Genomic DNA, 47,995 nt, shown 5'->3' with positions numbered 1-47,995 from the left:
GCCTGCTGACCTGCCGGTCGTGGTGGCCGGCATGGCGGGCGCGCGCGGGGCCTGGCGCGAGGCCGCCTATCTCGATACACCCGCTCCGCTCGACGCACTGCACAGTCACGCCGTTCGCATCGAAGGACTGGGGCGCGATGTGCGTATCCTGCCTGGTGTCTGCCAGCGCACGGCGGGCCGCGAAGACGTGATGCGCGGCGAGGAGACCCAGCTTGCCGGCGCTCGCGCGGCCGGGCACGGTACGGGTCTGTTCTGCCTACCCGGCACCCATTCCAAATGGGCCTGGCTGGAGGCAGGCCGACTCACGGCGTTCACCACTTTCATGACCGGCGAGCTCTTTGCCATCCTGAGCGAACACTCGATCCTTGCCGAGACGGTCGGCACGGACGGGGAGTCCGCTTCCTCCGCCTTCACCGATGCAGTGGGCGAGATGCTGGAGGAGGGCGCTGGACTGACCGGACGCCTCTTCACCATCCGCGCCGCCGCACTTCTTGGCCGAGGCGCCCCCGCCGAGGCCAAGACACGGCTGTCCGGACTGCTGATCGGTGCGGAGGTCGCCGCCATGCGCGCGCGTTGCGAAGGGGCGGGCGAGGTATTTCTGGTGGCCGGCGGCGCTCAGGCACGGGCCTACGAAGCGGCACTCACCGCCGCGGGCTTCGGCTGCCGCAACCTGGATGGCGGGGCGCTGGTCCGGCAAGGGCTTTTCTTCGCCGCGAGGGCCCTCTGGCCGGAAAGGACAATCGCATGACGCAACAACGTATTCCCTGGCCCCAATTGCGCCGCGACCTCGTCGCCATCCTGCGCGGGCTGCGGCCCGAGGAGGTGCCGGCCATCGTTGAGGCGCTGCTTGAGGCGGGGATCGAGGCGATCGAGGTGCCGCTGAACTCGCCGGAACCGTTCCGTTCCATCGAGCGTGCCCGCAAGCTGGTCCCGGACAACGTTCTGATCGGCGCCGGGACTGTGCTGAGCGTAGCGGATGTGGACCGGCTTCGCGATTGCGGCGGCAACCTTCTCGTAAGCCCCAATGTCGACCCCGCGGTGCTCTCTCGTGCCGCCGAATGCGGCATGGTGACGATGCCCGGCGTCTTTTCGCCCACCGAGGCGCTGGCCGCCGCGGCCTCCGGCGCTTCGGCGCTGAAGTTCTTCCCAGCGAATGTGCTCGGGCCCTCCGGGATCAAGGCGATCATGGCCGTGTTGCCGCCCGGCGTGCCCGTGGGTGCCGTCGGCGGCGTGTCCGAGCGCGATTTCGCGGCTTATGCCGATGTCGGCGTGCGTACCTTCGGTCTCGGCTCCAGCCTTTACAGCCCCGGTGCCGGTGCTGCCGAGGTCGCCGAGAAAGCATGCGCGGCCGTGGCGGAGTATGACGCCGTCTTTTCCAGCGGCTGAGCGCCGGTAGCAGCCGAATGAGGAAAAGGGAAACGATCCAGGGTCTCCGTACCGGTTCTTACCTGAATTGCCGCATTGACTTCGGCGACCGCGCCCGCATTCTGTCCTGGGGCTTGGACGTTTCTATCGACAGGGAGTGCATCAGCCAAATTCACCGATGTCATCGAAATCTTCGGGCAATTGGGATTGTCTGCTGAACAAATGGTGGGGCGCGCCTTTTCTCGTATCCTGATGGCAAGCGCCGGACCGCTGGCAGGCTGATCGATCCCGAAATTCCGCATCTTCATGAAACGAAACGGCGCCCAGCCCGTTATATGTCGAATCCGGCGGGGAATGCGGCCACGCATGAAGGGACAGCTCCGGGGGGAAGATTTGAACAGGCAGGAAACATGGCGTTGCGAGGGGTGCGGTGAGAGTCGGAATATGCGGGATATCGACAGGCACAGGTTCGTCAGGATCTCGATCCGCCTGGCCGGGGGAGGCAGGTTGCTTGATGTAGAACGCGAACTTTGCCCTGACTGCATCAGGCGATTGTTGCGCACGGCCGATCCTGAGAACTGGGCCGATACCGCCTCTCCAGGCGAAGAGAAATCGGCTTGCTAGGGCGTCTCAGGGCTGCTGTCGGGCGAGACCTCGCCATCATTCAACTGCCGGATGGCCTCGTCGGCTTCGTCCTCCTCGAGTCCGGACAACGGCAGCCCGTCTATCAGGACGACCTCCTCGCTGTCGCTGTCGAAGACCTCCCATAGCCCTTCCGTATCTTGCCGTTTGTCGAAGCCGTTCGCCATGAAGAGACAGATAGTGTGCAATGCGATCGCGGCAATGGCCCGCCTGCGTTCTGCGCTGGATTTGCACACTGCCACACGCTGGTAGAGCGCGCATGGGCAGTCGCCCTTCCGTAACGACTGGCAAGCACGCCCAACCAACCAAGCACCGGTTTTGCAGGAACGAAAACGCTCCGCCGACGCTTTAGCCAAAAAGGAGGGGCGCTAGCCGTGAAGACACTCTACGAAAAAGTGGCACTCACCTATTTTATGGTCGCCACGGTCGCATTGCTTTTTTCAGCCTTTCTTCTGGTGGGCTTTGCTGTTTGGGAAATTGCCAGCAGTGTCATTGCCGCGGAAATCCCGATCGTCGACCGCGTCCGCCGGACGTTGGACGGTATAGGACTGATGATCATCGGCTTTGCCGTGGTGGAGGCGGGAACGTTCATTGCGGAGGAGGAACTGTTCCGAAAAAGGGAGCTGCGCTCCACGCGGGAGTCGCGGCGGTCGATAACAAAATTCATCACGATCATTGTCATTGCGGCCAGTCTGGAAGCACTGGTGATGGTCTTCAAGACGAGTCGCGAGCATATTCCGGCGGTTATCTATCCGGCGGCGCTGTTCACATCGGCCATGTTGGCGCTGGTAGCGCTGGGCATTTACCAGTGGTTCTCCAGCCACGTTGAAAACGAATCCGAATAGCCAATGCGACCGGACCGAACGCTCGATTTGTAACGCGCAAGAAGGTTCGACCGGCAAGATCGGACTTCTTCAAAACATCAGCTTTCTGGGGGACCATCACCTTCCGGGCCCTTTCCGCGAGTCTGCCGTATAGCTCATGCGGAAGCTGCCGCTCGTTCCTCGGTCAGAATCTCGGCGAGGCGCGTTAGACTCGTCTCCCAGCCCGCGCGCGTCGCCTCGCATATCTCCCTGATCATCAGGCTCGCATGACCAACCGTCAGGCGCACGCTGTCGCCCTCCGGCTCCACGCGATAGGTGGCGGTCGACGGGTTTCCCGCTTCGCCGACCATCTTCCACGTATGAACCAGCCGAACGGGAATCTCGATTTCGAGATATTCGCCCTTCAGCCGATAGGGCTGTCCTCCGCCAATGCCAGCCGATTCCCAGCGCCCAACAACACGCACATCGCCGTTCCATTCCCTGGTATCGAACACGCCGGGATGTACCCACCACCGGCAGATTTCCGCCGAGGTCATCGCTCGGAAGACACGATCGGGCGTGGCGGGAAGCAGAGCCGTAGCCGAAACCCCTTGCCCCAAACCCCACTGCTGGGGAGGGACTGAGACCTGTCTGAGCGTCGCCAAGGGTTCAACGCGCAGCCGTTCGGAATTTTCCTACCAGCTTCCGCATTCCACCACCCGGAGTGGTCATTCCTCACTTAACCGATTTCCGGTAGTTTTGCTGGATGGATAGCACGGAATACTCCCTGAATGGCGGTCGCGTTACCGCCGGTGTCGTCCGCGTTGGGGACACCGTCAGGCGGCCGGTCGCAAAAGATCGAGCGCATGTACACGACCTCCTTTCTCACCTTGAGCGCAGGGGCTTTGCGGGTGCGCCACGCTTCTTGGGCATGGACGAGCAGAATCGCGAAATTCTGAGTTTCCTTCCAGGAGAGGTGCCGAGCGACCTTGGTCACTTCAGTGATGCGCAGCTTGCGACCGCCGCGGATCTCCTAAAGCGCTTTCATGATGCAACGGCAGACTTTCCTCTTGTCCGAGATAGCGGTGCAGAGGTCATATGCCACAATGATTGGGGCCCGACGAATGCGGTCTTCCGAGCCGGCTTGCCTTACGGGCTAATCGATTTCCACACGATGGTGCCGGGCCTCCGTCTATGGGATTTAGGTTATTCAGCTTTCGCCTGGCTCGATCTAGGCAATCCCGACTATACAGGCGATGAGCAAATTCGACGTTTGTCAACCATGGCGGAAGCGTATGGAAAGCGGGGCTGTTCTGCCGACCAGATTGCGATCTATGCGGTGGCGCGGCAGACCGCTCTTGCAGTATCAGGGCGGGTGCAAGCCAATGCCGAGATGGCAAATTGGGCGGCCTCCGCCGCGTCTTGGACCGTCCTCAACGTAACCGAGCGATTGAGTCCTACCGGCTATGCTTTGCGTTCACGCATTTAGACTGCGCGGAACTGCCAACCGAAATTGCGCGCCATAGGATCTCGACAACGCGAAAAGCACAAACGTTTTCTGTGGGGATATTTGTGAGGTGCCGCGCACGACGGAGCCAGAAGCCTTGGAGATGTTGGTCGGAGTGGCAGGATTCGAACCTGCGACCCCCTCGTCCCGAACGAGGTGCGCTACCAGACTGCGCTACACTCCGTGACCCGACGGCGGGCTTATAGCTGCCGTGCGGCTGCTTCGCAAGTCGAAACCGGCCTTTCAGTAGGGGCTTTCGACATCGCCCGTCTCGACATAGACCGCCTTGATCTGGGAATAGTGGTCGAGCGCTGCAAGGGCGTTTTCGCGGCCGACGCCGGAATTCTTGAAGCCGCCGAACGGCAGTTCGACCGGCGTCAGATTATAGGTGTTGATCCAGCAAGTTCCCGCCTGCAGCGCGCCGATGACGCGGTGGGCGCGGGCCATGTCGCGCGTGAAGACGCCGGCGGCCAGACCGAATTCGGTGTCGTTGGCACGCGTGACCGCCTCTTCCTCCGTGTCGAAGGAGAAGACCGACATGACCGGGCCGAAGATCTCCTCGCGCGCGATGCGCATGTCGTCGCGCACCTCGGTGAAGATCGTCGGTTCGATATAGAAGCCGTTTTCGAGGCCCTGCAGGCGCGGCACGCCGCCACCTAGATGCAAATGCGCACCCTCCTGCTTGCCGATCTCGATATAAGACAGGACCCGCTCGCGCTGTTCGGCGGAGATGAGGGGCCCAAGATGTGTGTCTGGATCGAGCGGATCGCCGAGGCGGACGGCGCGGGTGCGCTCCGTCAGCCGGTCGAGGAAGCGGTCGTAGATGCCCTTTTGCAGGAAGACGCGCGTGCCGTTGGAACAGATCTGGCCGGTGGAGTAGAAATTGCCGAGCATGGCGCCGCCGACGGCGTTTTCCACATCGGCGTCGTCGAAGACGAGGATCGGCGACTTGCCGCCGAGCTCCATCGTCGCCTTCTTCATATGTTCGCCGGCCAGCGCCATGACGCGCTTGCCCGTGGCGACCGAGCCGGTGAGCGACACCTTCGCCACGCCCGGATGGCCCACGAGCGCCGCGCCCACTTCACCGGCGCCCTGCACGACGTTGAAAAGCCCGTCCGGCAGGCCGGCTTCCGTGAGGATCTCGGCAAGCGCCAGCGCAGAAAGCGGGGTGTTTTCCGACGGCTTGAAGATCATGGCGTTGCCCATGGCGAGCGCCGGGGCAGCTTTCCAGGCGGCAATCTGGATGGGATAGTTCCAGGCACCGATCCCCACGCAGACGCCGAGCGGTTCGCGCCGTGTGTAGCCGAACGGACCGCCGAACTCGACGTGGTCGCCGTTGTGCGCGGCAATCGCGCAGCCGAAGAACTCGAGTGCATCCGCCGCGGAAGTGGGATCGGCCACCAGCGTCTCCTGGATGGCCTTGCCGGTGTCGAGCGTCTCCAGCCGGGCGAGTTCGTCGTTGCGCTCACGCAGGATCTCCGCTGCCCGCCGCAGAACGCGGCCGCGTTCCATCGGTTTCAGACCGGCCCAGGAGGCTTGTGCGGCTCGCGCCGATTCGACCGCCAGTTCGATGATGTTCGGCGTGGCGAGGTGGAGCCGGGCGATCGCCTCGGCCGTTGCCGGATAGAGGACGGCGAGCGGATCGCCTTGCGTGTCCTCGACGAAATCGCCGTTGATGTAGTGCGAGGCCTTGGGCTGGGCGCGCATATTCTTCTCCAGAGTTAGCGGTCGGACGCCTGCCAGCGCGGATTGATCCACGGCTCGCGGTTCGATGGCGGCAGGGGCGGCTTGCCGAGAATATGATCGGACGCCTTCTCGCCGACCATGATGGAGGGTGCGTTCAGATTTCCGTTGGTGATGCGGGGGAAGATGGAGGAGTCGGCCACCCGCAACCCCTCCACGCCAATCACCCGCAATTGCGGATCGACGACGCTCGCCGATTCGGCCCGATCCCCCATACGGCAGGTGCCGCATGGGTGATAGGCGCTCTCGACATGTTCGCCGATGAAGTCGTTCAACGCCTCGTCGGAGGTGACATCGTCCCCGGGCGCGATTTCATGGCCGCGATAGGGCGCAAAGGCGTCCTGGGCGAAGATCGAGCGCGTGAGGCGGATGCAGTGTCGGAAATCGGCCCAGTCGTCCTCGTGGGCCATGTAGTTGAAGCGGATTTCCGGCGCCTTCCACGGATCGGGCGAGGTAAGGGTGACCGCGCCACGCGACTTCGATCGCATTGGTCCGACATGGGCCTGGAAGCCGTGCGCCTTGGCTGCCGCCTTGCCGTCGTAGCGGATGGCGACCGGCAGGAAATGGTACTGGATATCCGGATATTCGATCCCGGCACGCGAGCGCAGGAAAGCGGCGGCCTCGAAATGGTTGGAAGCGCCGAGACCGCTCTTGAAGAGGAGCCATTCGGCGCCGATCAGCGCTTTCGAGGCCGGGCCCAGCTTCGAGTAGAGCGTGATCGGCTCGAGACAAGCCTGCTGGATATAGAGCTCCAGGTGATCCTGCAGGTTTTTTCCAACGCCCGGCCGGTCCGCTATCGCCTCGATGCCGAGGCGGCGCAATTCTTCCGCCGGGCCGATGCCGGACAGCATGAGGAGCTTCGGCGAATTGATGGCGGACGCCGCGACGACGACTTCGCGCTTAGCTTTGACGACCTGAATTGCATTGCGCGCTTCGATCTCGACGCCCGTCGCGCGTTGATTCTCGATGACAATGCGCCGCGCGAAGCCTTTGACGAGACTCACGTTCTGCCGTTTCAAGGCCGGCTTGAGATAGGCGTTGGCAGCGGACCAGCGGCGCCCCTGATGGATCGTCTGCTCCATCGGACCGAAGCCTTCCTGCTTGGCGCCGTTATAGTCGTCGGTCACCTCGAAGCCGGCCTCGCGGCCCGCCTCGATAAAGGCCTGATAGAGCGGGTTGAGTCTTTGTCCGCGCTGCACGTGAAGCGGCCCGTCCGTGCCGCGCCAACCGTTTTCGCCGTCCTTCGCGTTCTCCATGCGCTTGAAATAGGGCAGCACGTCCGCGAAGGCCCAGCCGGCCGCGCCGGTTTCGGCCCAGTGGTCGAAATCGCGCGCGTGGCCGCGCACATAGACCATGCCGTTGATGGAGGAGGAGCCGCCGATCACCTTGCCGCGCGGCGTGGCGAGCACGCGTCCGCCCAGATGCGGCTCGGGCTGGGTGCTGTAACCCCAGTCGTAGCGCCGCATGTTCATGGGGAAGGACAGTGCCGCCGGCATCTGGATGAAAGGCCCGAAATCGCTGCCGCCGTACTCGATCACGATGACGGAGTGCTTGCCGTCTTCCGACAGGCGGTAGGCGAGGGCGGAGCCCGCCGAGCCGGAGCCGACGATGGCATAATCCGCTTCAAGCATTGCCGGCCCCTTCGAGCTTGAGCTTGAGATAGTCCTCGACAAGCGCGATCGCGGAGGCCGCGTCCGGCGGCCCGTCCTTCAGCGCGCGACGGATATAAAGGCCGTCGACGAGGGCGGCGATGCCTTCGGCCGTGCGCTCCGCCTCTGTGGCAGAAAGGAGCGGCTTCAGGGCAAAGACGAGGTTGGAATGAAGCCGGCGTGCATACACGCGCAAGAGCCGCCTGAGCCGCTCGCTGCGCTGCGCCTCCACATAGAAGGCGAGCCATGCGGCGGTGATCGCCGGCCGGAACTGCTTGGACGAGAAGTTGACGCCGATGATGGCGCGCAGGCGTGCCGGTCCCGCCAGCCCCTCGACCGCCGAACGCAGGTCACGGCCGAGCTCGGCGAGGATATGGCGCATCGAGGCAAACAGCAGATCCTCCTTGCCGCCGAAGTAATGGTGCGCCAGCGCGGGCGAGACGCCAGCCCGGCCAGCGATCTCCGACATGGTGACGTCGAGCGAACCGCGCTCGCCGATGGCGACGATGGCGGCATTGATCAGCGCCTGGCGGCGCACGGGTTCCATTCCGACCTTGGGCATGCCGTGAAGTTAATATTGATTGATCAATCAATCAAGAAAAATCGACCTTCGAAGAGGGCGCGACCCGATAGTTGCGATATGCTATGAATGCGCAAGCGAGGAGATGGCGATGGCGGCGGCACCCGACGGGCTTTCCGTCACAATGCAGGTAAGATGAACCAGGTGGCGGTCGTCACCGGCGGCGCCTCGGGAACGGGGCTGGCCGTGGTCGAGCGGCTCCTCGACGACGGCTGGTTCGTGGCCATCGTGGACGCCGACAGCGCGGCGCTGGCTGAGGCGGAAGACCTCCTGAGCGGGGAGGAAGCGATCTTTCTGGCCGCGGATGTGACCGACGAGGACGAGGTCGCCGAGGCATTCGACGCGACGGTGGAGACCTTCGGGCTGCTGACGGCACTCGTCAATTGCGCCGGCGTTCGCCGGGAGACGACCTTCGAAGAGACCAACGCGGAACTCTTCCGGCAGGTCCTCGACATCAATCTTGTCGGCTCCCTCATCGCTTCGCAAGCAGCGCTGGAGCGCATGGGCGAGAGCATGGGAATCGTCAACCTCTCCTCCGTCAGCGGGCTGCGGGCGACCGCCGGCAGTGCCGCCTATGGCGCGGCCAAGGCGGGGGTGAAGATGATGACGGAGACGATGGCGCTGGAGCTTGCCGGACGCAGCGTGCGCGTCAACTGCGTGGCGCCCGGTCTCATCGAGCCCCCGGCCACCGTTTTCGACGAGGACATGGACCATCGTCGCGCATGGCTCGAACACACGCCGCAGGGGCGCTTTCCGACCCATCGTGAGGTGGCGTCCGCCGTCGCCTACCTGCTTTCGCCCGAGGCCGGTTCCGTCAACGGCCATACCCTGGTGGTGGATGGCGGCTTCTCGATCGCAGGCCTGCCGCGCGTCGACTGAGCCGAAGCGGTATCCCAAAGCTCGATGCGTCCGAAGCCCGGCAGCTTCAGGGCAGGACGCAGGATGTCTATGCCGGCGACCAGGCCGAGGAAATTCAACTCCACGCCGGTTTCCCGTCCAAGCGCTATCCCCGCATATCCGCCGAGAAAGAGGCGGATGTCCGACCAGTCGGCGTCGTGCTCGAAGCGCAGCCAGTCCGGCCGGAAGTCGCGGCCGATGGCATTGGGCGGCATAAGCACGCCGAGGTCCGGCACTTCGTTCACGACATGGGCGACGAAAGAGTTGGAATTGGGCCCGGGCCAGATGGCGTAGTCGCCGTTGTCGGCAAAGGGATAGCCGTCAATCGCGACACGGAGCGCGGGGATCAGGCGCTCGGCCTGCACGCCGTGCATCGACCTGACGATATAGGGCCGGTTGGAATACCAGCGCCCGTCCGGCGGATAGGCGTTGCGGCGGACGGGGCGGCCCCAGCCCACTTTGTCGTAGCGCTCATAGGCGCCGTCTTTCGGCTTGAGCACGATCCAGGTATGAACGGAAAGCGCGCCCTTGAGCCCGCCCGTTCGCGCGGCCATCACATAGATGGCGGCCTGCGGGCTTTCCGCGGCGGGCGGCAGGAGACCCGTGGCGCTCCAGTTGGCGGTGCGCCAGGAACCGGGTCGCTCCTGCAGGACCCACCACCCGGCGAAGGCCGCCGCGGGCAGAAGGAAAGCGACCAGGATAAAGATCACGAGATACTTGATTTTCCGCACCGTGCCCGCTCTACACCACCAGGAGAGACAATCCTAATGCCGGCAAGATGGTGAGAGAATGGCAAACCCTGTCCTTGTCGAGGTGCTGCGCGGGGCGATCGTGGAGAGCAGGCACCGCGGCGCGGTCTCCGTGGTCGATGCCGATGGCCGCGCGGTGCTCGAGATCGGTGACGTCGAGCGGCCCGTCTTTCCGCGATCGGCGGTGAAGGCGGTCCAGGCCCTGCCGCTTCTCGAAAGCGGCGCGGCGGATGCCTACGGCTTTGGTGATCGCGAAATCGCGTTTGCCTGCGCCTCCCACTCCGGTGAGCCGGACCACACCAGGGTGGCCCTGGAGATGCTCGCCAGGGCCGGGCTGGATGAAAGCACCTATGAATGCGGGGCGCACTGGCCGACGGGGCACGGCGCGACCATCGCGCTTGCGAGGGCCGGCGGCACGCCGACCCAGGTCCACAACAATTGCTCGGGGAAGCATGCCGGCTTTCTCTGCACCTGCTGTCATGCCGGCATCGACCGTTACGGTTATGTCGCCCATGGCCATGCCCTGCAGGAGATGGTGCGCGAGGCGCTGGAAAGCATGACGGGTGTGGCCCATGGGATGGATGCGTGCGGCACCGACGGCTGCTCCATTCCCACCTATGCCGTGCCGCTGAAGAAGCTCGCCCACGGCTTTGCCCGCATGGCGACGGGCACCGGGCTGGCGAGGGAGCGCGCCGCGGCGGCGAGGCGCATCGTCACTGCCTGCATGGCAGAGCCTTTCTATGTCGCCGGCACGGATCGGGCCGACACTGTCATGATGGAAGCGGGGAGGGGGCGGATTTTCACCAAGACCGGCGCGGAGGGTGTGTTCTGTGCCGCGATACCGGAACTGGGGCTTGGGATCGCGCTTAAGTGCGACGACGGTGCCACCCGGGCGGCGGAGGTGATGGTCGCGGCGACGCTCTCGCGGCTTCTGCCGTCCGGCGATGCGCTGGGCGCTCAACTTGCGGTGATGGCGCGGCCGGTGTTGAAGAATTGGCGGGGGGTCGAGGTGGGGGCCTTGCGGCCGGCGAGCGTCGTCAAAAGCTAAGCGCTATGGTTCGATTGCTGTCGTATGGTCGCGGAAAAAAGCCGCGGCGCCCTCTTCGTCGATTTCGCCGGCGGCAAGAGCCATGGTGAAAATGTAAAGCGTGCCGTCGTCGGCGGTCATGCGATAGCCGTTCAGCAGGAGAAAGGTGGCGGCTGCCACGATGGCCGTGCGTTTGTTGCCGTCTACGAAGGCGTGGTTGCGTGCAAGTCCGAACGCATAAGCCGCAGCCAGTGTAAACTCGTCGGGTTCACCATAGGCAGCCTTGTTTTCAGGCCGCGCTAGTGCAGATTCGAGTGCGTTAACGTCCCTTACGCCGCGGGCGCCGCCGTGGCGGCGCAATTGCTCATCATGCATCGCCTCTACGACGAAGCGCGACAGAAACTCCCAACTCATTCGGCGAGTTTCTGCAAAGCGACCTTGTAGTGATCCATGATTTCCTGCGCAGCCCTCATCTGCCGTTCGAAAGCCTCGTCGACCGGTTTGAGGGTGAGGCCTTCCTCATCCTCCAGCACGTTCAGCACGTCGCCGCTCTTCAGATTAAGGCGCTCGAGCAGCTCTTTCGGCAGGATGACGCCCTCGGAATTGCCGATCTTGCGAATGGTGACGTTCATGGTGACCTCCATGTTGTAACAGGAGATATAACTTCAGATGGCCATTATAACAAGGGTGGCAACGGAACGGCTAAAGCCATCCCTTGCGGCGGAAGTAGAGCAGCGGCAGGAGCGCCGAAACCACCATCAGGAAGAGGGCCATCGGATAGCCCCAGGGTTGGTTCAGCTCGGGCATGATATCGAAATTCATGCCGTAGATGGAGGCGACGAGGGTCGGAGGCATGAAGACGACGGCGACGACGGAGAAGATCTTGATGATGGCGCTCTGTTCGACCGTGATCAGCCCGACGATGGTGTCGAGCAGGAAGGTGATCTTGTTCGAAAGAAAATCGATATAGTTTTCCAGCGATTGCGCGTCGCGCTCCAGGGATTTGACCCAGGTACGCATTTCCTTCCGGGCGTCGTCGGCCTTCATGGTCACCGTGACATAGGCGAGCAGCCGGGAGATCCCGGACAGGCTCTCGCGTACCTTGGACAGGAAAGTCCCCTGTCCGCCGATGCGCGTCAGTATGCGGCGGAACTCCTTGGTGCTCATGGGGCGTTCTTTTCCTTGCCGGTTGAAGATCGTGCGCGAGGCGGTATCGATCTCCTCCGTCACGCCCTCCAGAATATCGGCGAGCCGGTCCGTCGCCGCTTCGACGATGCCGAGTACGACGGTCATTCCGCTGCACTTCGGATCGAGCAGCCCGTTGCCGGGCTTGGTGGCGCGGCTGACGTAAAGGCCGAACGCCTTGGGGTCGCTGTAGCGTACGGTGACGAGCAGCTTTCCCGCCAGCACGAAGGAAACCGGGGCGATGGCGCGGTGCTCCTTGTCGACCGCATGCATCAAGGGCGCGGTCAGATATTGCACGCCCTTTTCCATATAGAAGCGGCTCGACTCCTCGATTTCGACCATGTCCTCGTTCGTTGGTATCGGCGCATCTGCCCATGCCTCCACCGTTTTTTCCTCTTCGGCGGAAGGATGCAGCAGGTCGATCCACAATGCGTTGGCGGGCAGTGGTTCGCCCGGGTGCAGATCGACCTGGCGCAGGTGATCGTCCTCGATGCAGAAAACCTGGATCATGGCGTGTCCCCGTGCCGCGGCTGGTTGCTGGATGATGAAGTGCAAATGTTTCAGAGACGTTCAAGCAGCGTGTCGACCAGCCGCTCGGCCGTTTCCGGAATGTTGCTGCCGGGCGGGAAGATTTCGGCCGCCCCCGCATCGCGCAGCGTATCGAAATCGTCCGGCGGGATGACACCGCCGGCAACGATCAGGACATCGTCGCGACCGCGCACCTCCAGCGCTTGTTTCAATTCCGGAATGAGAGTGAGATGGCCGGCGGCAAGCGATGAGACGCCGACGATCTCCGCTTCATTCTCCGCAGCCAGATCCGCCACTTCCTCGGGCGTTTGAAACAGGGCTCCGACCGTGACCGCGAAGCCCAGATCGCCGAAAGCGGTGGCGATCACCTTCTGCCCGCGGTCGTGGCCGTCCTGCCCGATCTTGGCGACGAGGATACGGGGCGGCCGGCCGGTTCTGGCGCGATATGCGGCGATCTTCTTCTCCGCGCTGGCAACTGCGGGGTTCCCACCCGATTCCTTGCGGTAGACGCCCGAGATCGTGCGAATTTCGGCGAGATGGCGGCCGAAGACCTTCTCCAGCGCCAGGGAGATTTCGCCGACCGTGGCATGCGCGCGGGCGGCGCGGACGGCGAACTCCAGAAGGTTCTGCCCTTCCTCGGCGGCTTTTGTGAGCGCGGCAAGGGCGGCCTCGACGGCATCGACGTCGCGCGTGCCCTTCAGTTGCTGAAGCTTCGAAAGCTGACGCGCGCGCACCTGTGCATTGTCTACTCTGAGCACATCGACCGACCGGTCCGACTCCGGCCGGTACCGGTTGACGCCGACGACGACCTGTTCGCCGGAATCGATGCGCGCCTGGGCGCGGGCGGCCGCCTCTTCGATCCGCAGTTTGGGAACGCCTTTCTCGATCGCCGCGGCCATGCCGCCGAGGCCCTCCACCTCCTCGATATGCGAAAGAGCACGCGTGGCGAGGTCGTGGGTGAGGCGTTCGACGAAATAGGACCCGCCCCAGGGATCGATGAAGCGGGTCGTACCGGATTCGGCCTGCAGCACCAGTTGCGTGTTGCGCGCGACGCGGGCGGAATGGTCGGAGGGCAGCGCCAATGCCTCATCGAAGGCGTTGGTATGCAGTGATTGCGTGTGGCCCTGAGTGGCCGCCATCGCCTCCACCATGGTGCGCATGATGTTGTTAAAAGGATCCTGGGCAGTGAGCGACCAGCCCGAGGTCTGGCAATGGGTGCGCAGCGACAGCGAGCGCGCGTCCCTGGGTGCGAATGTCTCGCGCATGAGGACGGCCCACAGCATCCGCGCCGCGCGCAGCTTGGCAACCTCCATGAAGAAGTTCGTGCCGGTCGCCCAGAAGAAGGAAAGGCGCGGGGCGAAGCGGTCGACCTCGAGGCCCGCGGCGATACCGGCTCGGACATACTCGATGCCGTCGGCAAGCGTATAGGCAAGCTCCAGATCCGCCGTCGCGCCGGCCTCCTGCATGTGGTAGCCGGAGATCGAGATGGAATTGAACTTCGGCATGTGCTTCGCCGTGTAGGCGAAGATGTCCGAGATGATCCGCATGGAGGGCTTGGGGGGATAAATGTAGGTGTTGCGGACCATGAACTCCTTCAGGATGTCGTTCTGGATGGTCCCGGCAAGATCCTTCTTTTGGACGCCCTGTTCTTCGGCCGCGACGATGTAGAGCGCCATGATGGGCAGCACGGCACCGTTCATGGTCATCGAGACGGTCATCTCGTCGAGCGGGATGCCGTCGAAGAGCTGGTGCATGTCGAGAATGGAATCGATCGCCACGCCGGCCATGCCGACATCGCCGGCGACGCGCGGATGATCGCTGTCATAGCCGCGATGGGTGGCAAGATCGAAGGCGACGGAAAGCCCCTTCTGCCCGGCGGCGAGGTTGCGCCGGTAGAAGGCGTTCGATTCCTCGGCCGTCGAGAAGCCCGCATATTGGCGGATGGTCCACGGCCGCTGCAGATACATGGTCGCGTAAGGCCCTCGGACGAAGGGCGGCAGGCCGGGATAGGTGTCGAGAAAGGGGAGGCCTTTTAAATCCTCCTCGCCGTAGGTCCGGCGGATGGCGATTCCCTCGGGTGTCTCGCGGCTCTGGGAAGCGCGCTCGCCTCCGCCCTCAGCCGGTGGCGACCAGGCGAGCGCGGAGAAGTCCGGGATCATGCACTCTCTCCGAGCCCCTCGTCGATCCGTGAGGCCGGCAGTGGATCGCAGGCCACCGCGCCGTCGTGCGGCATCGGCTGCCGCTCGGCCGAAAGGGTGGTGACAGGCCGTTCGCGGTCCATCGTGTAGACGGTCGTGCCAACCACCTTGTTCTCGCCGTCGCGGAACCCGGCAAGGCGTTCGCTGCGCGCCGCGGCGATGCGCTTCTGGAGATGACCGGCCGCGAGGCTGCGCAGAACACCGCCCTCCGCCTCGATATGCCGGAACTCCTCCCACGCCTTCTCACAAAGGCTCTCGGTGAGGGCTTCGACGCTACCGGAACCGGCGGCGGGGTCAGCCACGAAATCGAGGCGGCATTCCTTCTCGAGAATGAGTTGCGTATTGCGCGCCAGGCGCCGGGCGAAGGCGTCGGGCAGGCCGTGGGTGATGGTGTGCGGCAGGACGGACAGGGAATCGGCTCCACCGGTGGCCGCGGCAAAGGCGGCGATGGTGGTGCGCAGGATGTTGGTCTCGGGGTCGCGTGCCGTCATCATCCGGTAGGATGTCTCGGCATGGATGGCGACCGGCATCGGATCGATGCCGCAGGCTTCCAGCATGCGCGCCCACAGCTTGCGCAACGCCCGGATCTTGGCCATGGACAGGAATTCGTCCTGATCGATACTGAGCGAGAAGCCTATATGGGGCGCGGCATAGATGAGCGGCTGGCGCGCCTCCTCGAACATTCTCAGATGCGCCACGGCAGAGGCCAGCATGATGCCGAGTTCCTGGGCCTCCGTCGCCCCGGCATTGTGGAAGACGCGGCCGTCCGCCTCCAAAAGGATGCCCGGCAGCGCCATGGCGAAGAACCCGGCGAGCGATTGCGGCATCGAGGCTTCGAGCGCCTCGATCGACATGCGCATGCGCCCTGTCCCGGCAAAGAGCGAGGCGGGGTCGATGCCGAAGGACAGGCTGAGGCGCTCGGGGTCGACCCGCTTCTCGCGCAGAATGTCCACCAGCCAGTCCACGGAGGCGCGGCTTTGCGGATGGACGTCGATGCGCAGATGCAGGTCGTGCAGCGGGATGTCCGCAAGAACCGTCTGCAGCCCTTCCGCGCTGGCCGGAAGCCCATAGCCGAATGCGTTGGGCGCACCGGCGAAGACAAGCGACAGGCCGGTGGCGCCCTGCGCCAGATCGTCCTTTGCCTGCGTGTTGGCGCGTACGGGGTCGGGATCGTCCAGCCGCTGGACCAGGAGCCAGGGCGTGTTCGGGTCGCGGCGGGGCAGCGGGTTCCGCCCGGCGGCGCGTTCACGGAGCGGCTCGATGCCTATCCCGTCGCCGGTGCGGTGGACAAGCGCGTTATAGTCGACATCCTTGCCGAGCGACCTTGCGACGAGTTCCAGCCACTGCTTCCGGTCGACACCGGGAAAATCCGACTTGGTGAGGACCGTCCGATCCATCTTGCCTCCCAATTCCTTGTGCTACCCCGCCTTCTAAGCCAGCGAGTTTAGGATGAGCTTGAGCGCGCTGCAATGCATCCTTCGATGAGTGTCGCAAATAGGGCGCACGGAGTGCAGCTCAAGAAGAGGCCGTTGTCGGAATCGGCAGCTCTGTTATAGCTGAAACGCTTATCGGCCGTCGCGGCGCGGAGGGAGAGGAAGACATGACCACCGAGGACAGCATCTTTGTGGGCGCCAGCCGGAACACCGACGACAGCTATCAAAAGGCGGAACGGCTCTTGCTGAAATACGCCAACCGGCATGGCCTCATCACCGGTGCGACCGGCACCGGCAAGACGGTCTCCCTGCAAATCCTGGCGGAAGCCTTCTCCGACGCCGGCGTGCCTGTCTTCTGCGCCGACATAAAGGGCGACCTCTCCGGGATCGCGATGAAAGGGGAGGAGAAGGATTTCCTTCTCAAACGGGCGGAGGCGGTCCGGCTGGAGCCCTACACCTTCCGCGAGGCCCCCGTCATCTTCTGGGATCTGTTCGGCGAAAAGGGCCATCCGGTGCGCACCACCATCTCCGAGATGGGACCGCTTCTTCTGTCGCGGCTGATGGATCTTTCGGAGGCGCAGGAAGGCGTCATCAACATCGCCTTCCGGGTCGCCGACGAAGAGGGGCTGCTGCTGCTCGATCTGAAGGATCTGCAGGCCCTCCTGGCGCACGTGGCCGAGCGCGCCGACGAGATCGGCACCCGCTACGGCAACGTTTCGAAACAATCCGTGGGCGCCATCCAGCGCGCGCTTCTGGTCCTGGAGCAGCAGGGTGCGGTGCACTTCTTCGGCGAACCGGCGCTGGAGATCCCCGAATTGATGCGCACCACGCGCGACGGGCGTGGCTATGTCAACGTGTTGGCAGCCGACAAGCTGATGATGAATCCGCGCCTCTACGCGACCTTTCTCCTGTGGCTTCTGTCGGAACTCTTCGAGGCATTGCCTGAGGTCGGGGATCCGGACAAGCCACGGCTCGTCTTTTTCTTCGACGAGGCGCATCTGCTCTTTGACGAGGCGCCGAAAGTGCTCACCGAAAGGGTGGAGCAGGTGGTCCGCCTCATTCGCTCGAAGGGGGTGGGCGTCTATTTCGTGACGCAAAATCCTCTGGACGTGCCCGAAAGCGTGCTGGCACAGCTCGGAAATCGTGTTCAGCACGCCTTGCGCGCATACACCCCACGGGAGCAGAAGGCGGTGAAGACGGCGGCGGAGACCTTCCGCCCCAATCCAGACTTCGACTGCTTCGAGGCCATCACCCAGCTCGGTGTCGGCGAGGCGCTGGTCTCCACGCTGGAGGAGAAGGCGGTTCCCTCGATCGTCCAGCGCACGCTCATCCGGCCGCCGTCCTCGCGCATCGGCACCATCACCGACGCCGAGCGCCAGGCAGTCATCAACGCCAGCCCCGTGGCCGGGCAGTACGACAAGACGGTGGACAGGGAGTCGGCGTTCGAGCGGCTGCAAAAGAAGACCGAAAACGTGGCGAGCGCACCCCAGTCCGGCCAGGAGCAGGAGAAGGCCGAAAGCGGCACTGCCGGCTGGTCATTGCCCGATTTCGGCGGGGGAGGCTCCCGCTCCACCGGCCGTTCGTCCGGTCGCAGCTCCTATCGGCGCCAGTCGGTGACGGAAGCCGCGATCAAGTCCGTCGTCCGGTCGGTCGGCACGACCCTGGGCCGCGAACTGATCCGCGGCATCCTCGGCAGCTTGAGACGGCGCTGAAGGGAAGGGCTCTAAACCATGCTGGGCCCGTCGGTGACGAGGATCGGCGAGTCGATCGGGACCTGATCGTAGAGATGGATCACATCCTGGTTCATCATGCGCACGCAGCCCGATGAAACGGACTTGCCGATGGTCCACCACTCCGGCGAGCCGTGGACACGGTAAAGCGTGTCCTTGCCGTCCTCGTAGATGTAGAGCGCGCGCGCGCCGAGCGGATTCATGATCCCCGGCTGCATGCCGCCGTTCCACTCGCCGGTCGCTTCATCAAACTCTGCACGGTACTCCTCGAGTTCCGGCTGGCGGTCGATCATTTCGGCGGGCGGGAACCATTTCGGCCACACGCGCTTGCGCGCAATCTCCGCGCGTCCCGACCATTCGAATCCGGCACGGCCCAGGCCGACGCCGTAGCGCAGCGCCCTGCCGCCTTCCCGCACCAGATAGAGGAAATGCTGAGAGACATTGACAACGATCGTTCCGGGCCGTTCGCCGGTCGGGTCCGGCACTTCCTGGCGATAGAAGCGCGGATCGATCTTCTCAATGGGCACGGGCGGGATCTCGTAGCCGTTGTCCACCATAGGGCCGTACATGGCGCTGTAGGAAGCGGGAGCGGGCTCCGGCTGCGGGAGTGGGCGGACCGCCGGCGGCGCCGACGGCACGCTCACGCAGGCCGAGAGAGAGAATGTCGCCGCCCCCGCCGCTGCGGTGGTGAGCAGCCTGCGGCGGGTGAGAGCCCGTGGAAAATCATCGACTGTCGGCATGTCGTCTCTTCTGAATGGTGCGAATTGCTTTCGTCCGAATGCGATCGTGATCTCCACGCTCGGTTGGGACCGGTCCGGAGATGCGACAATATACGCATCTGCATTGCAATGTGATTCAGGCGTGAAGGTGATCCTTTTGGACGGCAGTGCTTTGTCCCCTCGCTTATGGCATTTTTGCAACGCTTTCGCCCGTTGCCGTTTCCATCAACTTGCCGTGATAAGTCCTTTGAGCGAGGGCAGAATCAGGTCCGGCGGGAAATCGGTGTACTCGTTCGGCTGCTGCGTGCGGTTGATCCATACGGTGCGGAATCCGTACAGCGCGGCGCCGGCGATATCCCAGCGGTTCGAGGACTGGAAGGACACAGCGTTGGGATAAATACGCCACGTTGTGGTTACCAGGTCGTAAACGGCGGGATCGGTCTTGAACTTGCCCGCCAGGTCGACCGAGAGGACGTCGTCGAGAACGGAGTCGAGGGCGGCCGAACGCACTGCGGCTTCCAGCATGGGCATCGACCCGTTCGACAGGATTGCCAGGCGGGCCCCTGCCGCCTTCAGCGCTTTCAGGACCGCCGGCACCTCCGGGTAACAGTCGAGATGCCAATAGGCCTCCAGCAGTGCCTCCCTGTGGGCCGGGTCGACGGAGGGTACTTTCTTAAGGGCGAAATCCAGCGCGCGTTCCGTCAGGGTCCAGAAGTCGACGTGTTGGCCCATCAAGGTGGAGATCCAGGAATATTCCAACTGCTTGGCGCGCCAGATTTCCGAAAGCACCTGGCCATCCGAACCGATCGCCCCGGCGTGGCGGCGCACGGCCGCGTGCACATCGAAAAGCGTGCCATACGCATCGAAGACGAATGCGGAAAATTGCATGGGCGGAGCCTTGATCAAACGGCAACACTTGACCGCAACCGCCCCCTGCGGTCAAGAACCGCTGGACCGATCCTTGAAGGGGTGTGACAATTGACGAGGCAGAGCAAACCACTATCCCTGCCGCTTACGGGAAAAGACGCGGAGCCGAAAAGATGAACGCCCTGCCGGAAGCGCAAAGCACCACCTGGACCTTTCTCGACGGCGAATGGCACGAGGGCAATGTGGCGATCGCCGGCCCGCGCACCCACGCGATGTGGCTCGGTTCCTCCGTCTTCGACGGGGCGCGCTGGTTCGAGGGAGTCGCCCCGGACATCGACCGCCACGCTGAGCGCGTCAACAACTCGGCACGCGCCATGGGCCTCGAGCCGAGCCGGCCGGTGGAGGAGATCGTCGCGCTGACCTGGGAAGGGCTGGGGAAGTTCGACGGCAAGACGGCCGTCTACATCCGTCCCATGTACTGGGCAGAGCACGGCGGCTATATGAGCGTGCCGGCCGATCCCACCTCCACGCGCTTCTGCCTGTGCCTCTACGAGGCGCCGATGATCTCGCCGGCGGGCTTTTCGGTCTGCGTATCGCGCTTCCGCCGCCCCACCTACGAGACCATGCCGACCAACGCCAAGGCGGGTTGTCTCTACCCGAACAACGGACGCGCCATTCTCGACGCCAAGGCGCGCGGCTTCGACAATGCGCTGGTGCTCGACATGCTGGGCAACGTCGCCGAAACCGGCACCTCGAACATCTTCATGGTCAAGGACGGCCAGGTCTTCACGCCGGCGCCCAACGGCACGTTCCTTTCCGGAATCACGCGGACGCGCGTGATGGCGCTGCTTGCCGAAGCCGGTTCGCCGGTGGTGGAGAAGGCATTGAGCGTGCAGGACTTTCTCGGCGCCGACGAGGTCTTCTCGACCGGCAACCATTCCAAGGTGGTTCCCGTCACCCGCATCGAGGATCGGCAACTGCAGCCCGGCCCCATGGCCAAGAGGGCGCGGTCGCTTTATTGGGAGTGGGCGCATTCGACGCCCGCGGCTTAAGCTGATAGGAACCATCGGGCCGGCGCGGTGTTGTCGAACCGCGCCCTCAATCCCATCTGCAAGAAGCAGGATTTCAACCGCTGTTACGAGGGAGACCGAACATGGCCTTTGAACTGCCAGACCTGCCTTACGACTACGAGGCGCTTCAGCCCTATATGTCCAGGGAAACGCTCGAGTATCACCACGACAAGCACCACAAGACCTATGTCGATACCGGCAACAAGCTTGCGGCCGAAGCCGGCATGGACGGTCTTTCCCTCGAGGAGATCGTCAAGCAGTCTCATGGCAAGAATCAGCCCCTCTTCAACAATGCCGGCCAGCACTTCAATCACCTCCATTTCTGGAACTGGATGAAGAAGGATGGCGGCGGCAAGAGCCTGCCGGGCGCGCTGCAGACCGCCTTCGACAGCGATCTCGGCGGCTACGACAAATTCCGCGCTGATTTCATCAATGCCGGCGTCACGCAGTTCGGCTCCGGCTGGGCGTGGGTGGCCGTCAAGGATGGCAAGCTGGAGATCATGAAGACGCCGAACGGCGAGAACCCGCTCGTGCACGGCGGCACGCCGATCCTGGGCGTCGATGTGTGGGAGCATTCCTACTACATCGACTACCGCAACGCGCGACCCAAATACCTCGAGGCCTTCGTCGACAACCTCGTCAACTGGGACTACGTGCTCGAGCTCTACGAAAAGGCGACCGGCTGAGCCGATATCGGCAGTGGACGCATTGGGAAACCCGGCCTTGCGCCGGGTTTTTCGTTTGCGGTTTCCCGGTCTCACGAAACCGTGAATGCAGTTGCAGGACATTTGAGGCACGCGTCACTGTCAGCAACTATCATACCGGTGGGCGAATCTCCGGAGCTAGCTGATGAAAAGACTTGCAATTTCCCTATCCGCGCTTCTCGTCTCCTCTGTCGCCGTGGTCGCCGCCGACGATCCGATCGCGGTGCGGCAATCCCTGATGCAGGCCGTCGCTGGTGCGGCCGGTACCTCGGGCGGCATGTTGAAGGGAGAGATCGATTATAATCCCGTCGTCGCCAAGGCGGCGATCGCCACGCTCTACGGCGTCTCCCAGGCCTATGGCGACTATTTCCCGGAGGGCTCCCAGAACGGCGATACGGATGCGGCTCCTGAGATCTGGGCGGATATGGAAGGATTCCAGCAGGCGCTGGCCGATTTCCAAGCCGACGCGGCGGCCGCCTTCGAAGCGGCGGGCAAGGACGGCCCCGCCGATCTGACGGCGTTCAAGGCGGCTGTTCAGCCGGTCCTGTCCAACTGCCGCGACTGTCACGAAAGTTTCCGCATCCAGGACGATTAGGCCTCGATGCTGCGAAAACTGCTTCTCGGCTCCGTCGCGCTCGCGGTGTTGGCGGGTGCAGCATTCTGGTTCCTGACACGACCGGAGGGGATCGGCAGTTCGGCCCTTGCGGCGGTCGGATCCGGCGATGCGACGCGCGGTGAGCGCATCTTCTGGGCAGGCGGCTGCGCATCCTGCCATGCGCGGCCGGAGGCCGAGGGGGAGCGCCTTCTGGAGCTCTCCGGCGGGCTGGAACTGGAAACGGCGTTCGGGACGTTCGTAGCGCCGAATATTTCGCCCGATCCCGCGCACGGGATCGGCGAGTGGGACGAGAACGACTTCGTCAACGCGATGCTGTACGGCGTCTCGCCGGGCGGCGAGCATTATTACCCGGCCTTTCCCTACCCCTCCTACGCCCGCATGGAGACGCAGGACGTCCTCGACCTTTTCGCCTATCTGAAAACACTGCCGCCGGTCGCGGAAGAAACGGCGCCGCACCGCCTTTCCTTCCCCTACACAATGCGGCGCGGTATCGGCCTTTGGAAGCTCATCTACATGCAAGAGGAACCCGTGGTCGAGCTTCCAGCCAATGCTCCGGAAGCGGTTTTGCGCGGGCGCTATCTCGTCGAGGGCCCCGGCCATTGCGGCGAGTGCCATACGCCGCGTTCCCTTGCCGGGGGGCTGCAGTTCGAGCGCTGGCTGGCCGGTGCGCCGGCGCTCGAAGGCGAGGGGCGGGTGCCGAACATCACGCCGAGCGGCGCCGGCATCGGCGCCTGGTCGGTCGCAGATATCACCTACTATCTGGAATCCGGGTTCACACCGGATTTCGATTCCGTCGGCGGGGCGATGGTCGCCGTGCAGAAGAACATGGCCCGACTGCCGGAGGAGGACCGTGCGGCCATTGCGGCGTATCTGAAGGCGGTGCCGGAAGTCGAAGGGGAGTAGGCGCGCGAGCCCTGCAGCTGCTCCTCGCGGAAGCCTGGCTCCCAAAGTTTACGATGCGTTTGCTGCCCTGCTGCCTTACTCCTCTATTCCCACCATCTTCAGGACGAAGGCATAACTCAGCGCTTTCTCCTCCAGGCTCGAGAAGCGGCCGGAAGCGCCGGCGTGGCCGGCGTCCAGGTTGATCTTCATGAGGATGGGATTGTCGCTCGTATTGTGGTCGCGCAGGCGCGCCACCCATTTTGCCGGTTCCCAATAGGTCACGCGCGGGTCGGTCAGCCCCGCGATCGCCAGGACGGCGGGGTAGGGCTGGTCCGCCACATTGTCATAGGGCGAATAGGCGGCGATGGTCTCGTAGTCTTCCCTGCTGGCGATGGGATTGCCCCATTCGGGCCATTCGGGCGGGGTGAGGGGCAACGTGTCGTCGAGCATGGTGTTGAGCACGTCCACGAAAGGGACGCCGGCGACGATGGCGCGAAAATCCCGCGGCGCCATATTGGCGACCGCACCCATCAGCATGCCCCCGGCCGAACCGCCCTCGGCGATCAGACGGTCGTGGCTGGTGTAACCCTCGGCCACGAGATGGCGGGCGCAGGCGATGAAATCGGTGAAGGTGTTTGTCTTCTTCTCGCGCTTTCCATCCTCATACCAGGCAAAGCCCTTGTCCTTGCCGCCGCGGATGTGAGCGATGGCGTAGACAAAGCCGCGATCCACCAGGGAGAGCGGGTTGGTGCGGAAGGCGGCGGGAATGGTGATGCCGTAGGCGCCATAGCCGAACAGAAGACAGGGCGCGCTGCCGTCGAGCGGCATACCGCGCCGGTGGACCAGCGAAATGGGCACCAGCGCGCCGTCGGGCGCCGGCGCCATCAGCCGGCGCGTGACGTAGTCGGCCGGGTCGTGGCCGGACGGCACCTCCTGGGTTTTCAGAAGCGTCCGCGCACGCGTGCGCATGTTGTAGTCGAACTCCTGCGCCGGAGTCGTCATGGACGAATAGGTGAAGCGGAAAACGTCCGTATCGTATTCGAAGGAACCGATGAGCCCCAGTGAATATGCTTCCTCATCGAAGGCGATGACGTGTTCGTCACCGCTTGCGCGCTCGCGCACGACGATGCGCGGCAGGCCGTCCTTGCGTTCGAGCCGCACCAGATAATCCTTGAAGGCGAGCAGCGAGAGAATCAGCCGGCCCGGTTCGTGCGGGACCACCTCGCGCCAAGTGGCCGGGGACGGGTCTGCGGCGGGCGCGGTCATGATCTTGAAATCCTTCGCGCCGTCGCGGTTCGTCAGGATGAAGAACGCCTCGCCTGCGGGCTCCAGGTCGTATTGCACGCCCGTCTCGCGCTCTGCGACCAGCCGCGGTGCGGCGTGCGGATCATCCGCGGGCAGTATGCGGTATTCGCTGGTCTCGTGGTCGTGGATGCTGATGAGGATCCAGTCGTTCAGCCGGCTGTCGACGACATTCATGAAAAAGCCGGGGTCGGTTTCCTCGTAGATCAGCCGGTCTTCCGCCGCCGGCGTGCCCAGGGCGTGGAAGAAGACCTTGGAGGGGCGGTGGTTGTCGTCCAGACGGGTGTAGTAGAAGCCGTTGCCGCCGGCATTGAAGCTGCCGGAGCCGCTCGTGTTCTCCACCTCGTCCTCGAGATCGGTGCCGGACGGCAGCGCGCGCACCTTGAGTGTGTAGAACTCCGAGCCCTTGTCGTCGTAGCTCCACAAGAGGTGGCCATGGTCCGGCGAGTGGTCGACGGTGCCGATGTGGAAATAGGCCCTGCCGTCCGCCTCGCCGTCGCCGTCGAGCAGCACCTCTTCCTCACCGCCCTCGCGCGGCACGCGAAAGAAGCGGGGATGTTCTCCGCCCTCGCGAAACGCGCTGCCATAGGCGAAGGGGCCATCCTTCAACGGCACCGAGGAATCGTCTTCCTTGATGCGCCCCTTCATCTCGGCGAAAAGCGTCTTCTGCAGCCCTTTGGTATCCTCAAGGAACTGCTCCTGATAGGCGTTCTCGGCCTCCAGATGGGTGCGAATGTCCGCCGCGAGCCGCGAGGGATCCTTCAGCACCTCCTGCCAGTTCTCCGCCCTCAGCCAGGCATAGTCGTCCGTGCGCGTCACGCCATGGCGGGTATCCTCGTGCGGGCGCTTTTCGGGTCGCGGCGCGGAAGAGGGGGCCTGTGCTGACATCGGGCGCTCCTTGGCAAAGATGAAGATCGGATCCTGTCCGGGTCCGGGGGAATGAGCAGTCTTGCCGCATGACGTCAAGTCTGCAGGCTGGTTCCGGCGGTCATCGTGTCTCGGAGGGCAGCGGGCGCAAGCTCGTCCGAGCTTACCCCGACCCGTCGAAACGCGGCCGGTAATCCTGCGCGCCCCAGTGCAGGATCCTTCCGCTCCGGTGACGGCGCGTGCGCGGTTCGTAATGCCGGCTGAGTGCGGCAAGCGCGGTCTTCAGGACGACCTTGGCCGAGCGCACCGGCCAGCCGCGCTCCGCCTCGACGCGCTCCAGACCTTTGAGGAAACAGCAGACGTCGACCAGAACGCCGGCAAGTTCCGGTCCGACCGCCGCCAGTGCCTGTTCGACCCGCTGGCGTGCGGCCAGAGCGGATTCGGTCAGGTTGGCGAGGCCGTTATCCCCGCCGCCGCGGCGGCCGCTGGAGACCGACTCTTCCCAATTGGCGCCGAGGCGCGGGATGATCTGGCCGCGGGTGTAGTCGGCGCGCAAGCGCTCGCCGGCGCGGAATTCGCTCTCCTCGAGAAAGGGTGTGCCGTCCCTGCCGCGGCGGCGGGCGAGCTGGGCGAGGGGAGATTCTGTGAGATTCGCCGTCAGCGTGCGCTTCCCCTCCGGGGTGAGGTATGTGCGCTCGCCGATCTCCATCTGCTGGGCACGGAACGGCTCGCCGCCCTCCGCGAGGCTGCGCCGTGCCAGCGCTTCCCCTTCCGGCGAGAGCACGAGATCGCCGCCGGCCTTTCTGACCAGGCCGTCATGCGTCAATCGGCGAACGGTCTCGACGCGTGCCGAGACCGTTCCGCGTTCGCCGCCGTCGAGAAGCACGGTTCCTGTCTTTGCGGCCGGGCGCGGCGTTGCCGGTCCCTGGGAGAGAAACCGGGTCACCCGGAGCCGTTCCTTACGCGCACGTAGCGTGGCCGTTTCCTCACGTTTCATCGCAGCACCTCCGACTGACGGAAAGCCGCGGCGGTCACGCGCTCCGTCATGACGACGATGCGGTCGAAGTCCTCATCGTCGCGCATGTCCTCGATCAAGTGGCATGCATGGAGAACGGTGGTGCGGTCGCGTCCGAAGCCACGGCCGATCTCGGCCATCGTCAGGCCCAGGACCACATGTGCGGCATACATGCCCAACTGCCGGACGCGCGCGACATGGGTGGGCGACTTCCCCGGGCGGCGCAGCGCGCGCCCGCTGACGTTGAAAAGCGCGGCGACGATGTCGATCACGCAGTCGCAGATATCCGCGACCCGCTCGTCGCTCACCGGGCTCAGCCGCCTCGGGGGGCCGTCGGCAAGCGGGGCGGGATCGCTCTGGATCCCCTCTCGTCTCCAGGTGGCGGCGGAAATCGGCACGGGGTTGATTCCTCCATGGTGGAAAAAGGAATTTTTTCCTTTATAGCGCCGTGCGTTGTGAGCGTGAACAAATAAAGAACATCGATTTGGAAGGTTGGGTTTACGCCTTTGATGTCAAAAGGTTTTTTTCATCGGGACAAAAAATAGAACGACCGATTTATCCCCGCTCGGCGCTCGCGCGTCACACTCCGTGCATCAATGAACGGAGGTTGCGAAAGGCATGATCGAAGATGAGGCGAAGGCATTCCGCGATGCCAGGAAGCGCGAGGTAGCCGAGGCGAGACAATGCGCGGCTTTTTTCCTCGTTTCCGGCATCGATCTCGCCGAGGCCCTGACAACGAAGGGCGAGGAGCGCGCGGCGATCCTCGTCCGCCTTGCGCGATTGATCGAGCGGGAGCGACTGAAGGGCTCGCGCCGGCACTGGAGCTACGACCTCAACCGGCACATTGCGCTCAAGCAGGCGTATGATCGCCTGAAAGGATGTGAGGAAACCCGGCTTTCCGGCGCCCGGACCGTCGGAAATGTTTCTCAAGTGCGCCGCCGGCGCCGCCGTGAGATTGCGTGTCCGGCAGACTATGGGCGGCTCGCCGGCTCCCGCTGAGATGAGCGGGCCGGCTCAACGAAAGGCGGCGCCCGCTGGGCGCCGCCATTTTTCGTGTATAGCGAATGCTCTACTTGGATTTCGGCTTGCGGCCGAGACCCATCTTCTTGGCCAACTGCGAGCGCGCCACGGCATAGTTGGGAGCGACCATGGGATAGTTGGGATCCAGCCCCCACTTCTCGCGATACTGCTCCGGCGTCAGTCCGTAATGCGTCATCAGGTGGCGCTTCAGCGATTTGAACTTTTTGCCGTCTTCCAGGCAGATGATGTAATCGTCATGCACGGAGCGCTTCGGATTGACGGCCGGCTTCTGCTTCTCGGCAGGAGCCTGCTCTGCGCTACGGTTCACGCGACCAAGCGCTGCATGAACGTCAGCGATCAAGTTCGACAACTCCGAAGCAGGAACGGGATTGTTGCTCACATATGCAGCGACAACATCCGCCGTCAGTTCGATCAGCACCTCATCATTTTTCGTCTGTTGGTCATCCATTTCGATACCTATCCCCGGTTTTTCTTGAAAGTTTGTCGCACCTTCTAAGGTCTATAGATTCTGGAGCATCCACAATCTTACTCATCATTCCGGTACGCAATGCCGGAATGGATATTCACACTTCAGATATGTCGTCAACAGGAAATCTTTTTCAAGATCCGAATGGACTATATCTGTTATACTTGGTTGCATTTCACACATTTCAAGAAATATAGCGCTCACCGACACTTACACCCAGGTCGATGAACGCATCAAGGCCGTTGGCTGGATCGGTGCGGCTATTTCCGCTGCTCTTCCTTGAACTCGCCGATTGCCGCCATGTCGTCATGGACCGACCCTTCCCAGAGGCGGTAGCCAACCGCGTAGGCGGCTTTGGCGAGCAGGTGAGCGGAGAGGGGGGCGGTCAGCAGGAGAAAGACGATTGCCGCCAGGGCGCGCGTGACCGTGGCGTGGTCATGCGCATAGAACGCAAGCGCCAGAAGCAGAACCCCGGAACCGAGCGTCCCTGCCTTGGAGGCGGCGTGCATGCGCGAATAGAGATCGGGCAGGCGCAGTATGCCGATCGCGGCGACGAGTGTGAAACTCGCACCGATCAGCATCAGCGCGCTAATGAGGAGGTTCATCAGCAGTTCAGTCATTGCTCTGATCCACATACAGGCCGCGTGCATCGTCCGAGATGAACTCATCCTCGTAGCGGCGGCTCATCACGAAGCGGGCGAAGGCCACGGTTGCGAGAAAGCCTACCAGCCCGAGCGCGATGGCGATGTCGAGATACAGCGTGAAGCCCGTGCGAATGCCGATCACGACGATGAAGCCGATGGCTGTCGTCACCAGCATGTCGAGCCCCAGCACCCGGTCCGGCAGTGTCGGGCCGATGACGACGCGCACCACCGTGAGCAGGAAGGACAGGCTTAGAATCCCGAGCGCGACGATCTCGGCGAAGGCAAGGATATTTTCACCGGTGATCATCGAAAGGCCTCCATGATCCTGCGTTCAAAACCCTGCGCGATGTCGCGCCGCAGCGAGTCGGGCTCGGAGCAGTCGATGGCATGGATGTAGAGGAACTTGTGGTCCTCCGATACGTCCACCGAGAGCGTTCCGGGCGTGAGCGTGATCATGTTGGCCAGCAGCGTGATCTCGAGATCCCGCTCCACCTTGAGCGGATAGGCGAAAATGCCCGGCTTCAGGTTCATCCGCGGCGACAGAACCAGGAGCGCCACCCGCCAGGCCGACAACACCAGCTCGTACAGAAACAGCGCCGCCAGCGAGATGAACCGCATCCCACGGCGGAAATAGCCGAGGGAGCCCGCCTGTTCGCGGATGAGATACAGCGCGAGTGCGCCGAGCAGGAAACCGAAGACAATATTGGACAGCGTGAACGCGCCCGTTATGGCAGCCCAGACGAGGGCCAGGAGTATGTTGACGAGATACAGATTCACGGCCGCGCCTCCTCGGGGAAGATCGTGCGGATATAACCAGAGGAATCCAGGATCCCACCGGCCGCCCTCTCGGCAATTCCGATCACAGGGGCTGGATAGAGCCCCATTATGAGGACCGGCACCGTCAGCGCCGTCAGTGCGGTGTAGCCGAGCAGCGGTGAAGTCGGCCTCTGCGGCGCGTCGGCCATTTTCGGACGCCAGATCGCCAGGATGAAAACGCGGCCGAGCGCCAGGGTCGTCAGAAGCCCGGTCGCCAGGATCGCGAAGGCAAGCCAGGGCTGGCCCGAATCGATCGAGGCCCGCACGAGCATCACCTTCGGCCACAGGCCCGAGGCCGGCGGAAGGCCGGCCACTGCCAGCATGAGGATGAGCGCAAACGCGGCGATCAGCGGGTTGGAGGCGTAGAGCCCGGAGAGCGTGTTGAGCGAATAAGTTCCGCCGAGCCCGTTCATGACGCCGGCGAGCAGATAGAGAGCGGTCATCACTATCATCGAGTGGAAGGCATAAAAGACCGTGCCGGCGAGGCCTTCCGCCGTGCCGAGTGCCAGACCGGCCAGCATGATGCCGACGCCGGAGATGACGACGAAGCCCAGCACGCGACGCAGATCCGTCTGGGCAAGCGCTCCCATGATGCCGATGACCATGGTGCCGGCCGCCACCCAGGCGATCAGACCGGACAGCAGATTAAGCTCCGGCGGGAACAGCATGACCAGAACACGCAGGAGCGCATAGACGCCGACCTTGGTCAGCACGCCGCCGAACAGGGCCGCCGTGACGATGCGCGGCGTATGATAGGAGGCCGGCAGCCAGAAATTGACGGGGAAGGCGGCGGCCTTCATGCCGAAGGCAAGCAGGAAGAGTACCGCCAGCGTGGTCAGCGGTGCGATTTCCCGCAATCCGTCCGCTTTGCGCGCGATGTCGGCCATGTTGAGGGTGCCGAAAGCGCCGTAAAGCAGTGCGGTCGCGGTGAGAAAGAGCGTCGTTCCGACAAGGTTGAGGATGGCGTATTTGGTCGCGCCGTCGAGCTGTCGGTGTTGCGAGCCCAATACCAGGAGACCGAAGGAAGAGATGAGGAAGACTTCGAACCAGACATAGAGATTGAAGATGTCGCCCGTCAGAAAGGAGCCGCTCACGCCCGCCATCATGAGCATCATGAAGGGGTAGAAGCCGTACCTCCGCCCGACCGCGCCGATGTCGATCATGGCATAGAGCGCGCAGACCAGGGCGGCGAGCGTGGCCACCAGCGCCAGCGAGGCCCCCAGCGCATCCGCCATGAAGGAGATGCCGAACGGCGGAAGCCATCGACCCATGGTCATGGCGACCGGCCCGTTCTCGAGCACACGCACCAGAAGCCCGATGTTGCACAGGAATGTGAAGACGAGGCCGGTGACCGCGAGGCCGGCGTGAAAACGCGTCTCGTGCCGCACCATGAGCAGGACGGCGCCGAAGACGATGGGGATGGCCACCGGCGCCACCACGAGCCAGTCGGCCAGCGGAACGGGGGCGGTTACCATCGCGCCCGAAAGATCGACCGTATGACCTGGTTCGACAGCCATGTGTGCCTCAATACCCTAGGGGCGGGAGGTCCTCGCCTTTCGGCTCGGCCACCCGCATGCCGTCCGTGTCGTCCGTGCCGAGCTCCTGATAGGAGCGAAAGGCGAGCACGAGCAGGAAGGCAAAGATGGAAAAGGAAATGACGATCGCCGTCAGGATGAGGGCCTGCGGCAGCGGATTGGCGACCGGGCCGGCGGGAAAGTCGAGATCGATCGGAATGATCGGCGGCACCTCGCGCGTGACCCGGCCGGCGGTGAAAATCGTCAGATTGACGGCGTTGCTGAAAACCGAGACCCCGAGGAGGATGCGGATGATGTGCTTCGACAGCATCAGGTAGATGGAGACCGCGAAGAAGACGGCGACGGTGAAGGCGAGAATGGCTTCCATCACACATGCTCCCTTTCTTCCAGTGCCAGCGCGATGGAGGTGATCGACCCGACAACGACGAGATAGACGCCGATGTCGAAGAAGAGCACCGTAGAAACGTCCACGGGCAGTCCCAGAACGTTGATCACGGTCCACTGGCCGGTCAGGAACGGCATGTCGAGGTACAGCGAGACCACGCCGGACATGGCGGAGACGAACAGTCCGAAGCCCGAAATGGCCATCGGATGAAAGTAGAGCGCGCGGCGCACCGGCGAAACGCCGCAGGCGATGCCGTAGATGGCGAAGGCCGAGGCGGCGATGAGACCGCCGATGAAGCCGCCGCCCGGCTCATTGTGCCCGCGCAGGAGCACGAACACCGAAAACAGCACCATCAGGCTGGTCAGATAGGGTGCGACCGTGCGGAAGATCAGCGTGCGCATCTCATGCCTCCACCTTTTCCGCGGTCCTGACCGGCGGCGCGTCTTTGGCACGCTTCGGCGCGGCCCCGGGCCGGATGCGGACGAGCGCGAGGATGACAAGCCCCGCGATCATCACGACCGCGATCTCCCCAAGGGTATCGAGGCCGCGGAAATCGACGATGATGACGTTCACGATGTTGCGCCCGTGGGCAATGACGCGGGCGTTCTCCGCGAAGAAAGCGCTGAGCGTCGCATCGAAGGGGATCTGCGTCACCTGCAGAAGCATGAGCCCCAGCCCGAGCCCGCAGAGTATGGCGATGGAAAAGTCGACCGCCTTTTCGCTGGTCGGGCGGTGGTCGGCCGGCGACAGACGAAGCCGGGTCATGACCAGCGCTAGGATGACGACGGAAAGCGTCTCGACCATGAACTGGGTAAAGGAAAGATCCGGAGCTCCGAGCAGCATGAACAGAAGCGCCACCGCGAAACCCTGGATGCCGAGGGAGACGATCGCCGTCAGCCGGTCGCGCGCATAAAGGATCGCCATAAGCCCGATGAAGGCGATGGCAAGCACGACCACCTCGTAGAAGGGAAGTGCGGGGATGGTGGGCATCGAGGGCAATTCGCCGAAGGCGATCATCGGGATGAAGAGAGCGGCCGCGAGCGCGATGAACGTCACGGTCATGTAAATGTCGAGCCGGCCGTTCTGCACGAAGCCGGTCACCAGGGCCGAGATGCGGACGGTGCCGCGCACGACCTGGTCGAACCCCTTGTCGGGGCCCCAGCCGATCGCCGCGAGCGTGGAGGCCATCGCCGCCCGCCCACGCTCCAGAGTAAGATAAAAGAGAATTCCGAGCGCGACGGTCACCAGCGAAAGGAAAAGAGGCATGCCGATGTGCGGCACCACGGTGATGGAGACAGAGACCGGCTCGCCGATCACGGCGCTGGACATGGGGTTCGAGACGTAGTGGTGGCTCCAGTCGGACGCAAGCGCCGTCAGCAGGCCGCTCACCGCAAGCACCACCGGCCCGAGCCACAGAAGAACCGGTCCCTCATGCGGCGATTTCGGCGTCTCCACCCGGTTGCCGAGGAACGGTTTCAGCGCCACGGCGAAGCCGATGGCGAACATCAGCGCATTGCCGAAGACTGCGACCAGGGTCAGAAGCAGGCTCCAGCCGTTGGCGAAGCCGAGGCCGGCATAGATCTCCTCCTTGGCCAGGAATCCGAAGAAGGGCCCGAGTCCACCCATGGACATGGCGGCGAGCACGGCGGCGAAGAAGGTGACCGGCATGGCGCGACCGATGCCGCCGAGCCTGGTGATGTCGCGCGTGCCGGTCTCATGATCGATAGCGCCCGCCACCATGAAGAGCGTGCCCTTGAACATCGAGTGGGCGACCAGGTAGAGCACCGCCGCTTCCGCGGCGACCTTCGAGCCGAAGCCGGTCAGCATCACCAGAAGCCCCAGCGAGGCGACCGTCGTATAGGCGAGCATCAACTTCAAATCCGTCTGCCGGACGGCGAGCAGTGTGCCGACGATCAAGGTGGTGCCGCCGAAGATCGGCAGAATGGTCTCCCATGCGACCGTCTCCCCCATCACTGGATTGAGCCGCATGACGAGGTAGACACCCGCCTTCACCATGGTTGCCGAATGCAGATAGGCGGAGACCGGCGTGGGCGCTTCCATGGCGTTGGGCAGCCAGAAATGAAAGGGAAACTGCGCCGACTTGGTGAAGGCGCCGCCGAGAACGAGAAGCAATGCCGCAATATAGAGCGGCGCCTCGCGCAGCGCGTCTTCCTGGTCGAGCAGCGCCGAGAGCGAGGTCGCGCCGACGGCGTGGGTGACGACGAGAAGACCGGCAAGCAACGAGAGCCCGCCGAGCCCGGTGACGACCAGTGCCTGCAGGGCGGCCCGGCGCGAGGCCTCGCGCGCATGGTCGAAACCGATCAGCAGGAACGACGTGATCGAGGTCAATTCCCAGAAGACGAAGAGCGTGAGGAAGGAATCTGCCAGCACCAGTCCCTGCATCGCGCCCATGAACATGAGGATGAAGGAGAAGAAGCGCCCCTGCTGCGCGTGCCCCTTCAGATAGCCGCCCGCATAGAGCACGATCAGCGCGCCGATGCCCGAGATCAACAGCGCGAATGTGAGCGACAGGCCGTCGATGTACCAGGAGAAATCCGTATCGAGGCTCGGGATCCAGGCGTAGCCGGCGCTTATCGCGCCTCCACCCGCCACCTGCGGCAGGAAGCCGGCGAAGTGGAAGAACGCGGCGAGCGGCACAAGCGCCAAGGCCCACGCCGCATTGTGCCCGAACATCCGCGTGAGATAGGGCGCCGCGGCCGCACCGAGGAACGGCAGAATCAGGATCAGAAACGTCGACCACTGCCCATCCGCTGCCATCGAGTCCCCCTCTTATTATGTGCAGCCGGCGAATTGCGAAAGATCTCAGGGCTATGAAGCCTGAATCGCCGCCGTGACATAAACGGTCGCGCCGTGAGGGGCAAGGCGGGCGCGACAATAGGTCCAGCTATTCATCAATTTGCGGCGACAATATCAACAGCTTTACCTGAAAAAACAGGCTTGCTGCGCCTATATTTAGCTGGAGATAAAAGAGGAGCAGTGACTATGGCGGATCAGAAGCGGCCGAAGGTTCAAAAGAGTGAGGCGGAGTGGCGCGAACAGTTGACGCCCGAGCAATATCACGTGACGCGCGAGCATGGCACCGAACGTGCTTTTACCGGTCCTTACTGGGACGACAAGCGGGAAGGCTTATATCGCTGCGTCAATTGCGGACGTCCTCTTTTTGAATCGGAGACCAAGTACGATTCCGGCACCGGCTGGCCGAGTTTTTACGCGCCGGTGGAAGATGACGCCGTTTCTCTCCATGAAGACCGGGGGCTCCTCATGAAGCGAACGGAAGTACGCTGTGCCGACTGCGACGCCCATCTCGGCCATGTCTTCGATGACGGGCCGCAGCCGACCGGGTTGCGCTATTGCATGAACGGGACCGCGCTGGATTTCGAGGAAGAGAAGTAAGCGAGGGCCTGCATCCCGGGCAGATCAATATCCGCGTCCGATATCAAAATCCGGTATGCGCCGGACCGCCACGGCGGCACCCGGCGGGCTATGCCGCCGCCATGGCGCCTTCGGCCTCGCGCTTGATGCGCTGGATCATGGCGCGCAGGCCGTTGGCACGCTGCGGCGTGAGATGCTCGTCGAGTCCAAGGGCGCGCAGCGCTTCTTCAGCGTCCGTGGCGAGGATCTCGCTTGCCCGGCGCTGGCTGAAAAGGGCCAGGACGATGGCTACAAGGCCGCGCACGATATGGGCATCGGAGTCGCCGCGGAAGGTGATGACCGGATCGGAGCCGTCGCCGATATTGGTCTGCAGCCACACCTGGCTGACGCAACCGCGCACCTTGTGCCGATCGTCGCGCGCGGACTCGGGATATTCCGGCAGCTCGTTTCCCAGCTCGATGATATAGCGGTAACGCTCCTGCCAGTCGTCCAGGAACGCGAAATCGTCGCGGATCGTGTCGATGGTCGTTGTCATGGCCTGCATATAGTGTTTCTCGCCGCGAGCGTCACGGAAAAATCCCATCCGTGGGGCGTAGAATCCTCAGTTCCGCGGTGCGGAGGGGCCGACGACTTGTTCCTCAGGGGTGGGGGCTTCCTGCGGTTCCGCCTGTGGCGATTCCTCGCCGCCGGTCAGTTGCTCGGCGAGCCGCAGGCCTTCCCGCACGCGTGCGGCGATCGTATGCATTGCCGCGCTGGCGACGGCACAGACCTGCGGCTGGCGTTCACACAGGCGGGCGACGTCGCGCACGGCCTCGCCGGCGGCACCCAGCGTTTCCAAGGGAGTGACCGGTTCGACATCCGGAGCTTGGCCATGCGTGCCCAACGGGATGAACAGGAGCGCCAGCGACAGCCAGAATGCGCAGCGGATCAGGAATCTCATGGTTCACACGTCTCCTGTGCGGCCTCCGCCCGTGACGGGCAGGGCCGTGGGGCTTGGGTGAAATGCTACGCGTGGGGCCCTGAGGAATTGGCTAAAATTCTCGGTAAACAAGCAGAAAAGACGGAAAATCGGCTCTTGAAGCGCCTTTAGTTCGAGTTCTCATAACTTTGGCATTTAGGTGCTTAACCAGCCAAACTCCTGCCATCGTTGGGCAATCAGTCTCCCCGCGGCTTGAATCGGGACGCATGGGAGCCGTTATTCCCGCGCGCTGACGGGCGACCCTTTGTTAACCATGCGGGCATTCGCACCTTCGCGCCACCTGCTTTTCGCGCGCGGCGCGGCGTTCGGCGACGGCAATTTATCCTTTCCTTAAAGGCTGGGTGCCAGGGTCGCGACGAGAACAAGAGCCCGCCAAGCGGACACAAGCTGAGCGCGTCGAGTTGAGTACACGAGAGTTCCATGTCGCAGATCGGCTCCAGGGCATGCAGGCCGCATGCGCCCGCCTGCTGCATCCGTCCGTGACGGGCGAGGCCGAGCGCGCGCGTCAACTACGCCTTCTTCAGGTCCTCTTTGCTGCCCCTGCCTTTGCGGCGCTTGCGGCTGCGCTCGTGCTCGCCGGATTGGGGGGCGGCACGACCGTTCTAACCGGTGTGGCGATGGTGTTCGGCCTCGGGCTGCTTGCTCCATTCGCGCTGATCGCCACGGGACGTCGCGATCTCGTCGAGCCGGCCGCGGTCATCCTCGGCATGGCAGTTGTCGCCGGCCTGATCGCCGTCGGCGGCGGACTTGCCTCACCACTTGCGGCGATGGCTGCCGTGCCGGCGGTGGAAGCCGGGTGGATCGCCCGCAATCGCAGGGCCGCCGGTCTTGGCCTTGCTGCGGGAGGCGCTGGCGTGGTTCTCGGCGCCGGCGCAGCCGCGGCTATGCCGGATGTGGCGTCTACGGTTTTGGGTTCAGCCTGGCAGTGGATCGTACCGCTTGCCTACGCCGCCACCATCGTCCTCCGACTTTCCTCCGGCCTTTTCGAGGCGCGCGGGGAGGCCGAGTCCCGGCAGCCGCCGGTCGAGGACATCATCGGGGCGGTCGTCCTCGGCCTGCGTTCGAACGGCGATGTCGCGCATGCTTCCGAGCAAGCTCGAAGGCTTCTGGCGGTCGCGCCCGAGATGCTGCTGGGCCCCGGCCTCTTCGACCGTCTCCACGTCGCCGACCGCGTATCCTACATGAGCGCCCTGGCGGACCTGAGGGAGGGAGCCGAATCGCGCACCGTGCGGCTGCGCGTGAGAATGCCGGCGGACGACGGCGTTCCGGGCGGGCACTATCGCAGCGTGATTGCAGACATGGTCGCCGATCCTGAAGGGACGGCGATCGCAGTTCTTCGCGACGATGCGGCCACCGACGAACTGCAGGCCGCGCTTGCCAGGGCGAAAGAAGCCGCGGAAGGCGCGACACTTGCCCGTGATCACTTCGTGGCTTCCGTGAGCCATGAACTGCGTACGCCGCTCAATGCCATTGTCGGCTTCTCCGATGTCCTTGCCAATGAGATGTTCGGTGGCTTCGCGAACGACAAGCAACGCGAATATGTGGGCCTCATCCGCCAGGCAAGCGGGCATCTCCTGTCGGTGGTGAACGGTGTTCTGGACATCTCGAAGCTGCAGTCGGGCACCTATGCGCTGGCGGCGGAGCCTTTCGCATTCGACGAGGCGGTCGATTTGTGCGTCGCGCTGATGGCGCGCGAGGCGGAAGCAAAGGCGGTGGCCTTGAAGACCGATATCGCAAAGGACATCGGTATGGTGCATTGCGACCGCCGTGCGCTTCAGCAGGTGCTCATCAACTTGATTTCCAATGCCGTGAAGTTTACGCCCTCGGGAGAGGTGAAGGTGACGGCGCGACGTTCCGGCGATCGGCTGGACCTTACCGTCAGCGACACGGGGATCGGCATGGCCGCCGATGACCTGGAGCGGGTAGGCACGCCTTTCACGCAGGTGCAGAACGGCTATTCGCACCAGGGCACGGGGCTCGGGTTGGCGCTGGTCAAGGGCTTGGTGGGCCTGCAGGGCGGTGGCATGAGCATCGAGAGCGCGCCGGGCGCCGGCACACGCGTGCATGTTTCGCTGCCGGCCAGCGATGTGAGGCAAGACGAGGAACTGGAGGCTGCAGGTGCCGCGGACGGCGGAGCGAACTGGAGTGGCGAGTGGAACGATGAAACACTACGCAAGAGCGCCTGAACGCCGCCGGCGTAGCGGCTGGTTCGGTGCGGGGCTTTCCGCCGCCGGGGCCGCCGTTGCGCGCAATCCAATTGCGGTGGGGGGAACGACGGCCTTTTTCGTGTCGCTGGCCTTCGTTTCGGCCAACGCACTATGGTATCAGCCGCAGATGCACCCCAGCGCTTTCGTGTCGACGCGCGCCTCCCAATTCGCCGTGCCCGAGCAGGACAAGGCGCCTCAACCTCAAGCCGCACCGCGGGAAGAGACGCGCCGCGCGCCCGCCGAACCGCGGCGGCAGCCGGCAGCGGAACCCGAGACAACCGGCTCGGTTGCCGAGGACACGGACACTCAGCCTGCTGAGGTAGGTGATCCGACGGTGCGGGCGGTACAGAACGTTCTCAGCGAACTGGGGCTTTACCGCGGGCCGGTCGATGGCCTGACGGGACCGCAGACGCGCGGGGCGGTGGAGACATACCGGCGCATCGTCGGACTCGAGGAAAACGGCGAGATCGATGCGCCCTTGCTACAGCAGCTCGGTCTGGAAGAGGCGACCGCGAATGCTGCCCCGCCGCGTCCTGCGCCACGCCCGGCGCCGCAAGCCGATGAGGCGGTGCAGACCGCTTCCCTGGATGCCGCCGCCGCACAGGCAGCGGGCGATCCGACGGTCGAGCGCGTCCAGGCGGCCCTGAAGGCCTTCGGCAACGACGATATCGAGGTCGACGGTGTCCTGGGCGAGAACACGCGCGGCGCGATCCGCGAGTTCCAGTCCTTGTTCGGCCTGCCGGTGACAGGCGAGCCGGACGAACCGCTTCTTTCCAAGATGCGCGAAATCGGATTGACCAACTGATCCGCCGATCGAGGACCGCTCAATGCGCGTGACCAGCGACTTGTGGGTATCGGTGCTGGTGAGGCGCATTTTCTCCGACGGCGGTTTCGCGGCGGTCAGGCGCAGGGGTGCGAAGGAGGCAGGCGCCATCTTCGTGATCCGGCGCACGCGCCTGGGCGAACTGGAGCTCTTCGCGCCGGCCTCGCAGACCAGCTATGACGAGGCGCGACCGAGTGACCGGCAGTTCGTACGTCTTTCCGCCACGGGAGATGAGGAGGCGGTGGAAAAACGCCTGGAGCGCGAGATTCGCTTCGACCCGGACGTATGGATCGTCGAGATCGAGACGGCCGCGGAGGTGGACAGCTATCTGGCGCTGGCCAGCGACTGAGGTGCGGCACCCGTTCGCTGCCCCTTCAGGCGCCAGAAGACGACCTTTTCCCGCGCACTTTCCACCGAGGTGGCCTGGTACCGCTCCACGAAGAGGCGGATGCCGGCGGCATGCGCCAACTGGGCCGGGTAGGCCGTCGCACTGATCAGAAACGCCTGTTCGACCGTCAGTCCGAGTGCTTTCAAGCCGGTGAGGAGATCGGAGTAGACGATGCCGTCGGCGAGGCGGCGCGCCTCTGACGGCGAAATCGAGAGCGCCTCGGCGAGCGCGGCGGCGAACCCGGCTTTGTCCCCGGCAAGCACGGAATCCCGCAAGCGGCGGTACGTCTCTTCCGATCCTTGCGAAGCGATGTCGCGGGTTTCCTCTGTTTCGGCTTTCCTTTCCTCCGCTTCCCGCATGACCGCGCGCAGTTGTCGGCGTGCTTCTTCCAGCGCGTCTTCAGCTTGTTCCGAATTGCCGGAGATTTCGGCTGCGCTTTCTGCCCGCGCGATGAGCGCACGGATAAGGTCGGCCACCACGGGATTGAGGTCGTCACGCCTGGCAATGGCGCGCGCATGCGGCAGGCCGTGGCGCGCGATGAGCCTGATCAGATCGACATCGCCGAGGGTGCGTGAACGCACCAGGAGCGGCGCAGAAATCCCCACGGGCTCGGCGCAGAGCCTGCGCACGAGCCCGGGCGGGGCTGGATCGCACTCGCAGAGCGCCGCCGCAGCGAAACGGCGCGCCTCGGCCGGCACGGAATCGTAAAGGCCGAGGGCGAGATCGTCGAGTTGGACGAGCTCATTGCGCGTCGGCCGGGCGAGGCTGCAAAAGCTGGAGATGGCCGCACGGAAGAGCCGCTCTCCATTGCCCGCCTGCCCCCTGAACGCGATATGCCTGAAATCCGCAGTCGACACGCAGCAACGCCTGGACACAACATGGGTTAATTCGGCACGGCGGTGACCACCGTGCCCGTTTCGCTCAAATTATCGGGAATGCGTTAGCGACCCATTAACCGCGCCGTTAAGCAAAGTCTTCACCATGGGGGTGCGCCGGGGCGGGTTGCATAAAGGATTTTTTAACCATAATCGGCGTTGATGACGCGCGGAGGCGTTGCGTACCCACTCCGGCACGATGCGGGAACGTGAGATATGGCCACGATCTTTCCCTTCAAGCCCGACCATACGCCGGCACGCGCGCGGCGGGCGCTTCCGGACGGGGGCGCCGAGGTCATCATTTTCCCCGGTGTGCGCTATGAGCGCGTACAATCCGCAGCTTGCAAGAAGGTTTCCGCCGGCCCGCGCAGTGCCAAGCGGCGGAAGAAGCGCTGAAGGCCGTCAGTCGGCCTGTCCGGGCGCGCAGCGGATGCCTTCCAGAAAGGTCTCGGCGACGCCGCGCCACGTCTCGTCGGGAACAAAGGCGCGAAAGAGCAGCAGTCCCTCCGCAGAATCGACCTCGATGAACACCGAGTCGCGGAACGCCGCCGGAACGGCCCGCCGCATCCGCAGCATCTGCTCCGGAGTCAGGACGACGAGATCGAGGTCCTTGCCCGCCATCGCCCGATCGCTGATGCTGAAGACGTTGAGGCCGTTGAGGTCGTAGATGGACATGGACCAGAAGGGGACCGCGCCGCTGCCGCGAACGTGAAGTGTCCCGTCGCCGAGATCGAACGGGCAGACCGCGGCCTCGATAAAGGGATTGGCCGGTTCTGGAACGTCCGCACCGAGAACCGCCCGCTCCAGGCGGACCGTTTCATAGGGGCGTACGGCGGCGGACAGGCGGGTCCATACATCCTCGGTGGAATAGCGCGGCACCAGGAAGAGGATGACGATGTGGACAATGGCCGCCCCGACGAGTCCGAGCAGGACGGCATGGAGGATCCTAAGCATCACACCCCGTCCTTCTGATTTCCGGCAGTGAAAGCCCTTGTGCTTCAGCACCGTTGGTCGCCGGCGTGTCGAAGAGAGTGAGTACGAGGCGCAACTCCCCCGTGCCGGTGAGAGCCAGCCAGTTTCCCGGTGCGGGATGGGGCGAGACGGTGATCGCGAAGCCGTTGTCGGGCGCGCGCAGAATCCGCCAGGAGTGCAGGGCGGTTTGACGGCGGTGAAGCGGTGGCAGCAGCGCGCCGCCGGGCGCAGCGGCATAAAGCGTCCACAGGCGCGCCACCGGCATCGGTCCCTCGATCCTGTAGGTGCAGCTCCGACTGAGACTCTGTCCGGCCGAATCCCGCATGGCAGTGAAAACGATGCCTTCCGAGCGGCCAAGCGGGATGCCCCCTTCGCGGGCAAAGCGCGCCCGGGAATAGGGATCGGCTTCACGGGTTCCCATGCTTGGATAAGCCGTCCACGGCCCCGCCCTGACGGCGCCGATGGGCGGCGCCTCCTCCAGCATCAGCCAGACGCTCGCCGCACCTCCGCCGATCGCTATGACGAGCGAGAGCAGGACAAGGAATACCGTTTTCAGCATGAGTGTCCGCGACGGATGTTTTCAAAGGGGGATAGCCGAGCCCACCGCTGCAGTGCAAGCGTGGGCGTTGCCGCCGGCTGACGGGTCAAAGTGCCGAAACCGCCTCGGGGCCTCCGTTCTGCTCCAGGGCAGGCGCACTACGGAAGCGCTCGAGCAGGCCGTCCAAGACGTCTTTGGTGGCCGGCGGCAAAATGCGCGTGCGCGTGCCAAGATCGTCCGTTTCGCCCGCCGCACCATCCGTCGCGGCGACCACGGTTTCATCGCGCTCGAGCAGGGGGTTCTCGATCCCGGGAATTGGCTTCAGCTCGATGTTGCGATGCGCATAGGCCATGAAGCGTTGCCAGACCATGGCCGGCAGGGAGCCTCCGGTCATGCGGTTGGTGGGATGGTAGTCGTCATTGCCGAGCCAGACGGCGGCAACATAGTTGCCGGTGTAGCCGACATACCAGCCGTCACGGTAGGACTGGGTGGTGCCGGTCTTGCCGGCCGAGCGCGCCATGGGAAGGGCAGCCCGCCGTCCGGTTCCCCGTTCGGGAACCTGGACCAGAATGCTGTTCATGGCCGAGACCGCCTGCTGGCTGAGTACGCGGTGCGGGGCAGGGGTGTCGCGCGCGTCGTCGTAGACGACCTTCCCCGAGTGGGTGAGAAGCTGTCGGATACCATGGCGCGTACCCGCAAACCCGCCATTGGCGAAGACGCTGTACGCGGTTACCTGGTCCATGACGGTCATACCGGAGGTGCCGAGCACCATGGTCTTGTGGCCGTTGAGCTCCGTTTCCACCCCCATCGCCTTCGTAAGCTTCTGGATCGGCTCGATGCCGAGATGATCGCGTGCAAGGCGCACCGGTACGGTGTTGTAGGAATGGATGAGCGCGGTGGCGAGGTCCACCCGGCCGGCATAGCGGCGTGTATAGTTTTGCGGCGACCAGTTGCCCCAGGAGATCGGCCCGTCGGAGATAACCGAACCCGGCTCGAAACCCGCCTCCATCGCCGTGGCATAAACATAGGGCTTGAAGGAGGAGCCGGGCTGCCGCACGGCCCGGGTGGCGCGGTTGAACTGGCTCTGGCCATAATCGCGCCCGCCGACGATGGCGCGCACGGCGCCATTGGTCTCCAGAACCACCGCAGCGCCCTGGCTGACGTCATAGTCCTCGCCATACTGGCGCAGATGGTATTCGAGCGATTCCTCGACGGCGTGCTGCAGGTCGGGATCGAAGGTCGTGCGTGCGACGAGCGAGTGGGTGGCGCCATCGGGCGCGATCTCCTTGACCTGCTCGAAGGCCCAGTCGAGGAAATAGTCCGGACTGTCGTGCTTGCCCCGGTCCACCGCACTGGCGGGGTTGAGCCGGGCCGAGAGGACCTGCCCCTCCGTCATGAAGCCGGACTGGACCAGATTGGACAGAACCTCGTTGGCGCGGGCGCGGGCGGCCGGCAGGTTGATGTGCGGTGCATAGCGCGCCGGCGCCTTGAAGAGACCGGCGATCATGGCCGCCTCGGCAAGGTCCAGGTCCTTCACCTCCTTGTCGAAGTAGAAATCGGCCGCGGCGGCGATGCCGAACGTGCCGCCGCCGAGATAGGCACGGTCGAGATAGAACTGGAGAATTTCCCTCTTAGACAGGTTGGCTTCCAGCCAGATTGCCAGGAACGCCTCCTTGATCTTGCGCTCCATCGTGCGCTCGTTGGTCAGGAAAAGGTTCTTGGCCAGCTGCTGGGTGATGGTGGAGCCGCCCTGGACGATGGTGTTGGCACGCACATTCTCGTTCATGGCGCGCAGGAGGCCGAAAAAATCGATGCCGAAATGCTCGTAAAACCGCCGGTCTTCGGTGGCGAGCACCGCCTTGACCACGTGATCTGGCATCTCGCCGACGGGCACAGAATCGCGCTGGATAATGCCGCGCTGGCCGATCTCGTTTCCGTAGCGGTCGAGGAAGGTGACGGCATAGTCGTCCTGGACGCGCCAGTCGCCGGCGGTCTCCTCGAAGGCGGGCATGGCCAGCGCCAGCATGATGACGGCACCAGCAGCAATCAGGGTCACACCTTCACTGAAGAACTCCACCACCGCGCGCTGCGGGCCATAGACACGAAAGCGGCGGAAGAAGATCGTGATGTTTTCCCAGGTCTCGGACAGTTTGAAGCCGGCTTCGTAAAGCGTGGAGTCGATCCAAGCGTCGACTTCGAGGAGCCTCGTAGCCCTCGGTACCCGCCCCTTGTCCGACCTTCGCCCGTTTTCCATCTGTCGGCCGCCCAGCCTCTTCCCTTAGCCTTGCCCTTTCATTTGTCGCGGAAACCGGTCGCGGCAAGAGCGCAAGGAAATGTCCCTCCTTGAAAAGGATTAGCACATTTGCGGCACGGCAGGAGGAGGATTCCGACCGGAAGGAAGAGAGAACGCAAAATGGGTAAAGACCTGTCACAGAACGGCAACGTGCGATGTTTTCGAGGGGTGGTTTGCTGCCTTTGTTGTATCGGGTGTATATAATTAGGAAAAAAGTCCTAATTATATACTTGACAAAGCACGGGCGATTTCATAGGTTTGGGGCAGAGAGGACAAACCGATGAAGCTCGATCACCCCATTTTCACCGATGTTGACGCAGCCCGCGAACACCTTGAAGCGCAGCGCTGGCCGAATGGTCCCATCTGCCCGCATTGCGGCAATGCCGATCCCGAGCGCATCACGCAGATGAAGGGCAAAGCCCATCGCCCCGGCCTCTACAACTGCATGGAATGCCGCCTGCAGTTTTCCGTCACAGTCGGCACCGTGTTCGAGCGCTCCAAAATCCCGCTCAACAAGTGGCTTCTGGCGACGTTCCTCATGTCTTCATCGAAGAAGGGCATGAGCGCCCACCAGCTTCATCGTATGCTCGGCGTCACCTACAAGACCGCGTGGTTCATGGCGCATCGCATTCGTGAGGCCATGAAAGAGGACAACGACACGTCCGGCCCTTTAGGCGGTGAAGGCAAGACCGTTGAAGCCGACGAGACCTATATCGGCAAGCGCGAGACGCCGCGTAAGCTCGCTCGTGGCCGCGTTCCCACCTACACCAAAGGCGGCAAGTCAGGCGGCGCACAGAAGCGCATCGTTGTCGGCCTTGTTGAGCGCGGTGGCCACACTCGCATGTTCCACTTGAACGACGCCACGAAAGAGACCGTGCGCAACGTGCTGGTCCGCAATGCCGACCGTAAGTCCATCCTCTACACCGACGAAAGCCGTCTCTACACCACGACCGGCGACGAATACGCTAAGCATGAGACGGTGAAGCATTCGGCAAAGGAATATGCCCGCTTTGAGAAAGACGGTACCGTCATTCACACCAACACGATTGAGAACGTGTTCTCCGTCTTCAAGCGCGGCATGGTTGGCGTCTACCAGCATTGTGGCGAAGCCCATTTGCACCGCTACCTTGCCGAGTTCGATTTCCGTTATAACCGTCGCGCGGCTCTAAAGGTCACTGATAGCGAGCGCCACGACCAGTTGCTTGCGATGATCGAAGGCAAGCGCCTGACCTATCGGCGGATTGGTGAAGCGGGTAACGCCTAAGCAGAAGGCGAGGCGCTTTCTGCAAAGACGAAAGCGCAACAGCAAATAATGTGCTAAGAGCTTGCATCTTCCGCGCGGGGTTAGGACGAAATGGCCGCATATATCGTCGCTTACGATCTTCACCAGCAAGGGCAGAATTATGAGTGCTTGATCGGAAAGCTGAAAACCTATCCGACACGCTGGCACATGCAGCAATCGGTATGGATTATCGACACGAACCAGACCAGCGTTCAAATCAGAGATTACCTAACTCCGTGCTTGGATTCCAACGATAAGCTTTTCGTCGCCAGGCTTTCAAACGAAGCAGCTTGGTTTGGCTACACCACCGACATCACTCAGTGGTTGAAGCAGAGACTTGTTCCATAGACGGAACAGGCGCTATCGGCTCGCCAGCTACATACGGTTTGCCGGGCTCGACTATCCGCCCCACTTTTCTGCTTTTGATCTTGGTTATCAGATCTTCCGTGTCTGTGTTGTTCCGCCTGTAGGATATCAGGAAGGTAATCGTAGTGGTGGCGGCAACCACAAAAAATAGCGCCCCTACAGCGTCCCAATTCGGAAGCGGCTGGCTCGCCCACATGCGCCCGATTACATTTGCAAAATTCTGGAAAAAGCCCGCAGCTACACCTAGCGAACCAATGGCAATTTCCAGTGAGCGGTTGCGACCGCTGTGCGCTAATTGCATGAGGGTCTCTTCCGAAATGATGTGCTCGATCCGCGCTTCATCATGAGTAAATAAGACAGTTGGGAGCGCCACAAACTCTTGTGCCGCCCATCCATCCTTAGGGTCGCTCATGAGATGATCCCCCAGCAAGAAGCTAAAGGGGATACATAGCAGCCTTTCGACGCTGCTGTAATACTAGTCCCGCGACGCAGATTTCGTAGGCTTGGGTGTGCGCTTGTGAGGCGGCTTGCTCGGTTTCTCCTTCACCGCCTTCTCATGCGGCTTAGGCGGGGTCTTTAGCATCCGCTTTAGCGTCTCGTTGAAGCGCTCGGCATCAGTGGACGGTTCCTGCTTCGTTTCCGACGACAACTCGTGTGATTCTTTGGATTGCGTCATTGGGGCCGCTCCTATAGCGCGGGATTGCGTCAAGGCGGTTATCCGCTTGGAGGCGAACCTTCTGGCTGACCGAGCTATCCGTTTCCAAGACAGCGACGACCGAGAGAGGCACGTGTTTTTCGCTATCTGCGATGACTCGTAGAAGCATCGCCTGCCACAATTTCGAGTCATTGGTCACGATGAACAATGCCACCGGGTCGCGATGTTCTGGATAAAACACCATGTCAGGTGCAATGTCGCTCAATTGATCTGACACCGCCTGTCCTTCGATAAAGCGAATACGACGCCTGCCCATCTCTGCCCTGATTGCGGTCCGGACATCATCCTCAAACGCATTCTTGACACGCTCAACAGTAAGGTGAATCAAATCGTTCAGGCGAAGCAGAAGCGCCGAAAACTCAAGAACAGCTTTGGGTAGATCGGCCTCAGTGACCCCTTCAATGAAGACTTCGCCCATGTCTTCATCATAGGCCGCGCCGTGCTGTTCCAGGATCTGCGAAAGAGCCTCACGGCGGCTATTTGCCTCCATGGAAGCGCCTTCGGCTTCAAGAAACGCTACCGTTAGCGCATTATCAACAAGTCGGTATGCGCCCCCCTTCGGGCCCAGCGCGTATATCCCTATGGGGTCTCCGGAAAGGTAGTTGTGATAAGGCGTGCCGATTGCTAGACCGCCCTTGAAAGCGGTGACGCGCACGTTCTCGCAGAACGCCCTGCAAATTCGCTCCTTCAAAACCATGGTACCGCGCCTTGAACAAATATGTCGGACTGGAATGGAAGCCCGACAAAACTGCACGCGATCGCCGTCGCGATCGCATCCTCCATATCATGGCCATCGTTAAGCAAATTTATGTGGCGATGATAGGACTCCTTGTCAGGAATGCGCCGCGTACCGAATGGTTTCACTAACCCGGTCGCCGAATCGTCCGCGTCGCCGCAACACGAATGAACATGCCATCCAGCATGGCTCCCGTGGAACTCCCATCGCGCGAGAACGCGACAATCTGTGCCCACATCTTCGGCTAGCGTAGCAATGAATTCCGGCACTTCTGTATGGTATGCCGCGAGCACTCGAAACCCACGTCCGAGCGCCGTAAACGTAATTATCTGCCACCTATAGCGGCGTGTGAGCGGATGGGCTTTCCCCCTCTTCTTGCTCAAGGGGAAGTCCTTAGCTCTTAGCTTTTCGTCGGTCCAAGATGAGTGCACCACACCCGTCTTTGTTGACCGAATTACGTCAACCACCCGCATGGAACCTTCTTAGCGGGTTGCCGGCCTGTCACGCAACACTCACCTTAACGAATCGCCCGTACTTTGTCACGTATATAATTAGGAAAAAAGTCCTTGACGCCGTGACGGTGGTTTGGTAGGGTTCAGGCATCGTCGGAAAAGTGGGTTCAGCGGCGGCGCGGTGTTTAGCGGCGCTGTTTCGGTTCTTCCGGCATGGAGATTTGCGAGCGCTGTGGCTTTCGGGCCCGGCGCTTTTTTGTTGGCTGGATGGGAGAGGTGGATTGCCGGGATCGGCTGCAGGTGTGCTTACGCCGGTGCGGGCGCTTTATGAAGGGGCGCCGGCGAGTCTGGATCTGCTGGCGCGGATCTCGGGGCGGACGGAGGCTTATCTCGAAAGGCGGGCGCGGGAGGAAGGGTGGCGCGCGCCGGAAGAATTTTCCCTTTCCGATCCCGAGGCGCTGGAAAGGCGGCTTATGGCGCTGTCGGACCGGCTGGTGGGTGATCTGGAGGCGGCAAGCGCCGAGGGGCGGGCCGCAGGGGGTTACGACAAGGCGCGCATCGACGCGCTGTCGGCCATGCTGAGGATGGTCGAAAAGCTCGGTGAAATGACCCGCGTTCCCGAGCGTGCTGCAGAAAAGAAGAAGAAGAACGATGCAGAACTGGCCGCCGCACTTGCCCTCATCGATGCCCGCATCGTGGAGCTTGCTTGTGAACTCGCAGCAAGCCTGGGCGGCGGCGAACCTCAAGGGGAGGCTGGCGCTCCAGATTCCCGATGAATGGTTCGGCCATGCGCGCGTGCCGCAATACCCGGTGGGGGCGCGGCTTCGCGATACCTGGCTGGTGATGGGCGGGCGCGGATGCGGCAAGACGCGGCTTGGCGCGGAGTGGGTCAACGCGCTCGTGCGGGGCCTGCCCCCTTTTGCGGAGCAGAGATATAAGCGGATCGCGCTGGTCGGCGAGACGCTGGCCGACGTGCGCGAGGTGATGATCGAGGGACCGTCCGGGCTCCTG

The 47,995-nt window shown here is 63.3% G+C and carries 51 protein-coding genes, 1 tRNA gene and 1 pseudogene; 20 read left to right on the top strand and 33 right to left on the bottom strand.

Annotated elements, in window-relative coordinates:
* Positions 1–748 (top strand): 2-dehydro-3-deoxygalactonokinase (locus ACFP9U_RS06435; protein WP_378619905.1); only part of this gene is annotated, 748 nt, incomplete at its 5' end.
* Positions 745–1,386: a 2-dehydro-3-deoxy-6-phosphogalactonate aldolase gene (locus tag ACFP9U_RS06430; RefSeq protein WP_378619904.1), complete on the top strand. Its 642-nt coding sequence runs from the start codon at positions 745–747 to the stop codon at positions 1,384–1,386. The genes ACFP9U_RS06435 and ACFP9U_RS06430, both read left to right, overlap by 4 nt.
* Positions 1,387–1,985: 599 nt before the next feature.
* On the opposite strand, the gene ACFP9U_RS06425 is transcribed toward ACFP9U_RS06430, so the two are convergent.
* Entirely contained in the window at positions 1,986–2,195 is a 210-nt protein-coding gene (locus tag ACFP9U_RS06425) for a hypothetical protein (protein WP_378619903.1), read from the bottom strand.
* A 186-nt stretch (positions 2,196–2,381) separates the two neighbouring features.
* Here ACFP9U_RS06425 and ACFP9U_RS06420 point away from each other — a divergent pair, with 186 nt between their 5' ends.
* Positions 2,382–2,852, top strand: coding sequence for a GNAT family acetyltransferase (locus tag ACFP9U_RS06420; RefSeq protein ID WP_378619902.1), 471 nt, complete (start codon positions 2,382–2,384; stop codon positions 2,850–2,852).
* Between the two features lie 134 nt (positions 2,853–2,986).
* Here the strand turns inward: ACFP9U_RS06420 and ACFP9U_RS06415 are convergent, their stop codons facing one another.
* A complete protein-coding gene (locus ACFP9U_RS06415; RefSeq protein WP_378619901.1) occupies positions 2,987–3,430 on the bottom strand; it encodes an SRPBCC family protein in 444 nt (147 codons plus the stop codon).
* Positions 3,431–3,741: 311 nt separating this feature from the next.
* Here ACFP9U_RS06415 and ACFP9U_RS06410 point away from each other — a divergent pair, with 311 nt between their 5' ends.
* Positions 3,742–4,299, top strand: a complete 558-nt coding sequence (locus ACFP9U_RS06410; RefSeq protein WP_378619900.1) for a phosphotransferase — start codon at positions 3,742–3,744, stop codon at positions 4,297–4,299.
* 125 nt (positions 4,300–4,424) lie between these two features.
* Here the strand turns inward: ACFP9U_RS06410 and ACFP9U_RS06405 are convergent.
* The 4 genes from ACFP9U_RS06405 to betI form a co-directional block, all read right to left on the bottom strand.
* A tRNA-Pro gene (locus ACFP9U_RS06405) sits at positions 4,425–4,501 on the bottom strand.
* A gap of 59 nt (positions 4,502–4,560) precedes the next feature.
* Complete coding sequence (gene betB / locus ACFP9U_RS06400; protein WP_378619899.1) at positions 4,561–6,024, bottom strand: betaine-aldehyde dehydrogenase; 1,464 nt, start codon at positions 6,022–6,024, stop codon at positions 4,561–4,563.
* Between the two features lie 14 nt (positions 6,025–6,038).
* On the bottom strand, positions 6,039–7,691 hold the full coding sequence (gene betA, locus ACFP9U_RS06395) for a choline dehydrogenase (RefSeq protein ID WP_378619898.1): 1,653 nt from the start codon (positions 7,689–7,691) through the stop codon (positions 6,039–6,041).
* On the bottom strand, positions 7,684–8,271 hold the full coding sequence (gene betI / locus ACFP9U_RS06390) for a transcriptional regulator BetI (protein WP_378619897.1): 588 nt from the start codon (positions 8,269–8,271) through the stop codon (positions 7,684–7,686). The genes betA and betI overlap by 8 nt, the downstream gene beginning before the upstream one ends.
* Positions 8,272–8,424: 153 nt before the next feature.
* On the opposite strand from betI, the gene ACFP9U_RS06385 reads away from it, so the two are divergent.
* Positions 8,425–9,168: an SDR family NAD(P)-dependent oxidoreductase gene (locus ACFP9U_RS06385; protein ID WP_378619896.1), complete on the top strand. Its 744-nt coding sequence runs from the start codon at positions 8,425–8,427 to the stop codon at positions 9,166–9,168.
* Here ACFP9U_RS06385 and ACFP9U_RS06380 read toward each other — a convergent pair.
* The gene (locus ACFP9U_RS06380) at positions 9,075–9,917 is read right to left on the bottom strand and encodes a DUF3750 domain-containing protein (RefSeq protein WP_378619895.1); all 843 of its coding nucleotides are present in this window, start codon (positions 9,915–9,917) and stop codon (positions 9,075–9,077) included. The two genes, ACFP9U_RS06385 and ACFP9U_RS06380, sit on opposite strands and share 94 nt — an antisense overlap.
* A 58-nt stretch (positions 9,918–9,975) precedes the next feature.
* Here ACFP9U_RS06380 and ACFP9U_RS06375 point away from each other — a divergent pair, with 58 nt between their 5' ends.
* Positions 9,976–10,983, top strand: a complete 1,008-nt coding sequence (locus ACFP9U_RS06375; RefSeq protein WP_378619894.1) for an asparaginase — start codon at positions 9,976–9,978, stop codon at positions 10,981–10,983.
* Between the two features lie 3 nt (positions 10,984–10,986).
* On the opposite strand, the gene ACFP9U_RS06370 is transcribed toward ACFP9U_RS06375, so the two are convergent.
* The 5 genes from ACFP9U_RS06370 to ACFP9U_RS06350 form a co-directional block, all read right to left on the bottom strand.
* Positions 10,987–11,376, bottom strand: a complete 390-nt coding sequence (locus ACFP9U_RS06370) for a type II toxin-antitoxin system death-on-curing family toxin (RefSeq protein WP_378619893.1) — start codon at positions 11,374–11,376, stop codon at positions 10,987–10,989.
* On the bottom strand, positions 11,373–11,594 hold the full coding sequence (locus tag ACFP9U_RS06365) for an AbrB/MazE/SpoVT family DNA-binding domain-containing protein (RefSeq protein ID WP_378619892.1): 222 nt from the start codon (positions 11,592–11,594) through the stop codon (positions 11,373–11,375). The genes ACFP9U_RS06370 and ACFP9U_RS06365 overlap by 4 nt, the downstream gene beginning before the upstream one ends.
* A gap of 70 nt (positions 11,595–11,664) precedes the next feature.
* The gene (locus ACFP9U_RS06360; RefSeq protein ID WP_378619891.1) at positions 11,665–12,657 is read right to left on the bottom strand and encodes a magnesium transporter CorA family protein; all 993 of its coding nucleotides are present in this window, start codon (positions 12,655–12,657) and stop codon (positions 11,665–11,667) included.
* A 50-nt stretch (positions 12,658–12,707) separates the two neighbouring features.
* Positions 12,708–14,834, bottom strand: a complete 2,127-nt coding sequence (scpA, locus tag ACFP9U_RS06355) for a methylmalonyl-CoA mutase (RefSeq protein ID WP_378619890.1) — start codon at positions 14,832–14,834, stop codon at positions 12,708–12,710.
* Complete coding sequence (locus ACFP9U_RS06350) at positions 14,831–16,270, bottom strand: methylmalonyl-CoA mutase family protein (RefSeq protein WP_378619889.1); 1,440 nt, start codon at positions 16,268–16,270, stop codon at positions 14,831–14,833. The genes scpA and ACFP9U_RS06350 overlap by 4 nt, the downstream gene beginning before the upstream one ends.
* A gap of 203 nt (positions 16,271–16,473) precedes the next feature.
* On the opposite strand from ACFP9U_RS06350, the gene ACFP9U_RS06345 reads away from it, so the two are divergent.
* Positions 16,474–18,018 carry a helicase HerA-like C-terminal domain-containing protein gene (locus tag ACFP9U_RS06345; RefSeq protein WP_378619887.1) on the top strand — a complete coding sequence of 515 codons (1,545 nt, stop codon included), beginning with the start codon at positions 16,474–16,476 and terminating at the stop codon, positions 18,016–18,018.
* An 11-nt stretch (positions 18,019–18,029) separates the two neighbouring features.
* On the opposite strand, the gene ACFP9U_RS06340 is transcribed toward ACFP9U_RS06345, so the two are convergent.
* Both ACFP9U_RS06340 and ACFP9U_RS06335 read right to left on the bottom strand, forming a co-directional pair.
* Positions 18,030–18,776 carry a L,D-transpeptidase gene (locus ACFP9U_RS06340; RefSeq protein WP_378619886.1) on the bottom strand — a complete coding sequence of 249 codons (747 nt, stop codon included), beginning with the start codon at positions 18,774–18,776 and terminating at the stop codon, positions 18,030–18,032.
* 204 nt (positions 18,777–18,980) lie between these two features.
* A complete protein-coding gene (locus ACFP9U_RS06335) occupies positions 18,981–19,643 on the bottom strand; it encodes a haloacid dehalogenase type II (RefSeq protein WP_378619883.1) in 663 nt (220 codons plus the stop codon).
* Between the two features lie 152 nt (positions 19,644–19,795).
* Here ACFP9U_RS06335 and ACFP9U_RS06330 point away from each other — a divergent pair, with 152 nt between their 5' ends.
* From ACFP9U_RS06330 to ACFP9U_RS06315, 4 genes are all read left to right on the top strand, one after another.
* A complete protein-coding gene (locus ACFP9U_RS06330; RefSeq protein ID WP_378619881.1) occupies positions 19,796–20,674 on the top strand; it encodes a branched-chain amino acid aminotransferase in 879 nt (292 codons plus the stop codon).
* A gap of 101 nt (positions 20,675–20,775) precedes the next feature.
* A complete protein-coding gene (locus ACFP9U_RS06325) occupies positions 20,776–21,378 on the top strand; it encodes a superoxide dismutase (protein WP_378619879.1) in 603 nt (200 codons plus the stop codon).
* A 163-nt stretch (positions 21,379–21,541) separates the two neighbouring features.
* Entirely contained in the window at positions 21,542–21,991 is a 450-nt protein-coding gene (locus ACFP9U_RS06320; RefSeq protein WP_378619877.1) for a c-type cytochrome, read from the top strand.
* A 6-nt stretch (positions 21,992–21,997) separates the two neighbouring features.
* Positions 21,998–22,915, top strand: a complete 918-nt coding sequence (locus ACFP9U_RS06315; protein WP_378619876.1) for a c-type cytochrome — start codon at positions 21,998–22,000, stop codon at positions 22,913–22,915.
* A gap of 75 nt (positions 22,916–22,990) precedes the next feature.
* Here the strand turns inward: ACFP9U_RS06315 and ACFP9U_RS06310 are convergent, their stop codons facing one another.
* The 3 genes from ACFP9U_RS06310 to ACFP9U_RS06300 form a co-directional block, all read right to left on the bottom strand.
* Positions 22,991–25,084 (bottom strand): S9 family peptidase, encoded by a 2,094-nt coding sequence (locus ACFP9U_RS06310; RefSeq protein WP_378619874.1) that lies wholly within the window; start codon positions 25,082–25,084, stop codon positions 22,991–22,993.
* Between the two features lie 142 nt (positions 25,085–25,226).
* Positions 25,227–26,060 (bottom strand): DUF6456 domain-containing protein, encoded by an 834-nt coding sequence (locus ACFP9U_RS06305; RefSeq protein ID WP_378619873.1) that lies wholly within the window; start codon positions 26,058–26,060, stop codon positions 25,227–25,229.
* A complete protein-coding gene (locus ACFP9U_RS06300; protein WP_378619871.1) occupies positions 26,057–26,476 on the bottom strand; it encodes a helix-turn-helix domain-containing protein in 420 nt (139 codons plus the stop codon). Before ACFP9U_RS06300 ends, ACFP9U_RS06305 begins: the two co-directional genes overlap by 4 nt.
* Positions 26,477–26,696: 220 nt before the next feature.
* On the opposite strand from ACFP9U_RS06300, the pseudogene ACFP9U_RS06295 reads away from it, so the two are divergent.
* Positions 26,697–26,957, top strand: a pseudogene (locus ACFP9U_RS06295) (cytoplasmic protein); the annotation flags it as partial.
* A gap of 190 nt (positions 26,958–27,147) precedes the next feature.
* On the opposite strand, the gene ACFP9U_RS06290 reads toward ACFP9U_RS06295, so the two are convergent.
* The 8 genes from ACFP9U_RS06290 to ACFP9U_RS06255 form a co-directional block, all read right to left on the bottom strand.
* Positions 27,148–27,567, bottom strand: a complete 420-nt coding sequence (locus ACFP9U_RS06290) for a MucR family transcriptional regulator (protein WP_322452232.1) — start codon at positions 27,565–27,567, stop codon at positions 27,148–27,150.
* A gap of 278 nt (positions 27,568–27,845) precedes the next feature.
* Complete coding sequence (gene mnhG / locus ACFP9U_RS06285) at positions 27,846–28,205, bottom strand: monovalent cation/H(+) antiporter subunit G (RefSeq protein ID WP_322452231.1); 360 nt, start codon at positions 28,203–28,205, stop codon at positions 27,846–27,848.
* Positions 28,198–28,536, bottom strand: coding sequence for a cation:proton antiporter (locus tag ACFP9U_RS06280; RefSeq protein WP_322452230.1), 339 nt, complete (start codon positions 28,534–28,536; stop codon positions 28,198–28,200). Before ACFP9U_RS06280 ends, mnhG begins: the two co-directional genes overlap by 8 nt.
* Positions 28,533–29,006, bottom strand: a complete 474-nt coding sequence (locus ACFP9U_RS06275; RefSeq protein ID WP_378619869.1) for a Na+/H+ antiporter subunit E — start codon at positions 29,004–29,006, stop codon at positions 28,533–28,535. The genes ACFP9U_RS06280 and ACFP9U_RS06275 overlap by 4 nt, the downstream gene beginning before the upstream one ends.
* Positions 29,003–30,562, bottom strand: a complete 1,560-nt coding sequence (locus ACFP9U_RS06270) for a Na+/H+ antiporter subunit D (RefSeq protein WP_378619867.1) — start codon at positions 30,560–30,562, stop codon at positions 29,003–29,005. Before ACFP9U_RS06270 ends, ACFP9U_RS06275 begins: the two co-directional genes overlap by 4 nt.
* Positions 30,563–30,569: 7 nt before the next feature.
* Positions 30,570–30,947 (bottom strand): Na+/H+ antiporter subunit C, encoded by a 378-nt coding sequence (locus ACFP9U_RS06265; protein WP_378619866.1) that lies wholly within the window; start codon positions 30,945–30,947, stop codon positions 30,570–30,572.
* On the bottom strand, positions 30,947–31,366 hold the full coding sequence (locus ACFP9U_RS06260; protein WP_378619864.1) for a Na+/H+ antiporter subunit B: 420 nt from the start codon (positions 31,364–31,366) through the stop codon (positions 30,947–30,949). Before ACFP9U_RS06260 ends, ACFP9U_RS06265 begins: the two co-directional genes overlap by 1 nt.
* Before the next feature lies 1 nt (position 31,367).
* Entirely contained in the window at positions 31,368–33,743 is a 2,376-nt protein-coding gene (locus tag ACFP9U_RS06255; RefSeq protein WP_378619863.1) for a putative monovalent cation/H+ antiporter subunit A, read from the bottom strand.
* 225 nt (positions 33,744–33,968) lie between these two features.
* On the opposite strand from ACFP9U_RS06255, the gene msrB reads away from it, so the two are divergent.
* Positions 33,969–34,379 (top strand): peptide-methionine (R)-S-oxide reductase MsrB, encoded by a 411-nt coding sequence (msrB, locus tag ACFP9U_RS06250; RefSeq protein ID WP_378619861.1) that lies wholly within the window; start codon positions 33,969–33,971, stop codon positions 34,377–34,379.
* Between the two features lie 88 nt (positions 34,380–34,467).
* Here the strand turns inward: msrB and ACFP9U_RS06245 are convergent, their stop codons facing one another.
* Positions 34,468–34,893, bottom strand: a complete 426-nt coding sequence (locus tag ACFP9U_RS06245; protein WP_322452269.1) for a SufE family protein — start codon at positions 34,891–34,893, stop codon at positions 34,468–34,470.
* A gap of 66 nt (positions 34,894–34,959) precedes the next feature.
* Complete coding sequence (locus tag ACFP9U_RS06240) at positions 34,960–35,298, bottom strand: DUF5330 domain-containing protein (protein ID WP_378619860.1); 339 nt, start codon at positions 35,296–35,298, stop codon at positions 34,960–34,962.
* 482 nt (positions 35,299–35,780) lie between these two features.
* Between ACFP9U_RS06240 and ACFP9U_RS06235 the strand changes: the two genes are divergently transcribed.
* The 3 genes from ACFP9U_RS06235 to ACFP9U_RS06225 are packed head-to-tail and all read left to right on the top strand — an operon-like array spanning position 35,781 to position 38,716.
* Positions 35,781–37,523 carry a sensor histidine kinase gene (locus ACFP9U_RS06235; protein WP_378619858.1) on the top strand — a complete coding sequence of 581 codons (1,743 nt, stop codon included), beginning with the start codon at positions 35,781–35,783 and terminating at the stop codon, positions 37,521–37,523.
* The gene (locus tag ACFP9U_RS06230) at positions 37,498–38,349 is read left to right on the top strand and encodes a peptidoglycan-binding protein (RefSeq protein ID WP_378619856.1); all 852 of its coding nucleotides are present in this window, start codon (positions 37,498–37,500) and stop codon (positions 38,347–38,349) included. The genes ACFP9U_RS06235 and ACFP9U_RS06230 overlap by 26 nt, the downstream gene beginning before the upstream one ends.
* A gap of 22 nt (positions 38,350–38,371) precedes the next feature.
* Positions 38,372–38,716, top strand: coding sequence for a DUF1491 family protein (locus ACFP9U_RS06225; protein WP_322452220.1), 345 nt, complete (start codon positions 38,372–38,374; stop codon positions 38,714–38,716).
* Here the strand turns inward: ACFP9U_RS06225 and ACFP9U_RS06220 are convergent.
* The gene (locus ACFP9U_RS06220) at positions 38,692–39,612 is read right to left on the bottom strand and encodes a hypothetical protein (RefSeq protein WP_378619855.1); all 921 of its coding nucleotides are present in this window, start codon (positions 39,610–39,612) and stop codon (positions 38,692–38,694) included. The two genes, ACFP9U_RS06225 and ACFP9U_RS06220, sit on opposite strands and share 25 nt — an antisense overlap.
* Positions 39,613–39,846: 234 nt before the next feature.
* Here ACFP9U_RS06220 and ACFP9U_RS06215 point away from each other — a divergent pair, with 234 nt between their 5' ends.
* Positions 39,847–40,026: a hypothetical protein gene (locus ACFP9U_RS06215; RefSeq protein WP_378619853.1), complete on the top strand. Its 180-nt coding sequence runs from the start codon at positions 39,847–39,849 to the stop codon at positions 40,024–40,026.
* 6 nt (positions 40,027–40,032) lie between these two features.
* Here ACFP9U_RS06215 and ACFP9U_RS06210 read toward each other — a convergent pair whose 3' ends face one another.
* The 3 genes from ACFP9U_RS06210 to ACFP9U_RS06200 all read right to left on the bottom strand — a co-directional run bounded on the left by ACFP9U_RS06210 (position 40,033) and on the right by ACFP9U_RS06200 (position 43,394).
* Positions 40,033–40,584, bottom strand: coding sequence for a DUF1254 domain-containing protein (locus tag ACFP9U_RS06210; RefSeq protein WP_378619851.1), 552 nt, complete (start codon positions 40,582–40,584; stop codon positions 40,033–40,035).
* Complete coding sequence (locus ACFP9U_RS06205) at positions 40,577–41,161, bottom strand: DUF1214 domain-containing protein (protein WP_378619850.1); 585 nt, start codon at positions 41,159–41,161, stop codon at positions 40,577–40,579. The genes ACFP9U_RS06210 and ACFP9U_RS06205 overlap by 8 nt, the downstream gene beginning before the upstream one ends.
* Before the next feature lie 85 nt (positions 41,162–41,246).
* A complete protein-coding gene (locus ACFP9U_RS06200; protein ID WP_378619848.1) occupies positions 41,247–43,394 on the bottom strand; it encodes a transglycosylase domain-containing protein in 2,148 nt (715 codons plus the stop codon).
* A 319-nt stretch (positions 43,395–43,713) separates the two neighbouring features.
* On the opposite strand from ACFP9U_RS06200, the gene ACFP9U_RS06195 reads away from it, so the two are divergent.
* A complete protein-coding gene (locus ACFP9U_RS06195; RefSeq protein ID WP_378619847.1) occupies positions 43,714–44,697 on the top strand; it encodes an IS1595 family transposase in 984 nt (327 codons plus the stop codon).
* A 331-nt stretch (positions 44,698–45,028) separates the two neighbouring features.
* On the opposite strand, the gene ACFP9U_RS06190 is transcribed toward ACFP9U_RS06195, so the two are convergent.
* Together ACFP9U_RS06190 and ACFP9U_RS06185 are read right to left on the bottom strand one after the other, a co-directional pair.
* The gene (locus ACFP9U_RS06190; RefSeq protein WP_378619846.1) at positions 45,029–45,493 is read right to left on the bottom strand and encodes a hypothetical protein; all 465 of its coding nucleotides are present in this window, start codon (positions 45,491–45,493) and stop codon (positions 45,029–45,031) included.
* A 202-nt stretch (positions 45,494–45,695) separates the two neighbouring features.
* Positions 45,696–46,493, bottom strand: a complete 798-nt coding sequence (locus tag ACFP9U_RS06185; protein ID WP_378619844.1) for a DUF1828 domain-containing protein — start codon at positions 46,491–46,493, stop codon at positions 45,696–45,698.
* A gap of 772 nt (positions 46,494–47,265) precedes the next feature.
* Between ACFP9U_RS06185 and ACFP9U_RS06180 the strand changes: the two genes are divergently transcribed.
* Both ACFP9U_RS06180 and ACFP9U_RS06175 read left to right on the top strand, forming a co-directional pair.
* Positions 47,266–47,760, top strand: coding sequence for a hypothetical protein (locus ACFP9U_RS06180; protein ID WP_378619843.1), 495 nt, complete (start codon positions 47,266–47,268; stop codon positions 47,758–47,760).
* On the top strand, positions 47,693–47,995 hold a 303-nt coding region (locus tag ACFP9U_RS06175; RefSeq protein ID WP_378619842.1), incomplete at its 3' end, for a terminase large subunit domain-containing protein. The genes ACFP9U_RS06180 and ACFP9U_RS06175, both read left to right, overlap by 68 nt.

It is taken from the genome of Nitratireductor sp. GCM10026969 (assembly GCF_042660605.1).
In the GTDB taxonomy this organism is placed as follows: domain Bacteria; phylum Pseudomonadota; class Alphaproteobacteria; order Rhizobiales; family Rhizobiaceae; genus Chelativorans.
The sequence above is the reverse complement of the archived record's forward strand: the minus strand, read 5'-3'. Positions and strand labels throughout refer to the sequence as shown.

Coding starts and splice junctions, on each gene's coding strand:
- ACFP9U_RS06230 (WP_378619856.1), top strand. CDS start 37,498: ATGAAACACTACGCAAGAGCGCCTGAACGCCGCCGGCGTAGCGGCTGG.
- ACFP9U_RS06265 (WP_378619866.1), bottom strand. CDS start 30,947: ATGGAAGCCATTCTCGCCTTCACCGTCGCCGTCTTCTTCGCGGTCTCC.
- ACFP9U_RS06185 (WP_378619844.1), bottom strand. CDS start 46,493: ATGGTTTTGAAGGAGCGAATTTGCAGGGCGTTCTGCGAGAACGTGCGC.
- betB (WP_378619899.1), bottom strand. CDS start 6,024: ATGCGCGCCCAGCCCAAGGCCTCGCACTACATCAACGGCGATTTCGTC.
- ACFP9U_RS06215 (WP_378619853.1), top strand. CDS start 39,847: ATGGCCACGATCTTTCCCTTCAAGCCCGACCATACGCCGGCACGCGCG.
- ACFP9U_RS06360 (WP_378619891.1), bottom strand. CDS start 12,657: ATGATCCAGGTTTTCTGCATCGAGGACGATCACCTGCGCCAGGTCGAT.
- ACFP9U_RS06340 (WP_378619886.1), bottom strand. CDS start 18,776: ATGCCGACAGTCGATGATTTTCCACGGGCTCTCACCCGCCGCAGGCTG.
- ACFP9U_RS06260 (WP_378619864.1), bottom strand. CDS start 31,366: ATGCGCACGCTGATCTTCCGCACGGTCGCACCCTATCTGACCAGCCTG.
- ACFP9U_RS06310 (WP_378619874.1), bottom strand. CDS start 25,084: ATGTCAGCACAGGCCCCCTCTTCCGCGCCGCGACCCGAAAAGCGCCCG.
- scpA (WP_378619890.1), bottom strand. CDS start 14,834: ATGATCCCGGACTTCTCCGCGCTCGCCTGGTCGCCACCGGCTGAGGGC.
- ACFP9U_RS06365 (WP_378619892.1), bottom strand. CDS start 11,594: ATGAACGTCACCATTCGCAAGATCGGCAATTCCGAGGGCGTCATCCTG.
- ACFP9U_RS06255 (WP_378619863.1), bottom strand. CDS start 33,743: ATGGCAGCGGATGGGCAGTGGTCGACGTTTCTGATCCTGATTCTGCCG.
- ACFP9U_RS06385 (WP_378619896.1), top strand. CDS start 8,425: ATGAACCAGGTGGCGGTCGTCACCGGCGGCGCCTCGGGAACGGGGCTG.
- betA (WP_378619898.1), bottom strand. CDS start 7,691: ATGCTTGAAGCGGATTATGCCATCGTCGGCTCCGGCTCGGCGGGCTCC.
- ACFP9U_RS06325 (WP_378619879.1), top strand. CDS start 20,776: ATGGCCTTTGAACTGCCAGACCTGCCTTACGACTACGAGGCGCTTCAG.
- ACFP9U_RS06235 (WP_378619858.1), top strand. CDS start 35,781: ATGCAGGCCGCATGCGCCCGCCTGCTGCATCCGTCCGTGACGGGCGAG.
- ACFP9U_RS06345 (WP_378619887.1), top strand. CDS start 16,474: ATGACCACCGAGGACAGCATCTTTGTGGGCGCCAGCCGGAACACCGAC.
- ACFP9U_RS06210 (WP_378619851.1), bottom strand. CDS start 40,584: ATGCTTAGGATCCTCCATGCCGTCCTGCTCGGACTCGTCGGGGCGGCC.
- ACFP9U_RS06330 (WP_378619881.1), top strand. CDS start 19,796: ATGAACGCCCTGCCGGAAGCGCAAAGCACCACCTGGACCTTTCTCGAC.
- ACFP9U_RS06305 (WP_378619873.1), bottom strand. CDS start 26,060: ATGAAACGTGAGGAAACGGCCACGCTACGTGCGCGTAAGGAACGGCTC.
- ACFP9U_RS06240 (WP_378619860.1), bottom strand. CDS start 35,298: ATGAGATTCCTGATCCGCTGCGCATTCTGGCTGTCGCTGGCGCTCCTG.
- ACFP9U_RS06375 (WP_378619894.1), top strand. CDS start 9,976: ATGGCAAACCCTGTCCTTGTCGAGGTGCTGCGCGGGGCGATCGTGGAG.
- betI (WP_378619897.1), bottom strand. CDS start 8,271: ATGCCCAAGGTCGGAATGGAACCCGTGCGCCGCCAGGCGCTGATCAAT.
- ACFP9U_RS06335 (WP_378619883.1), bottom strand. CDS start 19,643: ATGCAATTTTCCGCATTCGTCTTCGATGCGTATGGCACGCTTTTCGAT.
- ACFP9U_RS06270 (WP_378619867.1), bottom strand. CDS start 30,562: ATGGCTGTCGAACCAGGTCATACGGTCGATCTTTCGGGCGCGATGGTA.
- ACFP9U_RS06320 (WP_378619877.1), top strand. CDS start 21,542: ATGAAAAGACTTGCAATTTCCCTATCCGCGCTTCTCGTCTCCTCTGTC.
- ACFP9U_RS06225 (WP_322452220.1), top strand. CDS start 38,372: ATGCGCGTGACCAGCGACTTGTGGGTATCGGTGCTGGTGAGGCGCATT.
- msrB (WP_378619861.1), top strand. CDS start 33,969: ATGGCGGATCAGAAGCGGCCGAAGGTTCAAAAGAGTGAGGCGGAGTGG.
- mnhG (WP_322452231.1), bottom strand. CDS start 28,205: ATGACTGAACTGCTGATGAACCTCCTCATTAGCGCGCTGATGCTGATC.
- ACFP9U_RS06290 (WP_322452232.1), bottom strand. CDS start 27,567: ATGGATGACCAACAGACGAAAAATGATGAGGTGCTGATCGAACTGACG.
- ACFP9U_RS06190 (WP_378619846.1), bottom strand. CDS start 45,493: ATGAGCGACCCTAAGGATGGATGGGCGGCACAAGAGTTTGTGGCGCTC.
- ACFP9U_RS06245 (WP_322452269.1), bottom strand. CDS start 34,893: ATGACAACGACCATCGACACGATCCGCGACGATTTCGCGTTCCTGGAC.
- ACFP9U_RS06410 (WP_378619900.1), top strand. CDS start 3,742: ATGGACGAGCAGAATCGCGAAATTCTGAGTTTCCTTCCAGGAGAGGTG.
- ACFP9U_RS06200 (WP_378619848.1), bottom strand. CDS start 43,394: ATGGAAAACGGGCGAAGGTCGGACAAGGGGCGGGTACCGAGGGCTACG.
- ACFP9U_RS06205 (WP_378619850.1), bottom strand. CDS start 41,161: ATGCTGAAAACGGTATTCCTTGTCCTGCTCTCGCTCGTCATAGCGATC.
- ACFP9U_RS06280 (WP_322452230.1), bottom strand. CDS start 28,536: ATGATCACCGGTGAAAATATCCTTGCCTTCGCCGAGATCGTCGCGCTC.
- ACFP9U_RS06370 (WP_378619893.1), bottom strand. CDS start 11,376: ATGAGTTGGGAGTTTCTGTCGCGCTTCGTCGTAGAGGCGATGCATGAT.
- ACFP9U_RS06315 (WP_378619876.1), top strand. CDS start 21,998: ATGCTGCGAAAACTGCTTCTCGGCTCCGTCGCGCTCGCGGTGTTGGCG.
- ACFP9U_RS06350 (WP_378619889.1), bottom strand. CDS start 16,270: ATGGATCGGACGGTCCTCACCAAGTCGGATTTTCCCGGTGTCGACCGG.
- ACFP9U_RS06195 (WP_378619847.1), top strand. CDS start 43,714: ATGAAGCTCGATCACCCCATTTTCACCGATGTTGACGCAGCCCGCGAA.
- ACFP9U_RS06430 (WP_378619904.1), top strand. CDS start 745: ATGACGCAACAACGTATTCCCTGGCCCCAATTGCGCCGCGACCTCGTC.